The following is a 48,488-nucleotide window of genomic DNA, read 5'->3' as shown; positions in this document are numbered from 1 at the left end:
ACCAGGGCTGCCAGTTCACCAGCAACGACTGGCAGTCGTTCCTGAAGGCGCACCGGATGGTGCCGAGCATGAGCCGTCGCGGGAACTGCCACGACAACGCCGTGGCCGAGAGTTTCTTCAGCGTCCTGAAGAAGGAGCGGATCAAGCGGCAGATCTACCCGACGCGAGCCACTGCTGCTTCGGACGTGTTCGACTACATCGAGATGTTCTACAACCCGATTCGCCGGCATGGTTCCGCTGGCGGCATGTCACCGGTAGAGTTCGAAAAGCGCTACGCGCAGAGCGGCGACTGAGTGTCTATGGAACTCTGGTCGGTCCAGAAGATCATCGACACCTGGCTCATCAACCGCTGCGCATCGTCGCCGTGCAGCACGTCGCGAATCACCGCGCGGCCCACGATCAGGCCCACGCCCGCCGACAGCCCCTGCAGCACGCGGAATGCCAGGAGCGTGCCCATGTCGCGCGAAAGCGCGCAGCCCACCGACGCCAGCGTGAACACCGCCAGCCCCCACAGGATCACCCGCTTGCGCCCGATCGCATCCGACAGCGGCCCATGCACCAGGCTCATGAGCGCGTACGCCACCAGGTACACGCTGAGCGTCTGCTGCATCGCCACCTTGTCCGCACCCAGCGCCGCGCCCATGACCGGAAACGCCGGAAAGATCGCGTCGATGGAGAACGGACCGAACATCGCCAGCCCACCCAGCAGGATGGCCAGCGTGCGGACGGAAATGGGCAGCCCATGGGCAGCGCCAGGTTTGGATGAAGGCGTGGAAGTCATCAAAGGGGTATGTATTCGGCGGAGCGGGCTTCACGTGCGCGAAGTCGCCAAGCGGTACAGGATATCGCCCCGGATCCGTGGGCACCCTCACACGGTCGCCGGCCCGATGCCATCTGGGCGCTGCAATGAGAAAGCCCCGCACAAGGCGGGGCTTTCCGGAGTACCGCGCGGGCCTCGATCAGGCCCACGGGTCCTGCAGCACCATCGTGTGCTCACGGTCCGGACCGGTCGAGACGATGGCCAGCGGGCAACCCGACAGCTCTTCCAGCGCACGCAGGTAGGCGCGCGCGGCCGGCGGCAGCTTGTCCCACTCGGTCACGCCGTGGGTGTTCTCGCTCCAGCCCGGGAACTCCAGGTACACGGGCTCGCACTCCTCCCAGCCCGCCGCGTCCAGCGGCGCGTACTCGGTGGTCTTGCCGCCGTACTTGTAGCCGATGCACACCTTCAGCTTCTCCATGCCGTCCAGCACGTCCAGCTTGGTGATGCACAGGCCGGTGATGCCGTTGATGGCCACCGCGCGCTTGAGCGCCACGATGTCCATCCAGCCGCAGCGGCGCGGGCGGCCGGTGGTCGCGCCGTACTCGGCGCCGCGATCGCGGATGCCCTGGCCCACTTCGTCGTGGAGTTCGGTCGGGAACGGGCCGCCACCCACGCGCGTGGCGTAGGCCTTGCAGATGCCCAGCACGTAGTCGATCGCGTCCGCGCCCACGCCGGTGCCCGCATACGCACCGCCCACCGTGGTGTTGGACGAAGTCACGTACGGGTAGGTGCCGTGGTCGATGTCCAGCAGCGAACCCTGCGCGCCTTCGAACAGCACGCGCTTGCCCTGCTTGCGCAGGTCATGGAGGATGCCGGCCACGTCGGACTTCATCGGCTCCACGTATTCGCCGAAGGCCAGGGCCTCGTCCAGCGTCTTCTGGTAATCCACCGCGTCGACGCCCAGGTACTGGGTGAGCACGAAGTTGTGGTAATCCATCGTGCTACGCAGCTTCTCGGCCAGCTCCTTGGGGTAGTGCAGGTCAGCCACGCGGATGCCGCGACGCGCCACCTTGTCCTCGTACGCCGGGCCGATGCCACGGCCGGTGGTGCCGATGGCGCCCTTGCCGGCGGCCTTCTCGCGAGCCTGGTCCAGCGCGATGTGGTACGGCATGATCAGCGGCGTGGCCGGGCTGATCTTCAGGCGCGAACGCACGTCCACGCCGGTGGCTTCCAGCTCGTCGATTTCCTTGCGCAGCGCGGCCGGGCTCAGCACCACGCCGTTGCCGATCAGGCACAGCGCGCCTTCGCGCAGGATGCCCGACGGGATCAGGTGCAGCACGGTCTTCTTGCCGCCGATGACCAGGGTGTGGCCGGCGTTGTGGCCACCCTGGAAGCGCACCACGGCACCGATTTCCTCGGTGAGCAGATCGACGATCTTGCCCTTGCCTTCATCGCCCCATTGGGCACCCAACACCACGACAGACTGACCCATGACTCGCTCCAATCAGGTTCCGCCGGGCCGATAGCGTAGGGGGAAGGCCGGGCAGAAAAGGTGAAGGGCCTGTCGGCCCCCCAGACACGGAAAAAGCCGGCGGGGATTGCCCCGGCCGGCTTTTGTGCATTATCCGGGTTTTGGGGGCTTGGGGCCAGTCTTTTTGCCGTTCACCGGATCCGATGGGCGGTATACGGGCACGCGGGCATTGCTACTCCCCTCCATCGGGGCATCCTGCCCCGAGTCGGGGCCGGCGGCCATCCATGGCCGCCTTTCCGCAATACCCACGTGCCCGCATCCCTCTCGTCGCTGCAAGGGAAGCCGTGGCTTTCGCTTTTTGTTTTACCCACCCAAGCCCCAAAAAACTCAGAACTGGTGCCGCACCCACATCAGCGACAGCAGCCCCAGGATCACCACGAACCCGCCAATCGCCCGCAGCCGCTGGTTGGGCATCGCATACAGCTGCTCCGCCGCCCGCTTCCAGCCCTGAGGGGCGGCAAACAGTACCAGCCCCTCCAGCACGGCCACCAGGCACAAGGCCGAGATCAGTTCCTCGGACACGCTCAGCGGTCTTTGTTCAGGTACTGCAGGAACTGATCGTCACGATCCAGCACGATCACGCCCTGCCCGTCCGCGAACGACTTGCGGTAGGCCTCCAGGCTGCGCTGGAACGCGTAGAAGCCCGGGTCCTTGTTGGCGGCGGCGGCGTAGGCCTTGGCCGCCTGTGCATCGCCCTCACCGCGCAGGCGCTGCGCATCGCGCTCGGCCTCGGCGGCGATGACCGCCTGCTCGCGGTCGGCCTCGGCGCGCACCGTATTGGCCTGCTCCGCGCCTTCGGCACGCAGGCGGCTGGCCACCTGCTGTCGCTGCGCACGCATGCGCCGGTAGACGTCCTGGATCACCTGGCTGTCGGTGGGCAGGTCGATCTGCTTGATGCGCATGTCCACGATGCGGATGCCCATCGTGGCCGCGCCGTCGTTGATCGCCTTCAACTGGCTGCCGATCACTTCCTGTCGGTTGCCGGACACCACCTGCTGCAGCGTGCGGGCATTGATCTCGTTGCGCAGCGAATCCTTGATGATCGGCGCCAGGCGCTGCACCGCCACGGACTCGTCGCCACCGGTGGCCCGGTAGAACGCGCGCACATCCTGGATCATGCCCACGGCGAAGAAGTCCACGCTGACGTCCTTGCGCTCGGACGTCAGGTAGCGCTCGGGCTCGGCGTCCAGCACCTGCAGGCGACGGTCGAACACACGCGCGGTTTCGACCAGCGGGAACTTGAAATGCAGGCCGGGACCGATGTCACTGCGCACCACGCGGCCGAACTGCAGCACCATGCCGGTCTGCCCTTCGTTGACCACGTACAGCGAACCCATCAGCGCCAGCAGCACGGCCACGGCGGTGGCGACCCAGAACGAGACTTTCATCGGGTGACCTCCTCACGGCCGGTGGGGCGTGGCGTGCGGCCACTGCGGGTGGATTGCTCGGCTGCCTGTTCGATCGCGGTGACGGCCGGCGCGAGGGTCTCCGGTGACAGCAGGTTACCGGGGGTGGAGCCGCCCTTCGCCGGCTCCATCGGCACGTAGAGCAACTGGCGCGAATCGCCGCCCACGATCTTGCGGTTGTCGGCCAGCACTTCCTGCACCGTTTCCAGCCACAGGCGCTTGCGGGTCACCTCGGGCGCGGCCTGGTACTGGTCCACCAGCAGCGAGAAGCGATCTGCGTCACCCTGTGCCCGGGCGATCGATGCGGTCTTGTAGCCTTCGGCCACGGTACGCACGCGCGCGGCCTGGCCGCGGGCTTCCGGCACCACCTGCGCGGCGTAGGCGCGGGCCTCGCTGATCAGGCGGTCCTTGTCCTGCTGCGCGCTGTTGACGTCGTCGAAGGCCGGCTTGACCTCCTCCGGCGGACGCGCGTTGGGCAGGTTCAACTCCGTCACCGCCAGGCCGGTGCGGTAGGCCGCCAGCGACTTCTGCAGCTGGTCGCGCGCGGACACCGCCAGCGCATTGCGCGCACCCAGTACGGTATCCAGCGTGGAACGGCCCACCTGCTCGCGCACCGTGCTCAGCGCGGCCTGCGCCAGCATGGCGTCGCCGTCGCGGGTACCGAACAGGTACATCTGCGGATCGCTGACGCGGTACTGCACGTTGATCTCGACCAGCACGATGTTCTCGTCGGCGGTCAGGACCGGCACGTTCTCGCTGAAGGTCTTGATCTGGGTGGCGTTGATCTTGGTCACCCGTTCGATCGGCCACGGCAACTTGAAGTGCGGGCCCGGCTGCATCACGCGCGCGAACTGGCCAAAACGCAGCACCACGCCACGCTGCTGTTCGGTGATCAGCACGAAGCAGTTGAAGACCAGCCACAGGCCAACGACTATCGCGACCCAGCGCAGGATGTTGCCGCCACTGCCGTCGCCGAACAGGCCGCGCAGCGGGTCCAACAGGGCGTCCAGGTTGCGTCCGCCGGGACCGCGACGCGGCGGACGACCGCTCGAGCCGCCCGAATTGCTACTGCCAGGGGTGTTCCAGGCCATGCCTGCTCCATGTAGTGAAACGGACCGGCAGGCGTGGCAAAGCCGACCTGCAGGCGCGTGTCGATTCTAGGTGGGGGCTCCGGCGGCCTCAAGCAAGGGCCGCAGGGCCTCGCCGTGGGGCTGGGCGAACAGGCGCTGGGCATCGGCCAGGGCGATGTCCACCTGCAGGCGCCAGCCGTGCTCGTCGCCCTGCTCACTGCGCACCACCCCGAGCTCGTGCAGGCGGGCGCGCAACCTTGCCGCCTGTGGCGGAATGCGCACCTCGCCGCGCACGTGGCGCAGCTCCAGGGCCTCGGCCATGGCGGTGTGCAGCAGGTCCAGGCCGACGCCATCGCGCGCCGAGAGCCAGACCCGCATCGGCCCCTCGCCCGGCTGGTCCAGCCGCGGCGCGGCACCTTCGAGCCGATCGATCTTGTTGAACACCAGCACCTGCGGGATGTCGCCAGCACCGATTTCGGCCAGCACCGCGTTGACCTGGGCAATGCGCTCGTCGCGCAGCGGGTCAGCCGCGTCGATGACATGCAGCAGCAGGTCGGCCTCCCGTGATTCCGATAACGTGGACCGGAATGCCGCCACCAGCGCATGCGGCAGGTCGCGCACGAAACCCACGGTGTCGGCCAGGGTCACGCTGCCGCCGGACAGGTCGATACGGCGCACCGTGGGGTCCAGCGTGGCGAACAGCTGGTCGGCCGCGTAGGCCTCCGCGCCGGTGAGCGCGTTGAACAGGGTGGATTTCCCGGCGTTGGTGTAACCCACCAGCGCCACGCGTGGCATCTCGCTGCGCAGACGCGCACGGCGCATCTGCGAGCGCTGCACCTCCACCTTGGCCAGCCGTCGTTGCAGCGATTCCAGCCGCGCCTGCAGCATGCGGCGGTCCAGCTCAAGCTGCGTTTCGCCCGGGCCGCGCAGGCCGATGGCGCCGCCACGCTGGCGTTCCAGGTGGGTCCAGCCGCGCACCAGCCGGGTGGACATGTGGCGCAATTGCGCCAGTTCCACCTGCAGCTTGCCCTCGTGGCTGTGCGCGCGCTGGGCGAAGATGTCCAGGATCAGCCCGGTACGGTCCACCACCCGGCGCTGCAACGCGCGCTCCAGGTTGCGCTCCTGGGTGGGCGTCAGTGCGAAGTTGACCAGGATGAGGTCTGCGCCGCTGGCTTCCACCGCCGCCTTGATCTCCTCCAGTTTGCCGCTGCCGATGAGCGTGGCGGCATTGGGCCGGTCGATGCGCGCGGTCATGACCGCCGCGATCGTCGCGCCGGCCGACCGGGCCAGGTCGGTGAATTCCTCCAGCAGCCCCTCGTCGGGTGGTCCGCCGGCGTGCGGCTGGATCAGCAACGCGTGCTCGCCCTTGCGGGATCTCTCAAAAAACACGCGCGCTCACTTCCCGGGGACGGCCTGACAGGCCGTCATTCTGCCTCGTCGGCGCCCTCGTCGCCTTCACCCGGCTGCATCTGGCCACCGCTCGGCCCCACGCGCACGTTGCGCGCCGGCACCACGGTGGAAATGGCGTGCTTGTAGACCATCTGGCTGACCGTATTGCGCAGCAGCACGACAAACTGGTCGAAGGACTCGATGGTGCCCTGCAGCTTGATGCCGTTGACCAGGTAAACCGAGACCGGTACGCGCTCGCGGCGCAGGGCGTTCAGGAAAGGATCCTGCAAGGACTGTCCCTTGGACATCAGAGTGTTCCCCAACATTAGCGTTCTAGTTATGGGCGGGACCTCCACGGCCATCCGCGTCGCCGGTAGCTGTCCCCACAGCGGCGATGGGCCGATGGTAACGCAATCCCGCACGATGGGGACTTCCCCGCCACGGCGAATTGCGCGACGGCCGTCGCACTCGCGCTCAGCGGCGCATCGAAGGCGGCAGGAACATCGCCAGCGCCCGCTCCAGCCCTTCGCGCTGGGTGGCCGGGTCGAACCAGCGCGCATCCAGCTCCCCGCGCAGCCACGTGAGCTGCCGCTTGGCCAACTGGCGGGTGGCGAAAATGCCGCGATCGCGGAACTCCGCCGCGCTGCTGCCGCCGTCCAGGTATTCCCACGCCTGCCGATAGCCGACGGCGCGCAAGGCAGGCAGCTCCAGCGGGGCCGGGTGGACCTGCAATCGCGGTAGGCTGCGCAGCGCCCGCACCTCGTCCAGGAAGCCGGCCGCCAGCATGGCGTCGAACCGTTGCTCGATGCGTGCATGCAGTACCGCCCGGTCGGCCGGGGCCAGCACCAGCTTGAGCACGCGGAACGGCAAGCGCGGGACCATCAGCCCTTCGCGACGCCACTCGGTGATGGTGCGGCCGGACAGGCGATGGACCTCCAGTGCGCGCTGGATGCGCTGGGCATCGGTCGCGTGGATGCGGCGGGCCGCCTCCGGATCGAGCACCGTCAGTTCGGCGTGCAACGCGGCCCAACCGCGCTCGGCCGCCTCTGCCTCCAGTTGCGCGCGTGTGGCGGGGTCGGCCTCGGGCATCGGCGACAGCCCGCGCAGCAACGCGTGGAAGTACAGACCCGTGCCGCCGGCCAGCACCGGCACCCGTCCACGGGCGGCGATGCCCTCCATCGCCACCCGGGCCTGCTGGGCGAAATCAGCTGCCGAAAAGGGCTGCCACGGGTCACGAACGTCGACCAGGTGGTGCGGTACCCGCTGTAGTTCGCTGGCGGTCGGCTTGGCCGAACCAATGTCCAGCCCGCGGTAGACCAGCGCGGAGTCGACGCTGACGATCTCGCCGCCCAGCCGCTCGGCCCAGTCCAGCGCCAGCGCGGTCTTGCCCGATGCCGTGGGCCCCATCAGGGCAATGGCGACGGGTCGGTGGTCCAGCGGTTCGACGGTCATGGCAGGCCGATCATGCGGCACGTGACAGCCATTGTGCGATGGGCATCTCAGTGCCGATTTTCGCGCAGCGATGCGCGGACCTGCTGGTGCGTCACCTGCACCGCGTCCGGCGGCGCCTTGTCGAGCAGGCTGACCACCACGATCGCCACCGTCGCCACGATGAACCCGGGTACGATCTCGTACATCGCGCTGCCGGTCTGCTTCCACAGGATCACCGTGAGCGCGCCGGCCACCATGCCCACGAGCGCGCCATTGCGCGTCATGCGGTGCCAGACCAGCGACAGGATCACCACCGGCCCGAACGCGGCACCAAAGCCGGCCCAGGCGTAGCTGACCAGGCCCAGGACCCGGCTGTCGGGGTCTCGCGCGATGGCGATGGCCAGCAGCGACACCGCCAGCACCGAGGCGCGCCCCACCCAGACCAGCTCGCGCTGGCTGGCCGTGGGCCGCAGGAAGCCGCGGTAGAAATCCTCGGTAATGGCACTGGAGCACACCAGCAGCTGGCACGACAGCGTGCTCATCACCGCGGCCAGGATCGCCGACAGCAGCACGCCGGCGATCCACGGGTTGAACAGTTGCTCGGCCAGCGTGATGAACACGCGCTCGGGATTCTGGTTTACCGGCGCGGCGGCTTCCGGGTGGGCGGCGAAATACGCGATGCCGAAGAAGCCCACCGCGATCGCCCCGCCCAGGCAGAGCACCATCCAGGTCATGCCGATCCGGCGCGCCCTGGGAATGGAGCTGACGTGGTCCGCTGCCATGAACCGCGCCAGGATATGGGGCTGGCCGAAGTAGCCCAGGCCCCATGCCGCGGCGGACACCACGGCCATGATTCCGCCAGCCCCGATCCACTCAAGCCGGCTGGGGTCGACCTGCTCGATCAGTGCCAGGCTCGGCTGGATGCCGCCGTTGCTGATCACCACGATGACCGGCGTGAGCAGCAGTGCGAAGATCATCAGCGAAGCCTGCACGGTGTCGGTCCAGCTCACCGCCAGGAAGCCGCCGATCAGCGTGTAGGCGATCGTTGCCGCGGCGCCATACCACAGCGCTTGCGCATACGGCACGCCGAACACGCTTTCGAACAGCCGCGCGCCCGCCACGATGCCCGAGGCGCAATAGACCGCGAAGAACACCAGGATGACCAGCGCCGAGAAAATGCGCAGCAGCCGTCCGCTGTCGGCAAAGCGGTGGGTGAAGTAGTCCGGGAGGGTCAAGGCGTTGTTCGTGCGCTCGGTGTACACCCGCAGCGGGCCGGCCACGAAGCGCCAGTTGAGGTAGGCGCCCACGGTCAGGCCGATGGCGATCCAGGCCTCGGACAGTCCCGTGAGGTACAACGCCCCCGGCAGGCCCATCAGCAACCAGCCGCTCATGTCCGAGGCACCGGCCGACAGCGCGGTGACGAAGCTGCCCAGCGAACGGCCGCCCAGGATGTAGTCGTCGAAGTTGCGCGTGGACCGCCAGGCGATGAAACCGATCATGACCATCGCGATCAGGTACAGCCCGAAGGTCACGAGCAGCGGCGTGCTGGCGGTCATCTGGTTCTTTCCCCCTGGATCAGTGCGGGAGCTTACCTCAGCGCGGAACTGTCGGACCGGCCGCACCGCGTCTGGTCGATGCGGCAATGCAGCAGCCGGGTCGATCCTGGCGCGGTCCGCGCGCGGTTGTTCACAGGGCCTGTGGACAACCTCCGGGATAAGCTTGGGGAGCAAACGCCACGGCCCAGCAGCGATGGGGTGCGCAAGAGGTTTGGTCAAAATTTCACCATGCCGGAAAGCAGTGGATCCGCGCCGGCATGCAGTTGTGCACATCGCCTGTGGACAACCATTGGGATGACGATGTGGGCAACGTCGCGCAGCCCTTGCGGGGTGGGCGTGTCAATACATTTGGCTATTTCTTGACCACGCGCCAACGCAACGAAAAAGCTTGACATGCACGAGGTTCGTGCGCGCGAAGTTCAATCCTCGTCCGGCCAGCGGATCGAAGGCGTCGCGCTGCGAACCCGCGGCATGGGTTGGGCCGCAACGGCATTCCACACCTTCAACGCATCCACCGTTTCGGCCACGTCGTGCACGCGCAGCAGCATCGCCCCGCGCTGCGCCGCGATCAGGTGCGCCGCCACCGACCCGGCCACGCGCTCGCGTGGCACGTCGCGTCCGGTGATCTCGCCGATGCTGCGCTTGCGCGACAGGCCGGCCAGTACCGGCACGCCCAGGTCGGCGAAGCGCTCGAGCTGGGCCAGCAGCGCGAGGTTGTGCTGTGTGTCCTTGCCGAAGCCGAACCCCGGATCGACGACCAGGCGCTTCTTGGGAATCCCGGCCATCTCCGCCGCGAACAGCCGCTCCGCCAGGAACCGGTGCACCTCGCCGACCACGTCGTCGTACCGGGGCGCGGCCTGCATCGAACGCGGCTCGCCCAGCATGTGCATCAACACCACCGGCACGCCCAGCGCCGCTGCCGCATCCAGCGCACCCTCCTGCCGTAACCCGTAGATGTCGTTGATCATGCCTGCGCCAGCCTCCACCGCCGCACGCATCACCTCGGGCTTGTAGGTGTCCACGCTGATCGGCAGTGACGTGGCCTCGCGCAGCCGCCGCACCAGTGGCACCACGCGGCGCAGTTCCTCCTCCACCGGCACTTCATCAGCGCCGGGCCGGGTGGACTCGCCGCCCACGTCGAGGATGTCCGCCCCCTGCCCCGCCAGAAGCACGCCATGCGCGACAGCCGCCTCCAGCGTGTCGTGCTCGCCACCATCGGAAAAGGAGTCCGGGGTGATGTTGACGATACCCATCACCCGCGGCCGGTCCAGGACCAGCATGCGGCCGTTGCAATCCAGCGTGGGAGCGATGTCGAACATGGCGGGCATCCTTGGAAGTACGAGTGCGCAGACTACCAAGCACACCATGGGACACGGTACCCGTGCGGGATCATATTGCACGCGCGCGGATGCGACTGGCAGGAAGCGACATGGGCTCCTGCATTTTCCGGCCCTCGCGACAGCCGCTGTCGGACAGGCGCTGCCTGGCGCCACGAGCGGACACCACTCGGCGCCGGCCCCCAAAAGCAAAAGGCCGGGTCAAACCCGGCCTCTCCCATGCAGGTTGACGTCAGCGCCTCAGGTCTGCGCCGCTGGCCCACCAATGGCACCGCCCGGGGTCTCGGCATCGTCCTTGGACGCGCGACCGGACTTGGTCCACTCCGCAGGCGGACCCGGCTCACGCCCGGCCATGATGTCGTCGATCTGCTTGGCGTCGATGGTCTCGTACTGCAGCAGCGCGTCGGCCATGGTGTGCAGCTTGTCGAGGTTGTCGCGCAGGATCTGGGTGGTGCGCGCGTAGGCCTGGTCCAGGATGCCGCGCACCACTTCGTCGATCCGCGCCGCCGTCTCGTTGGACACGTTCTTGTGCTGCGTCACCGAGCGGCCGAGGAACACTTCGTCCTCCTCCTCGCTGTAGGCGATCGGGCCCATGGCATCGCTCAGGCCCCACTTGGTGACCATGTTGCGGGCCATCTTGGTGGCGCGCTCGATGTCGTTGGACGCCCCCGTGGTGACCTTGTCGGCACCGAAGATCAACTCCTCCGCCACGCGCCCACCGTACAGCGAGCACAGCTGCGACTGGATGGCGACCTTGTTCAGCGAGTACTTGTCGCCTTCCGGCAGGTACATGGTCACGCCCAAGGCCCTGCCCCTGGGAATGATCGTGACCTTGTAGACCGGGTCGTGCTCGGGCACCAGGCGGCCGACGATGGCGTGGCCGGCCTCGTGGTAGGCGGTGAGCTTCTTCTCGTCCTCGCTCATCGCCATCGAGCGGCGCTCGGCACCCATCAGGATCTTGTCGCGGGCGCGGTCGAAGTGGTCCATGCGGACTTCCTTCGCGTTCTCGCGCGCGGCGAACAGCGCGGCCTCGTTGCACAGGTTGGCCAGGTCGGCGCCGGAGAAGCCCGGGGTGCCGCGTGCAATCGTCATCGGCTCCACGTCGGCATCCAGCGGCAGCTTGCGCATGTGCACGCGCAGGATCTGCTCGCGGCCCTTCACGTCCGGCAGGCCGACCACCACCTGGCGGTCGAAGCGACCAGGCCTCAACAAAGCAGGATCCAGCACGTCCGGACGGTTGGTCGCGGCGATCACGATCACGCCCTCGCCACCCTCGAAGCCGTCCATCTCGACCAGCAGCTGGTTGAGGGTCTGCTCGCGCTCGTCATGGCCGCCGCCCAGGCCGGCGCCACGGTGGCGGCCGACGGCGTCGATTTCATCGATGAAGATGATGCACGGCGCGTGCTTCTTGGCGGTCTCGAACATGTCGCGCACGCGGCTGGCGCCCACGCCGACGAACATCTCGACGAAGTCCGAACCTGAAATGCTGAAGAACGGCACCTTGGCCTCGCCGGCAATGGCGCGCGCCAGCAGGGTCTTGCCGGTGCCCGGCGGGCCGACCATCAGCACGCCACGCGGGATCTTGCCGCCCAGCTTCTGGAACCTGGAGGGGTCGCGCAGGAATTCGACCAGCTCGCCGACTTCCTCCTTGGCCTCGTCGCAGCCGGCGACGTCGGCGAAGGTCACCTTCACCTCGTTCTCGCCCTGCATCTTGGCCCGCGACTTGCCGAAGCTCATCGCGCCCTTGCCGCCGCCCTGCTGCATCTGGCGCATGAAATACACCCAGATGCCGATGAACAGCAGCCACGGCAGGATGTTGATCAGGATGTACACCAGCGACGGCCCGTTGGCCGGCGGGGTCTGCTCGATGGCGACCTTGTGCTGGATCAGGTCGTTGACCAGGTCCTTGTCGCCGGGGTTGTACGTGGTGAAGGACTTGCCGTCCTTGAACTGGCCATTGATGGTGGTCCGGTCCTCGGCGATGGTCACCTTGGCGATGCGGTCGTTCTGCACCTGCTGCACGAACTGGTCGTACGCCAGCGGCTCGCTGACGGCGGTGCGCGGACCGAATGCCTGGAACACCACCATCAACACGACGGCGACGACCACCCAGAGCAGCAGATTCTTGGCCAAATCGTTCATGTGCCTACCTTACGCGCAACCGCCTGCCGAAACATTGTCAAAACCCGCCATTTGCTGAACGGCGCTACCGTACCCACGCGCAGGGATGCCCTACTTCGGCACCGCCCGCTTGCCCTGTGCCAGCGCGTACACCTCGGGCGAGCGCTTGCGCGACGCCTCCGGCTTGCGGATCACGACCTTGTCGTAGCGCTTGCGCAGCTCACGCACGTAGTCGTCGAACCCCACGCCCTGGAACAGCTTGATCAGGAACGCGCCGCCGGTGCGCAGGTGCCTGTCGGCGAAGTCCATGGCCAGCTCCGACAGGTACAGCGCCCGCGGCATGTCCACCGCGTCCATCCCGCTCTTATTGGGGGCCATGTCGGAAAGCACAAGGTCCACCGGCTTGTCCCCGACCATGGTCTCAAGCTGGGCCAGGACTTCATCGTCCCGGAAGTCACCCTGCAGGAACTCGACCCCGGCCATCGGCGCCATGGGCAGGATGTCGATGGCGATGACCCGGCCACTGCCGGCCAGGCGCGCCTGGACCAGCTGCGACCAGCTGCCCGGCGCCGAGCCCAGGTCGACCACGGTCATGCCCGGCTTCAGCAGCCTGTCGCGATCGACCAGTTCCTCGAGCTTGTAGATGGCACGCGAACGGGCACCTTCCTTCTTGGCCTTCTTCACGAAGGGATCGGAAACGTGCTCCTGCAACCAGCGCTGACTGCTTTTGCTGCGGGTGGCCATGGCGATGCGGGTGGGGGAAGGCCGTCATGATACCCTGAGCGCCCTGCCACACCCCTGTTGCGTGCTCCGATGTCGACCGTGCTGACTTCCGCCCAGACCCGCTTCCTGCGCGGCCAGGCCCATGACCTGAAGGCGATGTTGCAGGTGGGTGGCAAGGGCATCACGGACGCGCTGGTGGCCGAGGTGGACGTGGCACTGGAGCACCACGAGCTGATCAAGGTGAAGGTGGGCGCGGCGGACCGCGAGGCGCGCGACGCCATGATCGACGACCTCACCGGCCGCACCGGGTCCGCGCTGGTGCAGCGCATCGGCCATACCGCCGTGCTGTACCGCCCGAGCAAGGACAAGCGCCAGATCGTGCTGCCCCGCTCTTGAGTCCCGGGACCGGAGCGCGCCCATGCAGCTCAACCTTGAACGCCCCGACTACGAATTCTTCCTGCGTGCCGCCAATGGCACCTCCGCGCTGGTCAATGACCGCGCGCTGACGGCCAGCTTCGTGCTGGCCCCGGACACGCTGATCGAGGCGTGGTCGGTGAGCGATGCCAAGGCACTCACCGCCGAGGATCTGGAACCGCTGCTGGCGTTGGCGCCGGAGGTGGTGATCCTCGGCACCGGCCCCGCACAGGTGTTCCCGTCCGCCGCGGTGATGGCGGCCTGCCTGAGGCGGCACGTGGGCCTGGAAGTGATGTCGAATGCGGCCGCGGCCCGCACGTTCAACGTGCTGGCCGGGGAACACCGTAAAGTCGTGGCTGGCTTCATCCTGCCGGGCTGATGCGCCGCCGCGCGGCCGATATTGGGACCGCCCGATTACCGGGATCACCTGGTTGGTGGGCCGCCGTGCGCTTGGGGTGACCCGGATGGCCGCGTAGACAACCTGAAGGGAGCTTTTGTGCATCTACCTGCGACTGTTCGGTTGCCATCCTTGAAATGGCCGGCTGCGGCACTCCTGGTGCTTGTCGGTTTTGACGCCGGTGCCGCCATCCCGACCGCCGAAGCCGAACAGCTGGTCCGCGAGTTCACCAAGGCGAGCGGCGCTCCCGGGCTTTCAGTCTCCGTGGGTCGTTGCGACCGAATTGTCTGGTCTGAGGGCTTCGGCTTTGCCGATGTTGAACAGCGGGTTCCAGTAGCGCCCGCTGTAACCAGGTTCAGAATTGGAAGCGTCGCAAAGCCGATGACCGCGCTTGCGCTCACCACGTTGATTGCGAGAGGCCGCATCGATCTTGATGCCGACGTGCGGCGATATGTGCCGACCTTCCCGAGAAAAGAGCACGACTTCAGCGTCAGGCAGCTGGCGGGACACTTGGCCGGCATACGGCACTACGCTGGTGATGAGGCATACAGCCGGACGCACTACGCCAGCGTGGGTGATGCCCTGGCGATCTTCAAGGATGATCCTCTGGTTGCGCCCCCAGGCAAGGAATGGAGGTACTCCTCCTACGGCTACAACCTCCTGGCCGCCGTTATCGAGCAAGCCTCAAACAAGGCCTTCCTCGACCATATGGCCGAATCAGTATTCGTCCCCTTGGGGATGGCGGACACGGAAGCCGATCATATTGGCCAGATAGTGCCCCATCGGGGCCGCTACTACGTGCGCCGCGAGGGCAAACTCCTCAATGAACCCGAGGTAGACAACAGCAACAAGTGGGCAAGTGGCGGCATTCTTTCCACGACAGATGATCTTGTGCGGTTCGGGCTTGCCCACTTCGATGATCGCCTGGTTTCACCTGACATGCGAAACATCCTGTGGACGGAGCAGAGGACCTCCGCAGGTGCCAATACGGGTTACGGCATTGGATGGCGAACCGTCGTCGATGCAGAGGGAAACCGGTGGATCGGCCACGGTGGAGGTTCCATCGGGGGCACAACCCAGTTCTGGCTGTTCCCCGATCAACAACTCGTCATTGCAGTGGCCAGCAATATGACGGAGCTTGACTACGGCGATCTTCTCCCCCGGCTTCGGAACCTCTTTACCGATAGCCCGGCGATTCGGACTGGATGCTCTCGTCCGAAAGTGGGGTAACAGCCACCTGCGAGGGGACTCACCGCTTGGGCAGGTACTGCAGCGGATCGACCGGCTTGCCGTTGTAACGCACCTCAAAGTGCAGCATGTCGCGTGGCGCGCCACTGCGCCCCATCTCCGCGATCTGTTGCCCCACCTTCACCAGTTGGCCTTCGTTGACCATGCGCTTGCGGTTGTGGCCATAGGCCGACAGCCACTCGTCGTTGTGCTTGATGATGATCAGTTCGCCGTAGCCCACCAGGCCGGAGCCCGAATAGACCACCACGCCGTCGCCTGCGGCGCGCACCGGTGCCCCGCTGCCGCCGGCGATGCCGATGCCCTGCCTGGTCGGCTCGCCCGCCACGTAACGGCTGATCAGCTCGCCATCGGCAGGCCAGCGCCATTTGACGTTGCTCACCACGGGCACGGCCGCCGGGGCGGCGGGCTTGGCGGCCGCCACGCTTGTCGGCTTGGACGTGGGGGCCGGTGTTGCAGGTTTGCCGCCGCGACTTTCCGAGCGGCTCGGCGTGGACGGTCGGGTGGAGGCCACCGCACCACCGGGATAGAGCTTCAGGCGCTGGCCCGGATAAATGGTGTACGGCGTGGGAATCCCGTTCCACGCGGCCAGGTCACGGGCCTGGATACCGTTTGCCTTGGCGATGCCGTACAGCGTGTCGCCACGCGCCACCACGGCAACCACGCCCGGCTTGGATACCGAAGGTGCCGCGGACTCGCGGACCACCGTGGTTTTCGCACACGCGGCCAGCAGCACGGCGGCGGTGAACAGGCTGGCGGCACGCACCGCCAGGGAATTGTGTCTGGAAATGTTGATCATGCGCCTCGTCTATTGCTCCATGTCTTCATGCCCGGCCGACGAGGCGACCCGACCGCCGGACGACGCGGACCTTCATCTCAGCCCGCCAACCGCTGCCACAATCCGTGCAGCGCCACGCCACCGCCACCAATCAGCACGCTGAAGTAGAGGATGGTGCCGATGCTGGAAAGGTGCCCCAGCAACATGGCCACGCCGTCGCGCTGCACCAGCCCCACGGCGTAGAACAGCAACGCGATCGCCGGGAGCGTGTTGCTGAACGGCACGAACCCGAAGGGCGCCATCAACAATAGCGCGGCCAGGATGAAGGCCAGGTTGTTGAACATCGCCTGCGCCCGACCGTCGACCAGTACACGCAGGCGATGCGGCCGGCTGATCTTTTCCAGGCGGCGCACCCAGCCCAGTCCACCCATGAGGCCCGGGCGAAGCTTGTCAGCGGGCAACGCGCGGTCGCGCACGCGCGCGGGCAGCCACAACGGCCGGCCGCTGAGCCGGCTGATGCCCACCAGCAGGATGGCGGCGCCAAACACGGTGCTCACGCCCGGAATCGACACCGGAATCAGGAACACCAGTGTCAGCAGCATCGTCAGCAGCAGCAGGCCTTCGTCGCCGAACACCTGCAGCAGTTCGCCAAGCGTGAGCCTGTCTTCGGGAAGGTTGCGGATGATGTGGTCCAGCTGCTCGCCCAGCGAGGCGGAGGCGGGCGGAACCTGGGTGCCGGCGAACGCGTCGTGTTGGCTCATGCTCAATCGACCATGCCCGACAGCAACGGCACGAACACTACCGCCCCCAGCGTCTGCTGGGTGATCCGGCCGTCGGCTTCGCGCTGCAGGCACAACAGGGATTGGGAATTGGCCGCGCCAACCGGCGCGACCAGGATGCCGCCTACCGCCAGTTGCCCGGTCAACGCCTCGACCAGCGACGGCGCCGCGGCGGTGACGATGATCGCGTCGAACGGGCCATTCTCCGCCCAGCCGATGCGCCCGTCGTCGTGCTTGCTGCGGATGTTGAGGCCCAGCTGGCGGAAACGCTTGCGCGCCGTGCGCAGCAACTCGCCGATGCGCTCGACGGTATGCACTTCCAGGCCCAGCGCCGCCAGAACCGCGGCCTGGTAGCCGGATCCGGTGCCGATTTCCAGCACCTTTTTCGGCTCACACGCCAGCAGCGCTTCGGTCATCTTCGCCACCACCCACGGCTGCGAGATGGTCTGCCCCTGCCCGATCGGCAGTGCGGTGTCCTCGTAGGCGCGACTGGCGAGTACTTCATCGATGAACAGGTGCCGCGGCACGGTGCGGATGGCGTTGAGCACGCGCTCGTCGCGGATGCCGTTCTCGCGCAGGCGCTCGACCAGGCGGTCACGCACGCGCTGCGAGGTCAGGCCGGAGCCGAGGGCCTCGGGCTGCAGGCGCATGCGCACGCTCACGGCGCGGCCTCCCCGGCGTGGCTGCGCAGGGCGTCGGTCAGCCCCCCCACCCAACTCGCCACCTGCTCGAGCGCCTGGTACCGGGTCAGGTCGATCTGGATAGGGGTGATCGAGATGTGGCCGGTGCGCACGGAATGGAAATCGGTGCCGGGACCGGCATCCTGCTCGGGGCCGGCGGCACCCACCCACCACCATTGGCGACCGCGCGGGTCCTGCTGCGGCACGCAGGCCTCGGAGCGATGGCGGTTGCCGAGCCTGGTGACTTCGAAACCACGCACGTCTTCCCACGGAATGTCGGGGACATTGACGTTGAGGATGGTGTCGGCAGGCAGCGGATCACTGGTCAGGCGCGCGATGATCTCGGCGGCGGCGCGGGCGGCGGTGTCGTAGTGGCGGCCTTCGTGGTCGCGGGTCACCAGCGACATCGCCACCGACGGCAGGCCAAGGAAGCGACCTTCCATCGCGGCGGCGACGGTACCGGAATAGATCACGTCATCGCCCAGGTTGGGCGCGTTGTTGATGCCCGACACCACGATATCCGGCTCGACGTCCAGCATGCCGGCAATGGCCACGTGCACGCTGTCGGTAGGCGTGCCGTGCACGCGCCAGGTCTGCTCGTCCAGCCGCACCACGCGGATCGGGCCATCCAGGGTGAGGGAGTTGCTGGCCCCCGAGCGGTCGCGATCGGGCGCCACCACCAGCACCTCATGGCCGGCGGCGCGCAGGCCCTGCGCCAATGCGCGGATGCCCGGCGCATCAACGCCATCGTCGTTGCTGACCAGTACTCGCATGGATTCGCGGAAAACCTCGTATCGCCTGGGGGAATGGGCCCTGGGCCGTGCGCGCGTCGACGCAGCGGCGGGCGGCCGAAGGACCATCATAGCCGATGACGAATGGCCGCCCTGCCTGCTCGGCCGCACTTCGCCTTGCGTTGTCGGCATGGCGCGCTAGGCTCTGGGAATGGCACGCAAGCATGAACCCTCCGACGACGACCACGCGCTGTTCATCAGCGCGATCGGCGACGTGCGCCGGCTGGACGACGCGCCCGTGCCGCCCGCCGCGCCCAAGCCGCGGCCGCGTGCACGCATGGCCGAACTGGACGAACAGGCCGCCCGCGATACCTTCCGCCACGCACTGGATGCCAGCCTGCTGGAGGCCGGGGACGCCCTCGCCTACCGGCGGGACGAATTGCCTGCCCGCACCTGGCAACGGCTGAAGCGGGGCGAGCTTTCCGCCCAGGAGGAACTGGACCTGCACGGCACCGACGCGCGCACGGCCGAAGCCCTGCTGCGCGCGTTCCTCAACGACGCCCGCCGGCATGGGCTCGGCTGCGTGCGGGTGATCCACGGCAAGGGACGGCAAAGCGAGGGCGCGCCGGTACTCAAGAACCTGGTCGACCGGATGCTGCGGCACCGCGCGGACGTACTGGCGTTCCACTCGGCGCCGCCTGCGCAGGGCGGCACCGGAGCGGTGGTGGTGCTGCTGGCGCCGCCGAAGCGGCGTTGACGCTCAACGCATGGCCTGGCGCGGGTCGCCGGTCCGGGCCGCGGGGCGCTTGGTGGGTGGGTTGACCCATACCACTTCGATACCACGGCGCTGGGCGATCTGCTCCACCGCGGCGATGTAGGCCGTGTCCCGGTCCTGCAACGATGGCACCGGCTGGGGTGCCACGTAACCGGACTCCTTCTGCATGCTGCTGCAGCCCGCCGTGGACGCGACGGCCAGGACTGCGATCATCGATACGATGCCTGCCTTCATGACGACACCTCCCGGTGTACGCGATCAATGCGGAGCGGTGGATACCGTCCCTCATTGCGCTTATACGCCGTCGATCCGCCACCGCCAGTGCCGTCGGACCGCCGCCGACAAGCGGTCGCTGCTCAGCCGTTGGCGGGCACGCGGGATGCATCGGTGACCTCGCCGAGCTCGGCCAGTACCGACGTGGCATAGGTGCCCGCAGGCAGTTCGAAGCGCAGCGCCAAAACGTCCGCGGACAACCATTCCCACGCCAGCGCGGCGGGGCGCAGGCGCAGCGCGCGACGCTCCTGGTCCAGCCCGGCCTTCTCGAGGCCTCGGCGCAACGACATCGCGACATCATCTGTTAGTGCTGCCTGCTCGCGGGCTGCCACCTCGCCCTGGCTGCGCAGCTCGCCACGCCCCCACAGGGGCCCCGTGGGATGGATGTCGAAGGCCTCCAGGCGGCGGCGCAGGTCGTCGGTCATTGGTTCGGGACCGAACACGCTGCGGCGGCCATCGAGCATCCACACCTCGCCGTCCAGCGGCTGCTGCCAGGTACCGGATTCGACGCGTGCGGCCAGCACGCGGTTGAACAGCTCGGAACGCGCCGCCGACAGCAGCAGGCCGCGCTTCTCGCGTGCCACCCGGCGCCCGCGGAACATCGCCAGTGCCTGCGCGACGTTGTCGCCCTCGCGGCCGAAGCGCTGCTCGCCAAAATAGTTGGGCACGCCCTGCTCCGCGATGCGCTGCAGACGCGCCTCGATGGCTGCGTGGTCGCCTTCCACGCCACGGAGCACCAGCGCGAAGCGGTTGCCCGCCAGCGCGCCACGCGGCAGCTTGCGCGAGTGCCATTGGTGCTCGAGCACGTGCAGGTCATCGGACTGCAGCAGCGCCAGGTCGGGCGCCACCTTCTTCGGCAGGTGCACGCTGATGCGCTGGCGGGTGACCGCATGCCGGTCCTTCAGGCCCGCGTAACCGATGGCGATCTCGCCCACGCCCGCCCAGGCGGCAATGCGCTTGGCCGCGAAGGCGGTGTTCATGCCGCGCTTTTCGATGGCCAGCAACAGGTGTTCGCCCGCGCCGGACGGCTCGAAGCCGGCGATCTCCTCGACGAAGAAGTCTTCCGGGGTGGCCCGGAACCGTGCGCGCAATACCGGGGCGCCATGGGCGGTGGGCAGGCTGCCGGTCGGGGGAGCCTGCGCAGGCTCGTGGGCGGTGCTTGTGCCGGCCGCATGCACTGCAGGTTCGTCGGCTGGCGCGGGGGCGTCGGGCGTAGTGCCAGTCATGGACATCATGCCGGCATCACGCCTTGACCAGCAGGCACACGGCCATGGCGGCTATGCCTTCGCCGCGGCCGGTGAACCCCATGCGTTCGCTGGTGGTCGCCTTGACGCTCACGGCATCGAGACCAATGCCCAGCTCGGCCGCCAGCAACGCACGCATCGCATCGGCGTGGGGCCCGACCTTGGGCCGCTCGCAGACGACGGTGATGTCGGCATTGCCGACACGCCAGCCGCCTTGCCCGGCGATGAGCCCGTTGCAGTGGCGGAGGAACAGCAGGCTGTTGGCGTCCTTCCACTGCGGGTCGCCGGGCGGAAAATGTCGACCGATGTCGCCCAGCGCCAGCGCACCGAGCATGGCATCGCACAGCGCATGGATCACCACGTCGCCATCGGAATGGGCGACGATGCCGCGCTCGTGCGGCACCCGCACGCCGCCCAGCATGACGTGGTCGCCGTCGCCGAAGGTGTGCACGTCGTAGCCCTGGCCAATGCGGAAATTCATGCCCTGCCCCTGCGTGGTGTGGGTTGCGGTTGCCGCATCCGTTGCATCGCCTGTCATCCGCTTGCGCCGACACTGGCCCTGCGTGAAAGAAGGTAGTCCGCCAGCACGAGATCGGCGGGCGTGGTGACCTTGAGGTTGTCTTCGCGGCCCTCGACCAGAAGCGGCCGTGCGCCGGCACGTTCCATCGCCATGGCTTCGTCGGTGGCCAGCACGCCTGACGCACGCACGGCGCGCAATGCGGCGGACAGCGCGTCACGACGGAACGCCTGCGGGGTGAAGGCGCGCCATAGTCCTTCGCGCGGTTCGGTGGCGACGATGGTGCATTCCGTGTCCGCGCGCTTGAGCGTGTCCCGCACCGGAGCGCCGAGGATGGCGCCGTCGGCATGCGCGGTGGCCGCCGCGATCAGCCGGTCGAGGTCATCCGCCGCCAGGTTGGGCCGGGCGGCGTCGTGGACCAGCACCAGCGCGTTGGTGGGGGCATCGGCAGGCAGCGCGTCGAGCGCGGCCAACACCGAATCCGCGCGTTCACCGCCCCCTACGCAACACAGCACCGGCTTGCCCTGCAGCGAAGTCCATCCCGGCCAACGCGCGTCGTCAGCCGCGAGCGCCACCATTGCACCCACCACTTGGGGATGGGCCAGCAGCGTGGTCAATGCGTGCTCGATCAACGGCCTGCCCGCCGCCTGCAGGTATTGCTTGGGCACCTCGCCACCAAAGCGCGTGCCGCGCCCTGCCGCGGGAACCACTGCCCAGACGGTCGCTCCACTCACGGCGCAGGCCGACCTTCGCCGTCGGACCCAGACTCTCCGGCAACGTCGGCAGGGGCTCCGGAGTCATCGGCACCACCATCGGATGCCGCGCCTGCACCCTGCGGCTCCACCACGCGGTAGAACGTCTCGCCGGGCTTGATCATGCCCAGTTCGCTGCGCGCGCGGTCCTCGACCGCGGCCTCGCCGGACTTCAGGTCCTCGACTTCCGCCGCCAGCGCATCATTGCGCTGTTTCAGCCCGCCGTTCTCGCGGGCCTGCGCTTCGACCTTCTGCTGGAGGTCGGCCACCGAACGGCTGCCGCCCTCCCCGAACCACAGGCGCATCTGCAGGAACACAAGCAGCGCGACCAGCGCCACCAGCAGGACCCGGATCCAGCGCATGCGGCGACTGGGCCCTTAACGCTTCAGCGAGACGAACGCGTCGCGACCGGCGTACTTCGCGGCGGCGCCGAGGGCTTCCTCGATGCGCAGCAGCTGGTTGTACTTGGCCACGCGGTCGCTGCGGCACAGCGAACCGGTCTTGATCTGCGTCGCGGTGGTCGCCACGGCGATGTCGGCGATGGTGGTGTCCTCGGTCTCGCCCGAGCGGTGCGAGACGATGGCCGCGTACTGGTTGGCATCGGCCATGGCGATGGCTTCCAGCGTCTCGGTCAGCGTGCCGATCTGGTTGACCTTGATCAGGATGGCGTTGGCCACGGCCTGGTCGATGCCTTCCTTGAAGATGCGCGGGTTGGTCACGAACAGGTCGTCGCCCACCAGCTGCACCTTGTTGCCGATGCGCTCGGTCAGCAGCTTCCAGCCCGCCCAGTCGTGCTCGGACATGCCGTCTTCGATGGTGATGATCGGGTACTGCGCGCACCAGTTGGCCATGAAGTCGACGAACTGCTCGCTGGTCAGGCGCTTGCCTTCGCCGGTGAGGTTGTACTTGCCGTTCTCGAAGAACTCGCTGGAGGCCACGTCCAGGCCCAGCAGGATGTCCTCGCCGGCCTTGTAACCGGCCTTGCCGATAGCCTCGAGGATGGTCTCGAGCGCTTCCTCGTTGCTGCGCAGGTCGGGGGCGAAACCGCCCTCGTCGCCCACCGCCGTGCCCAGGCCGCGGCCTTTGAGCACCGACTTCAGCGCATGGAACACCTCGGTGCCGGCGCGCAGCGACTCGGCGAAGTTGCCCACGCCCACCGGCAGGATCATGAACTCCTGCATGTCGACGTTGTTGTCGGCATGCGCGCCGCCGTTGATGATGTTCATCATCGGCACCGGCAGCGCGACGTCGCGGCCACCGGCGAGGTACTGCCACAGCGGCTGCTTGCGCGAGGCGGCCATGGCATGGGCGTTGGCCATCGACACGCCCAGCAGCGCGTTGGCGCCAAGGCGGCCCTTGTTCTCGGTGCCGTCGAGGTCGATCAGGCGCTTGTCCAGGCCGGCCTGGTCGGCGGCATCGAAGCCGGCCAGCGCGGCGGCGATCGTGGTGTTGACGTTGGCCACGGCATTGCGCACGCCCTTGCCCAGGTAACGGGTCTTGTCGCCGTCACGCAGTTCCACGGCCTCCTTGGTGCCGGTCGAGGCGCCCGAGGGCACCATCGCGCGGCCGAAGCTGCCATCGGCGAGGGTGACTTCGGCTTCCAGCGTGGGGTTGCCGCGGCTGTCGAGGATCTCGCGGGCGTGGACTTTGGCGATCGTGGTCATCGGTGTACTGACGTTCCTGGCTTTTAGGGAAGTTGGTATTCGAAAACGATTCCGCGGACAGCGGCGCGGACGCGGTTACAACGCAACCGCGCCCGGGACATTCACACGCTGGCCTCGAGGAAGCCGTTCTTCTTGGTGATGCGGTCGAGGTCGAGCAGCGTTTCCAGCAGCGCGCGCATCTTCGGCAGCGGCCACGCGTTGGGGCCGTCGCTGAGCGCTTCCTCGGGCTTGGGATGGGTTTCCATGAAGATGCCGGAAATGCCCACCGCCATCGCCGCGCGCGACAGCACCGGCACGAACTCGCGCTGGCCGCCGCTGCTGCCGCCGGCGCCGCCGGGCAGCTGCACGCTGTGGGTGGCGTCGAACACCACCGGGCAGCCGGTGTCGCGCATCACCGCCAGCGAGCGCATGTCGCTGACCAGGTTGTTGTAGCCGAAGCTGGCGCCGCGCTCGCAGACCATGATGTCCTTGTTACCGGTGGCCAAGGCCTTCTCGGCCACGTGCTTCATTTCCCACGGCGACAGGAACTGGCCCTTCTTGATGTTCACCGGCTTGCCGGCGCGCGCGACCTTCTGGATGAAGTCGGTCTGGCGGCACAGGAACGCCGGGGTCTGCAGCACGTCCACGACGGCCGCGACCTCGTCCATCGGGGTGTACTCGTGCACGTCGGTCAGCACCGGCACGCCGAGCTGGCGCTTGACCTCGGCCAGCACCTTCAGGCCTTCCTCAAGGCCCGGGCCGCGGAAGCTGGTGCCCGAGGTGCGGTTGGCCTTGTCGAAGCTGGACTTGAAGATGAAGGGGATGCCCAGCTCGGAGGTGATTTCCTTGAGCGTGCCGGCGGTGTCGAGCTGCAGCTGCATCGACTCGATCACGCACGGGCCGGCGATCAGGAAGAACGGCTTGTCGAGGCCGACCTCGAAACCGCACAGGTTCATCAGGCACGCTCCTTGAGGGTCATCGTCATCACGGTGTGGATGGCGAGAGTGATCACGCCGTTGCTTCCTTCAGCAGCTTGCCGCCCGCCTTGTGCTCGCGCGCGGCGCGGATGAAGCCGACGAACAGCGGATGGCCATCGCGCGGGGTGGACAGGAATTCCGGGTGCGCCTGGCAGGCCAGGAACCACGGGTGTTTTGCCTGCGGCAGTTCCACCATCTCCACCAGCGTCTCGTCCATCGACTTGGCGCTGAACACCAGGCCGGCGTTTTCCAGCTGGTTGAGGTAGCGGTTGTTGAACTCATAGCGATGGCGGTGGCGCTCGCCAACGATGTCCTTGCCGTACATCGCGTGGGCCAGCGTACCGGGCTTGATGCGCTGGTCCTGCAGGCCCAGGCGCATGGTGCCGCCCAGGTCGCTGTCCTCGCTGCGGCGCTCGACCTCGCCGGCGGCGGTGCGCCACTCGGTGATCAGGCCGATGACCGGGTGCGGCGTGGCCTTGTCGTTCTCGGTGCTGTTGGCGCCTTCCAGGCCAGCCACGTGGCGCGCGTAATCCACCACCGCCGCCTGCATGCCGTAGCAGATGCCGAAATACGGCACGCCCTGCTCGCGGGCGTACTGCGCGGTCAGCACCTTGCCCTCGAAACCGCGGTCGCCGAAGCCGCCCGGCACCAGGATGCCGTCGATGCCTTCCAGCACCTTGCCGCCCTGCTCCTCGACGTCGGTCGATTCCAGCCACTTGAGGTTGACCTTGGTGCGCTGGCGCAGCCCACCGTGCTTGAGCGCCTCGCCCACCGACTTGTACGCATCCTGATGGTCGACGTACTTGCCCACCACGCCGATGGTGACCTCGTCGACCGGGTGTTCGCTGGCGTCGACCACCGCGTCCCACTCGGCCAGGTCGCAGGGACCGGCCGGAAGGCGCAGGCGGTCGATGACGATGTCGTCCAGGCCCTGGTCGTGGAAACGCCCGGGCATGCGATAGATGTTGGGCAGGTCGACCGCCGAGATGACGGCGCGCTCCGGCACATTGGTGAACAGCGCGATCTTGCGGCGCTCGCTGTCCGGCAGCGGCTGCTCCGAACGGCACAGCAGGATGTCCGGCTGGATGCCGATGGAGCGCAGCTCCTTGACCGAGTGCTGGGTCGGCTTGGTCTTCAGCTCGCCGGCCGCGGCGATCCACGGCACCAGGGTCAGGTGCATGAAGATGGCCTTGTCCGGCCCGCGCTCGGTGCGGATCTGGCGGATGGCCTCCAGGAACGGCAGCGACTCGATGTCGCCCACGGTACCGCCGATCTCGACCAGCGCCACGTCAAAGCCTTCGGTGGCTTCGACGATGCAGCGCTTGATCTCGTCGGTGATGTGCGGGATGACCTGAACGGTGCCGCCCAGGTACTCGCCACGGCGCTCCTTGCGGATCACGTTCTCGTAGATCCGGCCGGTGGTGATCGAGTTCTTGCGGCTCAGGCGGGTGCGCAGGTAGCGCTCGTAGTGGCCCAGGTCCAGGTCGGTCTCGGCGCCGTCGTCGGTGACGTACACCTCGCCGTGCTGGAACGGGCTCATGGTGCCCGGGTCGACGTTGATGTAGGGGTCGAGCTTCATCATCGTCACGCGCAGGCCGCGCGCTTCGAGGATGGCTGCCAGCGAGGCGGCCGCAATGCCCTTGCCAAGCGAGGACACCACGCCACCGGTGACAAAAATCAGGGGAGTCATGGAGATAGGGGCGCTGGAAAGCCGTAGTTTACCGGACGGCGGGCCGCGCCGCGACCGGTTGACTTCCGCGCCTTGAACAAGAACGCCGCCCTCCAGACGAACCTCGGCCCGGACGAGCCGGGCCGAGATGGGTGTGCTGCGTGCGGGAGAACCCTGTGATCAGGGTTCGTTGCGATCACGATTGCGCTTGCCGGCCTTGCCTTCGCGGGTCGCCTTGCCTTCGGCGCGCTGGCGGCCTTCCGACGACGCGGACGCCTCGTCCTTGTCGGCCTTGGCAGTGTCGACGGCGCGACCCGCCTCACCGGTCAGCGCGCTGTTGGCTGCTGCGGAGGCATTGCCCGACACTGCGGTCACGGCGTTGTGGTTGGCGTGCAGTGCACCGTTGGCCGATGCATCGGCCGACGCAGAAGCGTTGACCTGGGCAGCCTGGGCGGCCGCAGCCTGGGTCAGGCCCCGACCGGAAGTGGCACCGCCAGCGGCGGCCTGGCCCGCACCCTGGGCGGCAGCCGCGCCGGCCGCCTGGGCCGTTCCAGCAACGGCACCGGCCACCTGGGCACCGGTGGCCACCGAGGTTTCGGCCGTGGCCCGGCCTTCGGCCTCGGCCCGGGCGGCGGCACGGCGCGCAGCGCGGGAGGTGCGTTCAACGGCACGGGTTTCCGCGCCGACGTCGGTGCGGATGTTGGCAGCGCCACCGACATTGACCGGGCCGGCCTGGATGCCGGCGCCGCCGCCGATGTTCACGCCGCCACCCAGCACCTGGGCGGACGCGACGGGGGCCACGGCAGTGGCGAGAAGAATCGACAGGAGATACGTGCGCTGCTTCATGGTGGAACTCCTTCGCTATGGTTCGGGGCGTGTCGCGGCGATCGCCGTCGACGACATGCCGACGCTATGCAGCCTTGCCCCGCCGGCCGATGAATCACGAATCGCGAATGAGGGATTTCCCGGATTGCCGGCTGGCTTCGCGAGGCGGAGACGTAGCGCACTTCCTTTTTTTACAGGCACTTACGCACCCCGCGCTGTCTGAATGGCCGACAACGGAAACAATAACGCCCCGGACTTGCCGGGGCGTTGGGGGCGTTCTGGCGCGGAAGCGGGGTTCAGCGACCCTCTTCCTCCGGCTCATCCTGACCGGCGACGGCCTTGCGGGCTTCGGCGGCCTTGGCCGACTTGGCCCTGCCGGCTTCAGCCTTCTGCCTGGCCTCGGCCTGCTTGCGTTCTGCTTCGGCCTTGGCCTTCGCGGCATCGGCCTTGGCGGGTTCAGGCTGCGTGGGCACGGCCTGCTGCGACATGGCCGCCACCGAGCCCATCAGGGCGGTCACGACCAGGCCAAGGATCAGGAGCTTGCGAAATGTCATGAGGCCTCCGTTGCGGCGGGTGGCCCGGCGGGCCGACGTCGGTCGCATCGTTGTGTGACATGGACAGGTTATCCATAAGCGGGTGGCCGCTGCCTGAATGAGTCCCCATCTCAGTGCTTGCGATACGCGTGGTCCACACTGGCCCCGTCACACTGGCCCCGCCGCGCTTGACCCGCCCGGCCCGCCTCGCCATCCTCGCCGCTCCGCTCGCCCCTACGCCATCGGCAGTACCCGCATGAACAACCGCTATAACGCCGCCGACATCGAAGTCCTGTCCGGGTTGGACCCGGTCAAGCGCCGCCCGGGCATGTACACCGACACCGCCCGCCCCAACCACCTGGCGCAGGAGGTCATCGACAACGCGGTGGACGAGGCGCTGGCCGGCCACGCGAAGACCATTGAAGTGACCCTGTACGGCGATGGCAGTTGCGCGGTCTCCGACGACGGCCGCGGCATGCCGGTGGACATCCACCCGGAGGAAGGCATCCCGGGCGTGGAACTGATCCTCACCCGCCTGCACGCCGGCGGCAAGTTCAGCAACAAGAACTACGCGTTCTCCGGCGGCCTGCACGGCGTGGGCGTGAGCGTGGTCAACGCGCTGTCCACGCTGGTGGAAGTGCTGATCAAGCGCGATGGCAATGAATACCGCATGACCTTCCGCGATGGCGACCGCGCCACGCCGCTGGAAGTGGTCGGCAGCGTTGGCAAGAAGAACACCGGCACCCGCGTTCGCTTCTGGCCGGACGCCAGGTACTTCGACACGCCGAAGTTCAACCTGCGCGCGATCAAGCACCTGCTGCGCGCCAAGGCGGTGCTGTGCCCCGGCCTGACGGTCAAGCTGTTCGACGAGGCCAGCGGCGAGAAGCTGGAGTGGTACTACGAGGACGGCCTGCGCGACTACCTGCGCGGTGAACTTGAAGGCCGCGAGCTGCTGCCGCCGGAGCTGTTCGTCGGCAAGCTGACCAAGGAAACCGAAACCGCCGACTGGGCGGTGGCGTGGGTGCCCGACGGCGAGCTGGTGCAGGAGAGCTACGTCAACCTGATCCCCACCGCGCAGCACGGCACGCACGTCAACGGCCTGCGCACCGGCTTCACCGAGGCGCTGCGCGAGTTCTGCGACTTCCGCAACCTGCTGCCGCGCGGCGTGAAGCTGGCGCCGGAGGACGTGTGGGACCGCGTGGCCTTCGTGCTCAGCATCAAACTGACCGATCCGCAGTTCAGCGGGCAGACCAAGGAGCGGCTGTCGTCGCGGCAGGCCGCGGGCTTTGTCGAAGGCGCGGCGCACGATGCATTCACGCTTTGGCTCAACCAGCACGTGGAACTGGGCGAGAAGATCGCGCAGCTGGCCATCGAACGCGCGTCGGCGCGCTTGAAGACCGAGAAGCAGGTGACCCGCAAGAAGGTCACCCAGGGCCCCGCCCTGCCCGGCAAGCTGGCCGACTGCACCGCGCAGGACCTGTCGCGCACCGAGCTGTTCCTGGTGGAAGGCGATTCGGCCGGCGGCAGCGCGAAGCAGGCGCGCGACAAGGACTTCCAGGCGATCCTGCCGCTGCGCGGCAAGATCCTCAACACGTGGGAAGTGGCCTCGGGCAGCGTGCTGGCCTCGCAGGAAGTGCATGACCTTGCAGTGGCGATCGGCTGCGATCCGGGCAAGGACGACCTGAGCGGGCTGCGCTACGGCAAGGTGGTGATCCTGGCCGACGCGGACTCCGACGGCCTGCACATCGCCACGCTGCTGACGGCGCTGTTCCTGAAGCATTTTCCGTCGCTGGTCGCGGCCGGGCACGTGTTCGTGGCGATGCCGCCGCTGTTCCGCGTGGACGTGGGCAAGCAGGTGTTCTACGCGCTGGACGAGGAAGAGAAGCGCATCCTGCTGGAGAAGATCGAGCGCGAGAAAATCCGCGGGGCGGTGAACGTCACGCGCTTCAAGGGTCTTGGTGAGATGAATCCGTCGCAATTGCGCGAATCGACGATCCATCCGGACACGCGCCGCCTGGTGCAGCTGACGGTGGACGACAACAGCCAGACGCACTCGCTGATGGACATGCTGCTGGCGAAGAAGCGGGCGGGCGATCGGAAGACGTGGTTGGAGACCAAGGGCGACCTCGCGTCGCTGGAAGTCTGATTGCCGGCAATTCTTTGCAGGCAGATCTGGTGAAGCCGCCACCTTGGTTGCGGCAGTTGGGTTGATGTGGTGCAGCTAGCGAGAGCCTTGGTGGCGCGGCGATCCAGCCGAAGCGGTTGGATCAACGCAGCGCAGCCAGCGCCGCCTCCAGCATCGGACGCAGCACGCGCTGCAGACGACCGGCCTTGGCCTCGTCATACTCGAACGAATCCTCGTCCATGTAGTTGCGCTGGCTGATTTCCAGTTGCACCGCGTCGACGCCCTCACCGGGGCGGCCGTAGTGGCGAGTGATATGGCCGCCCTTGAAACGGCCGTTGGCCACCCAGTCGTAATCGCCCTGCCCACCCAGCACGGCCTCCAGCCGTTGCTGCACCGCAGGCGAGCAACTGGCACCCGCAGCGGTGCCCAGGTTGAGGTCCGGCAAGCGGCCTTCGAACAGGAACTGCAAACCGCTGCCACGGATGGAGTGGCCTTCCCAAAGCACCACACGGCCGTGATCGGTCTTCAGCCGCGCCAGTTCTTCCGCAAGGGCCAGATGGTAGGGACGCCAGTAGGTTTCCAAGCGCGCCGACACTTCGTCGGGTAACGGTGCCTGCTCTTCCAGGTACACCGGCTCACCCGTAAAACGCACGGCCGGGCACAGGCCCGTCGTGTTCTGCCCCGGGTACAGCGAGGTGTCATCCTCCGGCCGATTGAGGTCAACCACGTAACGCGAGTACTTGGGCACCAGCATCGACGCGCCCAGGTCGCGGGCGAAGGCATACAACCGCGAGACGTGCCAGTCGGTGTCGGGGGCGCGTCGCGCTTCGGGCGTCATGCGTTCGGCCAGCGCTGCAGGAATCGCACTGCCATCGTGCGGCAGGCTTACCAGCAGTGGCTCGGTGCCGCGATGCAGGGTGAACGTGTCGCTGATCGTGTCAGGGGGCATGGCAGGCATTGGTCACGGAGGTCGCCGCACAGTTTAAGCCGCATGCGCGGGCCGCTCCCGCGTTGCCGGGCAGGCGATCAGCGCAGTCGCTCGACCCGGTAGGGCGCCGGGTCGAGCGCAGGGGGCTGGCCGGTGACCAGGTCCGCGACCAGTTGTCCGGTCGCCGCGCTCATGCCCACGCCCATCATGCCGTGGCCCGTGGCAAGCCACAGGCCGGGGCGGCCGGGGACGCGACCGATGATGGGCACATCGTCCACGCACATCGGCCGCCAGCCGAACCAGCGCTCGCGTACCTCGGGTCCGACGGGCTGGTGCAGGTACTCGGCTGCGCCGCGTTCCAGCGCACCGAGGCGGCGCGCGTTGAGCGTGTCGTCGAAGCCGGAGAATTCCATGGTGCTGCCGAGGCGGAAGCCACTGCGCCACGCGGTGACGCACACCGAGCGCTCACGCAGCACGAGCGGGCGGCGCGGCACCATTGCTGGCGGTGCGTAGGTGATCGAATACCCCTTGCCCGGCTGCATCGCACGGCGCAGCGCCGGCACGCCGATCACCCGGGCCAGCCGCGGCGACCAGGCACCGGTGGCGATGACGACATCCCGCGCGTGCAACGCACCCTGCGATGTTTCGATGCGCATGCCGTCCGCAGCGGTGTCGATGGCCTGCAGTGGCCGTTGTTCGTCGATGACGCCGCCGAGTGCGCGCACGGCACGCGCCAGTTCGGCGACGTACACGTCCGGGCGCAGCGCGGCATCGCCGGAGAAGCGGATGGCACCGGCCATGCCCGGCTTCACCGCGGGTTCCTGCGCCTCATAGGCGGGGCCGTCGATCAGTTCCACGTCGATCCCGAGCTCGCGCAGCAGGGCCAGTTCGCGTTGGCCCTGGGCGAACGCGGCGGCATCGCGGAACACATAGTCCTCGCCTGATTCCATGAACTCGCAGGCCAACCCGTGGCGCTCGATCAGCCGCGGCAGTCGCGCCCGCGCATCGTTCAGCATCGTCGCCTTCGCGCGGGCGCTACGCTCCCAGTCGCGCTGGTTGCAGCGCAGCGCGAAATGCAGGAACCACTGCCACAGCCGCGGGTCCAGGCGCGGCGGGACGTACAGCGGGGCATCCGGCGTCAGCATCCACTTCAATGCCTTCAACACCGTGCCCGGCGCCGCCAGCGGGGGGGCGTGGCTGGGGGTGATGGTGCCGCAGTTGCCGTGCGAGGCACCGCCCCCCACCCTGCCAGCGTCGATCACGCGTACCCCGCGGCCGGCCTCCAGCAGGGCCAGCGCACTGGCCAGGCCCGAGACGCCCGCGCCCACCACCACCACGTCATCACGTTGTTCCATGGGCAAAGTGTACGGATTGAGTGGGCGGCCGCAGCAACCACGTCGGATCCGACATTCGGCGAACCGGTGCTCCGGGCGGACGCACGCGGCGCATCCTTGATGGCCCGGAAGCGGCAACGGCCCGCGGGTGCGGGCCGTTGCAGGGCAAGGCACGCCGGCAGCCTGCCGGCGACACCATGGATCAGTGTTCGTGACCGCCCGTGCCGTGCACGTGACCGTGCTCGATTTCCTCGGCAGCGGCTTCGCGCACTTCCACGATCTCGATGGCGAAGTGCAGGTCCTTGCCGGCCATCGGGTGGTTCAGGTCAACGTCGACCACGCTCATGCCCACCTTCTGGATGGTCACCGCGCGCGGACCGAAGTTGGTCGGCAGCACGGCCTGCATGCCCGGAACGAGCTTCGCGCCCTGGAAGTGCTTCTTGGGCACGCGCTGGGTCATGCCCTCGCGGCGCTCGCCGTAGGCATCGGTGGCGGCCACATCCACCTCGAACTTGTCGCCGGCGGCCTTGCCTTCCATCGCCTTCTCCAGGCCCGGGATGATGTTGTTGTGGCCGATCAGGATGGCCAGCGGCTCACGGCCCTCGGACGACTCCAGCGGCTCCTGGCCCTGCTCGGAAACGGTGTAGTGGAACAGGACGACGCGGTCTTTCTCGATGTTCATGGCGGTCTTCGCAGGGGCTGGATGCCGGCAGGCGGCAGAAGGGAAGGCAGGCGGGGCCGCGGTTGCGGCCGCCAGGCGGTGACCCGGGGTTGCCGGGCCCGTCGTGACCGGCCAAGCTGTTGGCCGTGACGAAGGATGCGCATTATCCCGGCAAGCTCGCCCCCGCGCCAGCACGCGGGCCCGGCTGCGCCATTCCCGACGCTGCGCGCCCGTCGGTCCGCCGGGGATTCCGCCTGCTGCCCACCGCCCTGCTGCTTGCGCTGGCGATGGCCGGCTGCGGCGGCCACAAGGAGGCGGTCCGTCCCGCCGCGCCACCCGCCGCTCGCCACTGGCCCGTGGTGGCCCCATCCGACCCCGTGGCCGCCAATGCGGTGCTGATGCGCGCCATCAGCCTGGTCGGCACGCCCTATCGCTGGGGCGGCAACACCCCGGACGGCGGTTTCGACTGCAGCGGACTGGTGAACTTCGTCTACCGCGACGTGCTGGCCCTCAACCTGCCGCGCACCTCGCGGGCACTGGCCGAGTACCAGGGCGACCGGATCAAGCCCGAGCGGCTGGCGGCGGGCGATCTGGTCTTCTTCGGCAACCGCTCGGGGGTCAACCACGTAGGCATCTACGTGGGCGAAGGCCGCTTCGTGCACGCCCCGACAACCGGTGGGACGGTCCGGCTGGACCATCTGGACGGGCACTACTGGCGGGATCACTACAGCGGCGCCCGACGGGTGCTGGAGTGACATCCGACAGGTTTTGCGACATCCAGCCTGGGTATTAACGACAATTTAACGATTTATGAACCAAATGAACCGATCCGGAAGGCATGATCGCGGCGTGACGACCCAGTGATGACCGCGTGACGAATCCCAAATCTCGCCACGGCAGCCTCTCCGCCGCCAACTCCAACCACGCCACGCGTGGGCTTGCCCGACTCTTCTTGCCGCTGGTGCTGGCCATTGCGGCCGCGCCTGCGTTCGCCCAGCCGCCCCAGGTCGCGGGCTCCATGGCAGCCGATTCGGCCGACGCCCCGGCCCCGCGTACCAGCGTCAGCGACTCCCCCAGCTTTTCGGACCGCGCCCTGATGCTGGCCGGCGATCTGAACCGCCTGCTGGTCCCTGGCGCGGGCCTGGCCCACCGCGCCGAGGCCGACGCGGCCCCGTCAACCGGCGTGAAGTCGGTGCTGTCGCGCGCGCTGGCCCTGCTGGGCACTCCATACCGCTGGGGCGGAACCACGCCGGACGGCTTCGATTGCAGCGGCCTGGTGGGCTACGTGTTCCGCAACGCCCTGGGGATCGAATTGCCGCGCGTGTCCCGTGACATGGCCCAGACCGGGCGCGCCATCAGCGACCGCGCACAACTGGCCGCGGGCGACCTGGTGTTCTTCGGCCGCAAGGGCCGGGTGGACCACGTGGGCATCTACGTGGGCGAAGGCCGCTTCGTGCATGCCCCCAGCAAGGGCAAGGACGTGACCGTGTCCAGCCTGGAGACCGGCTACTGGAGCGGCAAGTTCATGGAAGCCCGGCGCGTCGAAGGCATCTGAGCGGACTGGCCGGAGACCCCGGAAGAGACAAGGACAGGCCGCCTCGAAGGGCGGCCTTTGCGATTGACCGACCGTCGATCAGCCGGCAATCGCCTCGATCGTCGCTTCGATGCCCTTGCTGAGCTCCATCACCTTGAGTGCGTACTCGGCCAGGCGCTGGTCGTCTTCGCTGGTGGGCGTCCAGGGGGGCACGGGCACCGGTCGTGCCGGGACCTGCTGCCCCATCGCAACGAACACGATGATGCAGTGGGTGCACAATCGCTCTTCCCCGCCCATGGGGTCGCGCGCCTTCACGTCCACCGCGAAGTGCATGCTGCTGGACCCGGTGTAGACCAGCTTGGTGCGCACGGTGACCAGGTCGCTGATGTGGATCGGGGCGACAAAACGGATGCCGCCCACCGCCACCGTGACGCTGTAATGACCGCTCCAGCCCACGGCCGCGGCATAGCCGGCCTGGTCGATCCATTTCATCACCATGCCACCGTGCACCTTGCCGCCGTAGTTCACGTCGGTGGGTTCGGCGAGGAAGCGCATCGTCAGTTCGCGTTGCTGGCCACTCATTGGCGGGTTCCATGCAGGCAGTGGAGGGTGCTGCGCATTATGGCGGAGTGGACGGAATCCGCCCGTGTGCGCGCCGCGGCGCCCGCGGGAGACCGCCTGCCAGGTTGCGGGGCGGCCCGACCGCGGCCATGCTGGCCACTCACACAGGGGGCATGGTGATGGGCCGGACAATCCTTGGCATGGTGGTGGGCACGGTGGTGATGTTCCTCACGATCATGGGCATCGAGGCGATCGGCCACTTGGCCTACCCGCCCCCGCCCGGCCTCGACCCGACGAACCCGGAACACGAGGCGGCGTTCGCCCGGTTCGTGCTGGAGCTGCCGGCCATGGGCAAGGTGGTGCTGGCGCTGGCCTGGGTGGCGGGCGCGTTCACCGGGGGCCTGGCCGCAGCGAAGATCGCCCGACACCAGAATGCGGCGGCGGTATTCGTCGCGCTGGTGGTCATGTCGGGCGTGGTGGCGATGATCGTACGGGGGCCGCACACCACATGGCTGGCGGCGGCGGGATTATTGCTGCCCATTCCCGCGGCCCTGCTGGCGGCGCGGCTGGTGCATCGGCCGAAGTTGCTGCCGAAGCTGTGACCGGCCACGGCGGGCACCGTTGGTTCCCGCAGGCTCACGCCAGGCCCACCCCGGCCCCTTCCAAGCACGTTCCCGGGTCGGGCCTTTCCAGCCCACCATGAAAAAGCCGGCCCATGGGCCGGCTTCTCCATTGCACCTTTCGACGCGGCGGCTTACTTGCCGCGACGTTCGAACTCGCCGTACGGCTTGAGCTGCTCGGCCACCGCCTTGCCATCACCGACCACGATGATCGACTGGTCCCTGGGTGCGTAGTACTTCTTCGCCATGGCCTGCACCTGTGCGGCGTCCACCGCGCGGATCTTCGGCACGTACTGGCCCAGGAACTCTGCCGGCAATCCCGAGAGCCAGTTGTTGGCCAGCGTGGCCGCGACCGCGCCCTGCATCTGGTTGGTGATCAGGTAGCCACCGGCCACGTAGCGCTTGGTGTCTTCCAGTTCGGTGGCCGGTACGGGCTCGGTGCCCAGCCGGTCGAACTCGTGGAAGAATTCCTTGATGGCCGCGCCGGTGACCTCGTTGCGCACGTCGGCACCGGCGGAGATGCGGCCACCCGCCCGTGCTGCGGCCAGGCCGGCACGCACGCCGTAGGTGTAGCCCTTGTCCTCGCGCAGGTTCTGCATCACGCGGCTGCTGAAACCACCGCCGAGCACGATGCCCGCCAGTTGCGCCGGGATGTAGTCCGCATCGGTCGCCGCAATGGCCGGGCGACCGAGCGCCAGCGAGGACTGCACGCTGCCGTCGCGCTGGATCAGCACGTGGGACGGCTGGGCCTCGCGGCGCGCCGCCGCCACCTCGGCCGGCGCCGTGCCGATGCCCTTCCAGTCACCGAATGCGCGTTCGGCCAGTGCGAAGCCTTCGGCCGGCGTGACCTTGCCGGTGATCACCAGCAACGCACGCTCCGGACGGAAGCGGCGTGCATGCTCGCCACGCAGCTTGTCGGCGGTGACGGCGGTGATGCCGGCCTCGGTCGGCTGGACGCGGGCGTACGGGTGGTCGCCATAGGTGGCGGCCAGCAGCGCGCGCGTCGCCTTGAAGCCCGGCTGCGCCTCGGCCGCCTTCAGCCCCTGCAGTGCGTTGGCCTGGGCCAGCTTCACTTCCTTCTCCGGGAACGAAGGCTGGCGGGCGACCTCGGCGAGCAGGTCGAGCATGCCCTTGCGATGCGAGGACAGCGCGTTGCCGAACAGGGTCACACCATCGTTGCCTGCGCCGGCCCCCACGCTGCCGCCGAAGCCTTGCGCGGCCTCGGCAATGGCCTTGGAGTCACGCTGGGCGGTGCCCTCGGTCAGCAGGCCGGCAAGCATGGTGGCGAACGCCGGGCTGTCGGCAGCGTCGGCGGCAAAGCCGGCGCCGCGCAGGGCCAGCACGTAGTCCACGCGCGGCAGGCCATCACGCGGCACCACCCACACGGCCATGCCGTTGGCCAGCGTCTTCTGCGCGATGTCCGCTACCGGCAGCACGCCATCGGGCGCGTACGGGGGCAGGTCCTTGGGCAGCTGGGCCTTGGGGCCGGCGATGGCGGTGGACGCCAGCACGGTGGTGAACGCGGCGGCAACCAACAGCTTGGAGATCGCGGTGGCGATCGGGGTCTTGGCAATCGTCATGATCGTCGCGCTCCTCAGTTCTTCTGCCCGGCGGCCGGCGCGGCCTGCAGCATGGCGGCGGGCTTGCGGTCGATGGTGGTGCGGTTGGCCGCGGTCAGGTAGGTCTTCGCCACGCGCTGGAGGTCAGCCGAGGTGACCTTCTCGATCCAGCCGGGGATCTGGTTGACCACGTTGGCGTCGCCCCACAGGGTCTGCAGCTTGGCGAGGGTGTCGGCACGGCTGATGAAACTCTCGTTGCCGTTGTACCAGTCGGCCAGCATGCGGGTCTTGACGCGTCTGAGTTCGGCGTCGCTGACGCCGTCCTTGATGACGCGGGCAATCTCCTCGTCGATGGCGGTGAGCAGCACGTCGGCGCTGGAGTTGGGCTTGTACAGCGCGAAGGTGGTGAACAGGGTCGGGCCGTCGTAGGTCCACGGATCGGTCAGGCCGTACAGCGCCTCGACGTTGAGTGCCAACTCGCGCCCCTTGACCAGGCCCTGGTAGAAGCGCGAGGCATCACCACCGGCCAGCACTTCGCCCAGCACCGCGAACGGGGCCTGGTCCTTGCTGCCGCGGTCGGGGATCTTCCACGCCGTGGCAATCGCGGGCACCTGTGCCAGCGCGTCGGGTTGCGTGAGGCGCTTTTCCTGCGTGTTCAGGCCTTCACGGAAGTCCGGCGCCTTGGGCGTGGCGCGTGCGGGAATGCCGCCGAAGTACCTCTCCGCCAGCGCGAAGCCCTGCGCCGGGGTGACGTCGCCGGCCAGCGCGATCACCGCGTTGTTGGGACCGTAGTAGTCGCGGTGGAACGCTGCGACGTCCTGCAGACTGGCGTTTTCCAGATCCTGGAAGCTGCCGTAACCGTCGTGGTTGTTCTCCCACTTCTGGAACGCCTGCTGGCCAATATCCAGCCACATGAACCCGCCATAGGGCTGGTTCTTCACGTTGACGCGGATTTCTTCCTTGACCACGTCCTGCTGGTTCTTGAGCGTGACCGGGTTGAAGTCGAGCGTTTTCATGCGGTCCGCTTCCAGCCACAGGATCGGCTCCAGCGCGGACGCCGGGGCGACCTCGATGTAGTTGGTGAAGTCCGGGCGGGTGGAGCCGTTGTTGCGGCCACCGCCACCGGTGATGACGCGATCGAACACGCCCTCGCCCGCGTTGGGCGTGCCTTCGAACATCAGGTGCTCGAACAGGTGCGCGAAACCGGTGCGATTACGCGGCTCCAGCCGCATGCCGACATGGTAGACCACGCTCACGCCAACGGTGGGCGAGCTGTGGTCCTCGGACACGATCACGGTCAGGCCGTTGTCGAGCTTCTTGACTGCAACCGGCACGCTCCAGCGATCGGCATCCGGGGCGGCGTTCGCGCTGAACGTGGCTGCCGATGCCATCACCAGACCCGCCAGCAGCACCGACACTGTGCGCTTGCGCATGGACACTCCTTCTTCCAATGGGAATCGGTACTCTAGCGCACATGGTGGATGCGCGAATGGGTGTTTTTTCGCAGACATCCTTGCAACGCTGGTGGGGTGGCAACGGATGACCGACACTGTTGCCCACGCCCATGCACACGCCCACGCCTGCCATGCCCCCACACCGCATTGCCCTGTCCGGCTGCCTGTTGCTCGCCTGCGCATCCGCAGGGTTCGCCGCCGAAACCCCGCTGCCGCAACTGAAGGCCTACGAAGTGCGCGAATCCTGGCGACAACCGGTCGCACCCTTCAGGATTGCCGACCGCACGTGGTATGTCGGCACCGCAGGCCTCAGCGCCTTGGTGGTGGTGGGCAAGGACGGTGCGGTCCTGGTCGATGGAGGCATGCCGCAAGCTGCGGACATGCTGCTGAGCCACCTGCGCGAGATCGGCATCGCCAATGGACAGCTGAAATGGATCGTGCACAGCCACGCGCACGCCGATCATGCCGGCCCGCTGGCGGCGGTACAGCGCGCGACCGGTGCGCGGGTCGCGACCAATGCCGAATCGGCCGTGCTGCTGGCGCGCGGTGGTAGCGACGACCTGCACTTCGGCGACGCCCTGGTATATCCGCCGGTGAAGACGGATCGCCTGCTGCTGGAGGGCGAGGTGGTCGACCTGGGCGACGTGCAACTGCGCGCGCACTTCACCCCCGGTCACACGCCCGGCGGGCTGACCTGGACCTGGACCGACACCCGCGACGGGAAGTCCGTACGCATCGCCTATGTCGACAGCCTGTCCGCACCCGGCTATGACCTGCACGGACACGCCCGCTATCCGCGCATCGCGGAGGACTACCGCGCCACCTTCACCAAGGTGCGCGCCCTGCCGTGCGATCTGCTGCTCACGCCACATCCCGACGCCAGCGGCTGGGCGCCCGAGACGGCCAAAGCCCCCACTACGCCGATGAACTGCCGCGCCTACGCCGACAATGCCGAGCGGCAGTTCGACAAGCAATCCGCCGAACAACGCAAGGCCACGCCCTGATGCCGTACACCCCGATCGTCGCCACCCTGGGCTACGTGCTCTCGCCCGATGGCCGCGAGGTGCTGCTGGTGCACCGCAACGCGCGCCCCGGGGACCAGCACCTGGGCAAGTACAACGGCCTGGGCGGCAAGCTGGAACCGGACGAGGACATCGTGACCGGCATGCGCCGCGAGATCCACGAGGAAGCCGGCATCGACTGCACCGCGATGACGCTGCGCGGCACCATCAGCTGGCCGGGCTTCGGCAAGCACGGCGAGGACTGGCTGGGGTTCGTGTTCCTGATCACCGGGTTCACCGGTACGCCACCGGCCAGCAATGCCGAAGGCACGCTGGAGTGGATACCGCTGGAGCGCATCCACGACCTGCCCATGTGGGAAGGCGACCGCAACTTCCTGCCGCTGGTGTTCGACGACGATCCGCGCGCCTTCCACGGCGTGATGCCGTACCGCGACGGACGGATGGTGTCGTGGGACTACTCGAGCATCTGAGGCCTCAGGCGGACTCGCGCCCGCGTTCCTCGCCTTCCTGCAGGCCGACGTTGCTCGACGCGGCGTTGTAGACCTCCTGGTCAAGCAGGCCGGTCTCCTTGGCCACCAGCACCGGCACCAGCATCTGCCCGGTCACGTTGGTCATGGTGCGCATCATGTCCAGCACGCGATCGATGGCGTACAGGTAGCCGATGGTTTCCAGTGGCAGGCCGGCGGCGCTCAGCACCACCGTCGCCATGATCACCGCGGTGCCCGGCACGCCCGCGGTGCCGAAGCTGCCCAGCACCGAGGCCAGCGCGATGACCAGGTACTGCGACAACGACAGTTCGATGCCGGCGTATTGCGAGATGAACACCGCCGCCAACGCCGGGTAGATCGCGCCACAGCCGTCCATCTTGATGGTCGCGCCCAGCGGCACCGCGAATGCGGCATAGTCCTTGTCCACGCCGAGATTGTGGGTGGTGCTGCGCAGCGACACCGGAAGCGCGGCGAAACTGCTGGAGGCCACGAACGCGACCTGCATGCCCGGCGCCGCGCCGCGGAAGAACTTCAACGGGTTCAACCCATGCGCCAGCAGCAACCCGCCGTAGACCACCACGATGTGGAAGGCGCAGGCCAGGTACAGGGCCACCACGAAACTCAGCAGCGGGCGCAACTGGTCGAAGCCGTAGCCGCCCACCAGCGCGGCGATCAGGCCGAAGGTGCCGAACGGGGTGAACTCCAGCACGTAGCGGGTCACCTGGATCATCACGTCGCTGGCTTCGCCCACCAGCTTGCGGATGCCGGCCACCTTCTCGCCCAGCTTGACCATGGCGAAACCGACCAGGCCGGCGAAGAAGATCACCTGCAGCACCGTGCCGCTGCGTGGCACCAGCACCTTGGTGCCGTCCGCCAGCCTGGCCGTCGCCGCGCCGGACAAGGCCTGGAACGGGTTGGAGGGCACCAGGTTGAGCAGCATGTCCAGCGCGCCGGGCACGTTCTTGGGCTTGTAGTCCGAAGCCACCTGCAGTACGCCAACGCCACTGCCCGGCTGGATGATCCAGCCGAACAGCAGGCCCACGCCCACCGCCAGCACCGCGGTGATGGCGAACCACGCGAAGGTGCGACCGGCCAATGCCGCAATCGACTTCTGCCCGCTCAGCGACGCCACCGCGTTGATCACCGCGAAGAACACCAGCGGCACCGCGATCATCATGATCAGGGTGACGTAGAGGTCGCCGATGGGGCCGAACCACGTTTCGGCCGATGGCCCCGCTGCCCAGCCGGCGAGGGCGCCAAGCACGAAGCCGGCCACGACCCGTTGCCAGAACGGGATGCGGAACCACGCGGAGATCAGGGACATGGGCGCGCCATCAAAGGTCAGCCTTGAACGATAACCGAGCCATCGCCACCGCGCGACGCCGCTGGTGCAACACACGGTAGGCCGAATCGCAACAAAGCGCGGGCATAATCGCTCCATCCACTCGCTCTTCCATCGAAACGCCCCATGACTTTGCCGTCCGGGCCGCAACGCGCCCTGTTCCTCGCCCCCCTGCTGCTCGCCAGCGCCTGCACCACCCTGCCCCAATCCGCTGCCACCCCCCACGCTGACATGCCCGACCCGGCATCGGCAGTGGCCGTCGACGTGCCGGTCATTGCCCGCCCCACCGGCGAGACCCCGGACTGGTGGTACCGCGACGGCGCCGCCCAGGCCGCTGCCCGCGGGGCCATGGGCGGCCGGGCGAAGAACGTGATCCTGTTCGTTGGCGACGGCATGAGCCTGACCACCGTGGCCGCCGCGCGCATCCTCGACGGCCAGCGCCAGGGCCACCCCGGCGAGGAGAACCGCCTGGGCTGGGAGCATTTCCCGTACACCGCGCTCAGCAAGACCTACAACACCAACTCGCAGACGCCCGACTCTGCCGGCACCATGTCCGCCATGGCCACCGGCGTGAAGACCCGGTTGGGTGTGCTCAGCATCGGCCAGCAGGCCCGTCGCGGCGATTGCGGCGGGGCACTGGCGGCGCCGGTGCAGACCCTGTGGGAGGCCGCCGCCAGCCAGGGCCTGGCCACCGGCGTGGTGACCACCACCCGCGTAACCCATGCCACCCCCGGCGCCACCTTCGCCCATTCGGCCGACCGCAACTGGGAGAGCGACACCGACGTGCCGGAAGCCGCCAAGGCCGCCGGCTGCATCGACATCGCCCGGCAGATGGTGGAAACGCGCTTCGGCCACGGGCCGGACGTGCTGATGGGGGGCGGCCGCGGCCAGTTCATGCCCGTGGGCCAGCGCGACCCGGAGTACGACGACAAGATCGGCCTGCGCCTGGACGAGCGCGACCTCGTCGCCGAGTGGAAGCAGCGCCACCCGGGCGGCTATTACGTGTGGAACACGCGGCAATTGCAGAAGGCGCCGGACAACGCGCCGCTGCTGGCGCTGTTCGAGCCCGATCACATGCAGTACGAGCACGAGCGCAAGGTCGACGGCGACGGCGAGCCGTCACTGGCGGAGATGACCCGCGCGGCGATCACCCGCCTGCGTCGCAACCCCAAGGGTTACGTGCTGCTGGTGGAAGCCGGCCGCATCGACCACGCGCACCACAAGGGCAATGCCTACCGCGCGCTGCTCGACACCATCGCGCTAAGTGACGCGGTCAAGGCGGCCGACACCATGACGTCCGCCGACGACACGCTGATCCTGGTCACCGCCGACCATGCGCATACGCTGAGTTTCGCCGGCTACCCCGACCGCGGCAACCCGATCCTGGGCAAGGTGCGCGGCGGCAGCGGCGAGGAAGGCGAACCCGGCCAACTGGCGCGGGACGCACTGGGCCTGCCCTACACCACGCTCAGCTACGCCAACGGCCCGGGTTACGTGGGCGCGACCGCGCAGTCACCGGAAGGGCCGAAGTCGTTCGTCTCGTCCACCAGCGGCTACCAGGCCGCGACCCAGGGACGACCGGACCTGACCGACGTGGACACCGGGCACGCCGACTACCTGCAGGAGGCGATCGTGCCCCTGTCCAATGAAACCCACGGCGGCGAGGACGTGGGCATCTGGGCGCGCGGCCCCGGCAGCGGCGCCGTGCGCGGCAGCGTCGAGCAGAACGCGATCTACCACGTCATGCTGCAGGCGATGCCGGCGCTGCGCGGCGCACAGTGCACGCTGGGCAACTGCAACGCCGATGGCGTGCCGGTGAAACTGCCGGCGTTCCCGCAATCCACGGCGCCCTGACCGGGCGCAGTCCGGGCCGCGACGCGATGCCTCGCGTGCGCGGCCCCGGTGGTCAGAACGGTTTGGCCAGCACCAGGTAGACCACGGCCACCAGCAGCACCAGCGGCACCTCGTTGAACCAGCGCAGCGCCTTCGACGACGGCAACGCCTTGCCCGCATCGGCGCCCTTCAGCCAGCGTCCGGCCACGATGTAGTACCCGAACAGCAGCGCGACCAGCAGCAGCTTCGCGTGCAGCCAGCCGCTGCCTGCCGCCACCATCGTCGGCAGGCCAGGGAACACCCGGTAGCCCAGCCAGAGCACCAGCCCCAGCACGAAGGCCACGCCGAACATGTGGTGGCCGAAGCGGTACAGCCTGCGGCCCATCAGCACCAGCCGCGCCCGCACCGCCGCGTCGTCGCCCGCTTCCGCCAGATTGACCAGGATGCGCGGCAGGTAGAACACGGTGGCCATCCACGCGATCACGAACACGAGGTGGGCGGTCTTGAGCCAGAGATAGGCATGCATGCGAAACGTTCCGGGTATGGATTCGACGCGATAGGATCGCATGCCCCGGCACGCGCCCGCGCTGCAGCCGCCCCAGGTCCAACCGACATGCCCATGACCAAGCAATACGACGCCGCCTACTTCGAGCGCTGGTACCGCGATCCCGCATTGAAGGACCAGGCCATTGGCGGCAGCGCGCGGCTGGCGCGCAAGGTGGCATTGGCCGTGGCCACGGCCGAATACCACCTGGAGCGGCCGATCCGCACCGTGCTGGACATCGGTTGCGGCGAAGGCGCATGGCGGGCGCCGCTGCGCAAGCTGCGCCCGCGCGTGCAGTACCTCGGCTTCGACAGCAGCGAATATGCGGTCGGGCGTTTCGGCAAGCGGCGCAACCTGCACCTGGCCCGCTTCGGCGACTTCGAACACCTGCGGCCCTGTGCGCCGGTGGACCTGCTGGTGTGCAGCGACGTGCTGCATTACCTGGAGACGCGCGAACTCGACCGCGGGCTGCCGGCGCTGGCCGAACTCTGCGGCGGCGTGGCGTTCCTGGAGACCTTTGCCCACGAGGACGGCATCGAGGGCGACACCCATGGATTCAAGCAGCGCCCGGCGCGCTTCTACCGGGAGCGGTTGGGTGCGCTGGGGCTGGCGCCCCTGGGCTCCCATCTGTGGCTCTCGCCGGCGCTGTACGACGACGCGGCTGCCCTGGAAGTATCCGCAGCCGGCTGACCGCGACCCATCCCATGCGCGGGGTCGAGCCGTGGAAACCCGGAAAGCCGCGGGGCCAAGCTTCCCGGTCGTGTGCGCTGCGTTAACGTTTCCGCCATGCCAATCCGTTACGCTGCACTGCAGCATGTTCCGTTGAACAGGGGCGGACCGGATGTTTCTCTACCAGCTTCACGAACTTGGCCGCGCCTGGATGGCGCCGATGACCTACTGGGCCGATGCCGGCTCCAAGATGTTCTCGGCGTCGGGCAGCTGGCTGTCGACCTTGCCCGGCGCGTCGCGCGTCGCCGCCGGCTACGAACTGCTGTACCGCGTCGGGAAGGATTACGAGAAGCCCGAATTTGGCATCCACAATGTCGAGATCGACGGCGTGCCGTACCCGGTGGTGGAACGGGAGGTCATCGTCAAACCGTTCTGCCGGCTGTTGCGCTTCAAGCGCTACACCGATGACGCGGGCAACCTGACCGAACTGAAGGATGACCCCTCGGTGCTGGTGGTGGCGCCGCTATCGGGGCATCACTCGACGCTGCTGCGCGACACGGTGAAGACCCTGCTGCGCGACCACAAGGTGTACATCACCGACTGGGTGGACGCGCGCATGGTGCCGCAGTCCGAGGGCCCCTTCCATCTGGACGACTACGTCGCCTACATCCAGGAATTCATCCGCCACATCGGCGCCGACAAGCTGCACGTGATCAGCGTGTGCCAGCCGACCGTGCCGGTGCTGGCGGCGGTGTCGCTGATGGCCTCGCGCGGGGAAGCCACGCCGCGCTCGCTGGTGATGATGGGCGGACCGATCGATACCCGCGAGAGCCCGACACAGGTCAATGACCTTGCGGCGCAGAAACCGTACTGGTGGTTCGAGTCGCACCTGGTGCATCCGGTGCCGTCCAACTATCCCGGTGCGGGGCGCCGGGTGTATCCGGGTTTCCTGCAACACAGCGGGTTCGTGGCGATGAACCCGGAGCGGCATTTCGAATCGCACTGGGACTTCTACCAGAACCTGGTGAAGGGCGACCTGGACGACGCCGATGCGCACCGCCGGTTCTACGACGAGTACAACGCCGTGCTCGACATGCCGGGCGAGTACTACCTGGACACGATCCGCATCGTGTTCCAGGAGCACCTGCTGCCGCGCGGCCTGTGGGACGTGCGCGGCGAACGCGTGAAGCCCGGCGACATCAAGGGCACCGCGCTGCTGACCATCGAAGGCGAGCTGGACGACATCTCCGGCCAGGGCCAGACGCGCGCGGCGCACAAGCTGTGCACGGGCATTCCGGAAAAGGACCAGCACCACCTGACCGTGCAGGGTGCGGGCCACTACGGCATCTTCAGTGGCCGTCGCTGGCGCACCCAGGTGTATCCCAAGGTGCGGGACTTCATCGCCCAGTACGCAAAGTAGGCGCGCGCGGGCTGCACCGTACACGATCAACGCAGAAGGCCCTGCTTCATACCGGGCCTTCCTGCATCGGGAGCCTCGTGGATCCGGCGCGTCCGACCCGCTGCCGGGTCAGCTGTACTGCGCCGACTTCACCAGCAGGTGCTTCGCCAGGATGCCGTGCAGGCGACCAATGCCACGTGCGATGTGCAAGGTGAGGAACAGCAGCAGCACGCCGGCTACCAGCATCAGCGGCAACATCCACGCCTCGGCCGACGTACCCCAGGCCTGCCCGTCCCAACCCACCAGCTGCCAGCCGGTGTAGTCCACGTGGGCGTCCACCAGCCCGGTCCACACGCCGATGGGTGCGGCAATGAAGGCCAGCGACATCGTCAGCAACGTCACCGCGATGGTGAAGTACGCCACGCCCAGCGGCATCATCGCGACGAAGTACAGCAACGTGCCCCAGATGCGCGGATCGGTGAACAGTTCGGTGATGCGCTGCCGCCACGGCTTGCCGCGGTTGGCGTACAGCGGGCGACGCGGCATGCGTTGCCCCAGCATCACTTCGACGAGGCGGCCTTCGACCAGTGACAGCACCCGCACCGAACCGAGGAACAGCAGCAGCAGCGGGATGCCGATGATCAGCACCAGCAGGCTCAGCGACACCGCCCCGCCGGCCACCACCCAGGTGAAGTAGAAGATGCCGGTGGCGAGCGACAGCAGCATGTAGAACAGCGCTGCATAGGCGCGCGGGTCGACGGCCACGCCAAAGAAGCGACCCAGCAGCGAACGCTGCGGTGGGGCCACCGGGGTGCGCAGCGCGGCCTGCACCTTGACCTCGGTGTCGCGGTAGATGTCGGCCACTTCGTCGGGCGCGCCGTAGCTGCCGGACACCGCGGCGATCACCTCGGCCTCGCTCTTGCCGGGGTTCTCGGCCAGTTCCGAGCGCAGGTATTCCTCCGCGTCGTACAGCGCGTCCTGCACCAGTGACGGGTCGGCGCCCGCCAGGGCCACGCGCAGCCGGTCCAGGTACCCGGGGATGCTGGTGGGCAGGCCACCGGGGAAAGTGCTGTCGGTGTTCATTGCGGTATCCCTTTGAGCACGGAATCGACGGAATCGCGGGTCGCGCGCCACGCGGCGGCCCAGTCACGCAGCGCCTGGTGGCCCGCGTCGGTGAGGCGGTAATAGCGTCGCGGCGGCCCCGCCACGGACGGTTCGACATGGCTGCCCAGCAACCCGGCCCCTTCCAGGTTGCGCAGCACCGGGTACAGCGCGCTCTGCTTGCCACTCAGTACACCGCCGCCGTCGCGCTCCAGGCGCTTGGCGATCTGGTAGCCGTACATCGGCTCGCCGGTCTCGGCCAGGACCGCCAGCAGGGCCAGCGACACCGTGCCGGTGCTCAGCTCCTTCTGGAACTTCCTGAGTTGGGCGTCGAGGTCGGTCATGGTGGGGGTCCACTAGCTTGAAGTGGATACTAGTACCAACTTCGATATAGCGCCCCTGTCATTAGTCATCCGGGGCGAAGGCCATGCCCGGCGCGGCGGCCTCGTCGGCGAGTGGAGGCACGTCTACACTCGGGCCATACCGCCCACGGCCCGCCAAGGAACGACTCATGCGTCTGACGCCTTCCGCACCGCCCACCCCATCTCTCCCCGAATCCACGCAGAGGACCGGACAGCTGCGGATTCGCCAATCGGGGCCTGCCTCTGGCGTGGCGTCACGCGCCTTCGCGCGGCTCGCCCTGTCCGTACTGCTGGCCTGTGCCGTCGCCCCGTTGGCCTTCGCCGCCACGCCGCCCGCCAAGACGCGCAGCACGCAGGAGATCCTGGATGCGAGCAAGCCGTCCGACTGGCGCACGCTGGACCCCGCGCGCACGCTCTACCTGGACCTGGCCACGGGTCGCGTGATCATCGAACTGGCCCCGGATTTCGCCCCCGCGCACGTCGCCAACATCACCACGCTGGCGCACGAGGGCTACTGGAACGGGTTGGCGATCATCCGCTCGCAGGACAACTTCGTCGTGCAGTGGGGCGACCCCAACGCCGAAGACGAAGCCAAAAAGAAGACGATGGGCAGCGCGAAGGCCAAGCTGCCGGCGGAGTTCGAGCGTCCGGCCAAGGGGCTGGCGTTCCGCGCCCTGCCCGACGTGGACGGCTGGTCGCCGCAGGCCGGCTTTGCCGAAGGCTTCCCGGTCGGTCGTGACCCCAAGGCCGGGCGCGCGTGGCTGGCGCACTGCTATGGCGCGGTGGGTGCGGGCCGCAACAACGACGAGGACTCCAGCACCGGGGCCGAACTGTACGTGGTCACCGGCCAGTCACCGCGCCAGCTGGACCGCAACATCACCGTGGTCGGTCACGTGGTGCAGGGCATGGAACTGCTGTCGGTGCTGCCGCGCGGCACCGGCCCGCTGGGCTTCTACGAGAAGCCGGAGCAGTACGCGGGCATCCAGGCCATCCGCCTGGCGCAGGACGTGCCCGTGGCCGAGCGCACGCCGCTGGAGGTGCTGCGTACCGACACCGCGTTGTTCGATGAGCTGGTGGAAGCGCGCCGCAATCGCCGCGATGCGTTCTACAAGCGCCCCGCCGGCCACATCAACGTGTGCAACGTGCTGCTCCCCACGCGTACGCCCAAGGCGCCCTGACCCGCCCTTGCCCGTGCGACACGACCGGATGAACGCCGCGACCAAAGCCGCATCGCGCCGGCGTCGGGGGCTGCCTACCATCGACGCCGACGCGACCGCACACTGACCCGATGCGCCTGGCCTTCTTCGCCGACCTGCACGCCAACCGCGAGGCTTTCGAGGCCTGCCTGAAGCGGCTGCGCAAGGTCGGTTTCGACCGCGCCGTGGTGCTGGGCGAC

Annotated in this window: 51 protein-coding genes and 1 pseudogene (1 of these 52 running past the window's edge); 16 read left to right on the top strand and 36 right to left on the bottom strand. The window is 68.0% G+C overall.

The window, feature by feature from the left end:
- Positions 1-293: IS3 family transposase (locus tag IP93_RS12465; RefSeq protein ID WP_144816182.1), on the top strand; the 293-nt coding region annotated here is incomplete at its 5' end.
- A gap of 26 nt (positions 294-319) precedes the next feature.
- Here the strand turns inward: IP93_RS12465 and IP93_RS12460 are convergent.
- The 12 genes and pseudogenes from IP93_RS12460 to rlmE all read right to left on the bottom strand — a co-directional run.
- Positions 320-781: pseudogene (locus IP93_RS12460) on the bottom strand (MFS transporter); the annotation flags it as partial.
- Positions 782-959: 178 nt separating this feature from the next.
- Positions 960-2,252, bottom strand: coding sequence for an adenylosuccinate synthase (locus IP93_RS12455; protein WP_144816180.1), 1,293 nt, complete (start codon positions 2,250-2,252; stop codon positions 960-962).
- A 366-nt stretch (positions 2,253-2,618) separates the two neighbouring features.
- On the bottom strand, positions 2,619-2,813 hold the full coding sequence (locus IP93_RS12450; protein ID WP_425480050.1) for a DUF2065 domain-containing protein: 195 nt from the start codon (positions 2,811-2,813) through the stop codon (positions 2,619-2,621).
- 2 nt (positions 2,814-2,815) lie between these two features.
- Complete coding sequence (hflC, locus tag IP93_RS12445) at positions 2,816-3,679, bottom strand: protease modulator HflC (RefSeq protein ID WP_144816176.1); 864 nt, start codon at positions 3,677-3,679, stop codon at positions 2,816-2,818.
- Positions 3,676-4,788, bottom strand: a complete 1,113-nt coding sequence (gene hflK, locus IP93_RS12440; protein WP_144816174.1) for an FtsH protease activity modulator HflK — start codon at positions 4,786-4,788, stop codon at positions 3,676-3,678. The genes hflC and hflK overlap by 4 nt, the downstream gene beginning before the upstream one ends.
- Positions 4,789-4,854: 66 nt before the next feature.
- The gene (hflX, locus tag IP93_RS12435; RefSeq protein WP_144816172.1) at positions 4,855-6,156 is read right to left on the bottom strand and encodes a ribosome rescue GTPase HflX; all 1,302 of its coding nucleotides are present in this window, start codon (positions 6,154-6,156) and stop codon (positions 4,855-4,857) included.
- 35 nt (positions 6,157-6,191) lie between these two features.
- Positions 6,192-6,464, bottom strand: a complete 273-nt coding sequence (gene hfq, locus IP93_RS12430; protein ID WP_144816170.1) for an RNA chaperone Hfq — start codon at positions 6,462-6,464, stop codon at positions 6,192-6,194.
- 166 nt (positions 6,465-6,630) lie between these two features.
- Positions 6,631-7,608, bottom strand: a complete 978-nt coding sequence (gene miaA, locus IP93_RS12425; protein ID WP_144816168.1) for a tRNA (adenosine(37)-N6)-dimethylallyltransferase MiaA — start codon at positions 7,606-7,608, stop codon at positions 6,631-6,633.
- A gap of 47 nt (positions 7,609-7,655) precedes the next feature.
- Entirely contained in the window at positions 7,656-9,143 is a 1,488-nt protein-coding gene (gene putP / locus IP93_RS12420) for a sodium/proline symporter PutP (RefSeq protein ID WP_144816166.1), read from the bottom strand.
- 419 nt (positions 9,144-9,562) lie between these two features.
- Positions 9,563-10,462 carry a dihydropteroate synthase gene (folP, locus tag IP93_RS12415; RefSeq protein WP_144816165.1) on the bottom strand — a complete coding sequence of 300 codons (900 nt, stop codon included), beginning with the start codon at positions 10,460-10,462 and terminating at the stop codon, positions 9,563-9,565.
- Positions 10,463-10,720: 258 nt separating this feature from the next.
- On the bottom strand, positions 10,721-12,622 hold the full coding sequence (ftsH, locus tag IP93_RS12410) for an ATP-dependent zinc metalloprotease FtsH (protein ID WP_144816163.1): 1,902 nt from the start codon (positions 12,620-12,622) through the stop codon (positions 10,721-10,723).
- A gap of 90 nt (positions 12,623-12,712) precedes the next feature.
- On the bottom strand, positions 12,713-13,345 hold the full coding sequence (gene rlmE / locus IP93_RS12405; RefSeq protein ID WP_144816161.1) for a 23S rRNA (uridine(2552)-2'-O)-methyltransferase RlmE: 633 nt from the start codon (positions 13,343-13,345) through the stop codon (positions 12,713-12,715).
- A 69-nt stretch (positions 13,346-13,414) separates the two neighbouring features.
- Here rlmE and yhbY point away from each other — a divergent pair, with 69 nt between their 5' ends.
- The 3 genes from yhbY to IP93_RS12390 all read left to right on the top strand — a co-directional run bounded on the left by yhbY (position 13,415) and on the right by IP93_RS12390 (position 15,365).
- Positions 13,415-13,720: a ribosome assembly RNA-binding protein YhbY gene (gene yhbY / locus IP93_RS12400; RefSeq protein WP_144816159.1), complete on the top strand. Its 306-nt coding sequence runs from the start codon at positions 13,415-13,417 to the stop codon at positions 13,718-13,720.
- Positions 13,721-13,742: 22 nt separating this feature from the next.
- Positions 13,743-14,117 carry an Mth938-like domain-containing protein gene (locus IP93_RS12395; RefSeq protein WP_144816157.1) on the top strand — a complete coding sequence of 125 codons (375 nt, stop codon included), beginning with the start codon at positions 13,743-13,745 and terminating at the stop codon, positions 14,115-14,117.
- A 150-nt stretch (positions 14,118-14,267) separates the two neighbouring features.
- Positions 14,268-15,365: a serine hydrolase domain-containing protein gene (locus IP93_RS12390; RefSeq protein ID WP_158636339.1), complete on the top strand. Its 1,098-nt coding sequence runs from the start codon at positions 14,268-14,270 to the stop codon at positions 15,363-15,365.
- Between the two features lie 19 nt (positions 15,366-15,384).
- Here IP93_RS12390 and IP93_RS12385 read toward each other — a convergent pair whose 3' ends face one another.
- The 4 genes from IP93_RS12385 to surE all read right to left on the bottom strand — a co-directional run bounded on the left by IP93_RS12385 (position 15,385) and on the right by surE (position 18,390).
- On the bottom strand, positions 15,385-16,179 hold the full coding sequence (locus tag IP93_RS12385) for a peptidoglycan DD-metalloendopeptidase family protein (protein ID WP_144816154.1): 795 nt from the start codon (positions 16,177-16,179) through the stop codon (positions 15,385-15,387).
- 77 nt (positions 16,180-16,256) lie between these two features.
- On the bottom strand, positions 16,257-16,919 hold the full coding sequence (locus tag IP93_RS12380; RefSeq protein WP_144816152.1) for an exopolysaccharide biosynthesis protein: 663 nt from the start codon (positions 16,917-16,919) through the stop codon (positions 16,257-16,259).
- 2 nt (positions 16,920-16,921) lie between these two features.
- A complete protein-coding gene (locus IP93_RS12375; RefSeq protein ID WP_144816150.1) occupies positions 16,922-17,599 on the bottom strand; it encodes a protein-L-isoaspartate(D-aspartate) O-methyltransferase in 678 nt (225 codons plus the stop codon).
- A complete protein-coding gene (gene surE / locus IP93_RS12370; RefSeq protein WP_144816148.1) occupies positions 17,596-18,390 on the bottom strand; it encodes a 5'/3'-nucleotidase SurE in 795 nt (264 codons plus the stop codon). The genes IP93_RS12375 and surE overlap by 4 nt, the downstream gene beginning before the upstream one ends.
- 169 nt (positions 18,391-18,559) lie before the next feature.
- Here surE and IP93_RS12365 point away from each other — a divergent pair, with 169 nt between their 5' ends.
- Positions 18,560-19,105, top strand: coding sequence for a Smr/MutS family protein (locus IP93_RS12365; protein ID WP_144816146.1), 546 nt, complete (start codon positions 18,560-18,562; stop codon positions 19,103-19,105).
- Positions 19,106-19,108: 3 nt separating this feature from the next.
- Here the strand turns inward: IP93_RS12365 and IP93_RS12360 are convergent, their stop codons facing one another.
- From IP93_RS12360 to IP93_RS12315, 10 genes are all read right to left on the bottom strand, one after another.
- Positions 19,109-19,357, bottom strand: coding sequence for a hypothetical protein (locus tag IP93_RS12360; RefSeq protein WP_144816144.1), 249 nt, complete (start codon positions 19,355-19,357; stop codon positions 19,109-19,111).
- 122 nt (positions 19,358-19,479) lie between these two features.
- A complete protein-coding gene (gene truD / locus IP93_RS12355) occupies positions 19,480-20,622 on the bottom strand; it encodes a tRNA pseudouridine(13) synthase TruD (RefSeq protein ID WP_144816142.1) in 1,143 nt (380 codons plus the stop codon).
- Positions 20,623-20,638: 16 nt separating this feature from the next.
- Positions 20,639-21,121, bottom strand: a complete 483-nt coding sequence (ispF, locus tag IP93_RS12350; protein ID WP_144816140.1) for a 2-C-methyl-D-erythritol 2,4-cyclodiphosphate synthase — start codon at positions 21,119-21,121, stop codon at positions 20,639-20,641.
- Positions 21,122-21,174: 53 nt separating this feature from the next.
- A complete protein-coding gene (gene ispD, locus IP93_RS12345) occupies positions 21,175-21,891 on the bottom strand; it encodes a 2-C-methyl-D-erythritol 4-phosphate cytidylyltransferase (protein ID WP_144816138.1) in 717 nt (238 codons plus the stop codon).
- A complete protein-coding gene (ftsB, locus tag IP93_RS12340; protein ID WP_144816136.1) occupies positions 21,888-22,271 on the bottom strand; it encodes a cell division protein FtsB in 384 nt (127 codons plus the stop codon). The genes ispD and ftsB overlap by 4 nt, the downstream gene beginning before the upstream one ends.
- Positions 22,272-22,286: 15 nt before the next feature.
- The gene (eno, locus tag IP93_RS12335) at positions 22,287-23,573 is read right to left on the bottom strand and encodes a phosphopyruvate hydratase (protein ID WP_144816134.1); all 1,287 of its coding nucleotides are present in this window, start codon (positions 23,571-23,573) and stop codon (positions 22,287-22,289) included.
- Between the two features lie 101 nt (positions 23,574-23,674).
- Positions 23,675-24,508: a 3-deoxy-8-phosphooctulonate synthase gene (gene kdsA / locus IP93_RS12330; protein WP_144816132.1), complete on the bottom strand. Its 834-nt coding sequence runs from the start codon at positions 24,506-24,508 to the stop codon at positions 23,675-23,677.
- 52 nt (positions 24,509-24,560) lie between these two features.
- On the bottom strand, positions 24,561-26,219 hold the full coding sequence (gene pyrG / locus IP93_RS12325; RefSeq protein ID WP_144816131.1) for a CTP synthase: 1,659 nt from the start codon (positions 26,217-26,219) through the stop codon (positions 24,561-24,563).
- A gap of 159 nt (positions 26,220-26,378) precedes the next feature.
- Positions 26,379-27,044, bottom strand: a complete 666-nt coding sequence (locus IP93_RS12320; RefSeq protein ID WP_144816130.1) for a hypothetical protein — start codon at positions 27,042-27,044, stop codon at positions 26,379-26,381.
- 275 nt (positions 27,045-27,319) lie between these two features.
- A complete protein-coding gene (locus IP93_RS12315) occupies positions 27,320-27,577 on the bottom strand; it encodes a hypothetical protein (protein ID WP_144816129.1) in 258 nt (85 codons plus the stop codon).
- A 235-nt stretch (positions 27,578-27,812) separates the two neighbouring features.
- Between IP93_RS12315 and parE the strand changes: the two genes are divergently transcribed.
- Complete coding sequence (gene parE / locus IP93_RS12310) at positions 27,813-29,702, top strand: DNA topoisomerase IV subunit B (RefSeq protein ID WP_144816128.1); 1,890 nt, start codon at positions 27,813-27,815, stop codon at positions 29,700-29,702.
- A 121-nt stretch (positions 29,703-29,823) separates the two neighbouring features.
- On the opposite strand, the gene hutG is transcribed toward parE, so the two are convergent.
- From hutG to IP93_RS12295, 3 genes are all read right to left on the bottom strand, one after another.
- Positions 29,824-30,630, bottom strand: a complete 807-nt coding sequence (gene hutG / locus IP93_RS12305) for an N-formylglutamate deformylase (RefSeq protein ID WP_242006856.1) — start codon at positions 30,628-30,630, stop codon at positions 29,824-29,826.
- A 77-nt stretch (positions 30,631-30,707) separates the two neighbouring features.
- Positions 30,708-31,964, bottom strand: coding sequence for an NAD(P)/FAD-dependent oxidoreductase (locus tag IP93_RS12300; protein WP_144816127.1), 1,257 nt, complete (start codon positions 31,962-31,964; stop codon positions 30,708-30,710).
- 181 nt (positions 31,965-32,145) lie between these two features.
- Positions 32,146-32,625 carry an FKBP-type peptidyl-prolyl cis-trans isomerase gene (locus IP93_RS12295; protein WP_144816126.1) on the bottom strand — a complete coding sequence of 160 codons (480 nt, stop codon included), beginning with the start codon at positions 32,623-32,625 and terminating at the stop codon, positions 32,146-32,148.
- A 236-nt stretch (positions 32,626-32,861) separates the two neighbouring features.
- Between IP93_RS12295 and IP93_RS12290 the strand changes: the two genes are divergently transcribed.
- Both IP93_RS12290 and IP93_RS12285 read left to right on the top strand, forming a co-directional pair.
- The gene (locus tag IP93_RS12290) at positions 32,862-33,359 is read left to right on the top strand and encodes a C40 family peptidase (RefSeq protein ID WP_425480052.1); all 498 of its coding nucleotides are present in this window, start codon (positions 32,862-32,864) and stop codon (positions 33,357-33,359) included.
- Positions 33,360-33,475: 116 nt separating this feature from the next.
- Positions 33,476-34,159, top strand: a complete 684-nt coding sequence (locus IP93_RS12285) for a C40 family peptidase (protein ID WP_425480049.1) — start codon at positions 33,476-33,478, stop codon at positions 34,157-34,159.
- 78 nt (positions 34,160-34,237) lie between these two features.
- Here IP93_RS12285 and IP93_RS12280 read toward each other — a convergent pair whose 3' ends face one another.
- Positions 34,238-34,720 (bottom strand): acyl-CoA thioesterase, encoded by a 483-nt coding sequence (locus IP93_RS12280; protein WP_144816125.1) that lies wholly within the window; start codon positions 34,718-34,720, stop codon positions 34,238-34,240.
- A 152-nt stretch (positions 34,721-34,872) separates the two neighbouring features.
- On the opposite strand from IP93_RS12280, the gene IP93_RS12275 reads away from it, so the two are divergent.
- Positions 34,873-35,301: a hypothetical protein gene (locus IP93_RS12275; RefSeq protein ID WP_144816123.1), complete on the top strand. Its 429-nt coding sequence runs from the start codon at positions 34,873-34,875 to the stop codon at positions 35,299-35,301.
- 152 nt (positions 35,302-35,453) lie between these two features.
- On the opposite strand, the gene IP93_RS12270 is transcribed toward IP93_RS12275, so the two are convergent.
- Both IP93_RS12270 and IP93_RS12265 read right to left on the bottom strand, forming a co-directional pair.
- Complete coding sequence (locus tag IP93_RS12270; protein ID WP_144816121.1) at positions 35,454-36,899, bottom strand: M16 family metallopeptidase; 1,446 nt, start codon at positions 36,897-36,899, stop codon at positions 35,454-35,456.
- 14 nt (positions 36,900-36,913) lie between these two features.
- The gene (locus IP93_RS12265; RefSeq protein ID WP_199747214.1) at positions 36,914-38,311 is read right to left on the bottom strand and encodes a M16 family metallopeptidase; all 1,398 of its coding nucleotides are present in this window, start codon (positions 38,309-38,311) and stop codon (positions 36,914-36,916) included.
- A gap of 152 nt (positions 38,312-38,463) precedes the next feature.
- On the opposite strand from IP93_RS12265, the gene bla reads away from it, so the two are divergent.
- Together bla and IP93_RS12255 are read left to right on the top strand one after the other, a co-directional pair.
- Complete coding sequence (gene bla / locus IP93_RS12260) at positions 38,464-39,336, top strand: subclass B3 metallo-beta-lactamase (protein WP_144816119.1); 873 nt, start codon at positions 38,464-38,466, stop codon at positions 39,334-39,336.
- Positions 39,336-39,824 (top strand): NUDIX hydrolase, encoded by a 489-nt coding sequence (locus tag IP93_RS12255; RefSeq protein WP_144816117.1) that lies wholly within the window; start codon positions 39,336-39,338, stop codon positions 39,822-39,824. The genes bla and IP93_RS12255 overlap by 1 nt, the downstream gene beginning before the upstream one ends.
- 4 nt (positions 39,825-39,828) lie before the next feature.
- Here the strand turns inward: IP93_RS12255 and IP93_RS12250 are convergent, their stop codons facing one another.
- Positions 39,829-41,166: a dicarboxylate/amino acid:cation symporter gene (locus tag IP93_RS12250; RefSeq protein ID WP_144816116.1), complete on the bottom strand. Its 1,338-nt coding sequence runs from the start codon at positions 41,164-41,166 to the stop codon at positions 39,829-39,831.
- A gap of 144 nt (positions 41,167-41,310) precedes the next feature.
- Here IP93_RS12250 and IP93_RS12245 point away from each other — a divergent pair, with 144 nt between their 5' ends.
- Positions 41,311-43,038: an alkaline phosphatase gene (locus IP93_RS12245; protein ID WP_144816114.1), complete on the top strand. Its 1,728-nt coding sequence runs from the start codon at positions 41,311-41,313 to the stop codon at positions 43,036-43,038.
- Positions 43,039-43,090: 52 nt separating this feature from the next.
- Here the strand turns inward: IP93_RS12245 and IP93_RS12240 are convergent, their stop codons facing one another.
- Positions 43,091-43,543 (bottom strand): CopD family protein, encoded by a 453-nt coding sequence (locus IP93_RS12240; RefSeq protein ID WP_144816112.1) that lies wholly within the window; start codon positions 43,541-43,543, stop codon positions 43,091-43,093.
- A 93-nt stretch (positions 43,544-43,636) separates the two neighbouring features.
- Between IP93_RS12240 and IP93_RS12235 the strand changes: the two genes are divergently transcribed.
- Both IP93_RS12235 and IP93_RS12230 read left to right on the top strand, forming a co-directional pair.
- A complete protein-coding gene (locus tag IP93_RS12235) occupies positions 43,637-44,251 on the top strand; it encodes a class I SAM-dependent DNA methyltransferase (protein ID WP_144816111.1) in 615 nt (204 codons plus the stop codon).
- Positions 44,252-44,402: 151 nt separating this feature from the next.
- On the top strand, positions 44,403-45,650 hold the full coding sequence (locus IP93_RS12230; protein ID WP_144816109.1) for a polyhydroxyalkanoate depolymerase: 1,248 nt from the start codon (positions 44,403-44,405) through the stop codon (positions 45,648-45,650).
- Positions 45,651-45,758: 108 nt separating this feature from the next.
- On the opposite strand, the gene IP93_RS12225 is transcribed toward IP93_RS12230, so the two are convergent.
- Positions 45,759-46,712: a sensor domain-containing protein gene (locus IP93_RS12225; RefSeq protein ID WP_144816107.1), complete on the bottom strand. Its 954-nt coding sequence runs from the start codon at positions 46,710-46,712 to the stop codon at positions 45,759-45,761.
- Positions 46,709-47,074, bottom strand: coding sequence for a PadR family transcriptional regulator (locus tag IP93_RS12220; protein WP_144816106.1), 366 nt, complete (start codon positions 47,072-47,074; stop codon positions 46,709-46,711). The genes IP93_RS12225 and IP93_RS12220 overlap by 4 nt, the downstream gene beginning before the upstream one ends.
- 266 nt (positions 47,075-47,340) lie before the next feature.
- Between IP93_RS12220 and IP93_RS12215 the strand changes: the two genes are divergently transcribed.
- A complete protein-coding gene (locus tag IP93_RS12215) occupies positions 47,341-48,270 on the top strand; it encodes a peptidylprolyl isomerase (RefSeq protein ID WP_425480048.1) in 930 nt (309 codons plus the stop codon).
- A 110-nt stretch (positions 48,271-48,380) separates the two neighbouring features.
- Positions 48,381-48,488, top strand: the beginning of a protein-coding gene (locus tag IP93_RS12210; protein WP_144816103.1) for a metallophosphoesterase family protein. Its footprint extends 639 nt past the window's final position; the window shows 108 of its 747 coding nt (coding positions 1-108); it begins with the start codon at positions 48,381-48,383; the stop codon falls past the right edge of the window.

It is taken from the genome of Aerolutibacter ruishenii, assembly GCF_007830115.1.
In the GTDB taxonomy this organism is placed as follows: domain Bacteria; phylum Pseudomonadota; class Gammaproteobacteria; order Xanthomonadales; family Xanthomonadaceae; genus Aerolutibacter; species Aerolutibacter ruishenii.
Note: the sequence above shows the minus strand (reverse complement) of the source record. Positions and strands in the feature narration are given on the sequence as shown.

What these genes read in the sequence shown, in the direction of transcription:
- IP93_RS12455 (WP_144816180.1), bottom strand. Translation starts at nt 2,252, where the DNA reads ATGGGTCAGTCTGTCGTGGTGTTGGGTGCCCAATGGGGCGATGAAGGC.
- hflC (WP_144816176.1), bottom strand. Translation starts at nt 3,679, where the DNA reads ATGAAAGTCTCGTTCTGGGTCGCCACCGCCGTGGCCGTGCTGCTGGCG.
- hflK (WP_144816174.1), bottom strand. Translation starts at nt 4,788, where the DNA reads ATGGCCTGGAACACCCCTGGCAGTAGCAATTCGGGCGGCTCGAGCGGT.
- hfq (WP_144816170.1), bottom strand. Translation starts at nt 6,464, where the DNA reads ATGTCCAAGGGACAGTCCTTGCAGGATCCTTTCCTGAACGCCCTGCGC.
- miaA (WP_144816168.1), bottom strand. Translation starts at nt 7,608, where the DNA reads ATGACCGTCGAACCGCTGGACCACCGACCCGTCGCCATTGCCCTGATG.
- putP (WP_144816166.1), bottom strand. Translation starts at nt 9,143, where the DNA reads ATGACCGCCAGCACGCCGCTGCTCGTGACCTTCGGGCTGTACCTGATC.
- folP (WP_144816165.1), bottom strand. Translation starts at nt 10,462, where the DNA reads ATGTTCGACATCGCTCCCACGCTGGATTGCAACGGCCGCATGCTGGTC.
- ftsH (WP_144816163.1), bottom strand. Translation starts at nt 12,622, where the DNA reads ATGAACGATTTGGCCAAGAATCTGCTGCTCTGGGTGGTCGTCGCCGTC.
- rlmE (WP_144816161.1), bottom strand. Translation starts at nt 13,345, where the DNA reads ATGGCCACCCGCAGCAAAAGCAGTCAGCGCTGGTTGCAGGAGCACGTT.
- yhbY (WP_144816159.1), top strand. Translation starts at nt 13,415, where the DNA reads ATGTCGACCGTGCTGACTTCCGCCCAGACCCGCTTCCTGCGCGGCCAG.
- IP93_RS12395 (WP_144816157.1), top strand. Translation starts at nt 13,743, where the DNA reads ATGCAGCTCAACCTTGAACGCCCCGACTACGAATTCTTCCTGCGTGCC.
- IP93_RS12385 (WP_144816154.1), bottom strand. Translation starts at nt 16,179, where the DNA reads ATGATCAACATTTCCAGACACAATTCCCTGGCGGTGCGTGCCGCCAGC.
- IP93_RS12380 (WP_144816152.1), bottom strand. Translation starts at nt 16,919, where the DNA reads ATGAGCCAACACGACGCGTTCGCCGGCACCCAGGTTCCGCCCGCCTCC.
- surE (WP_144816148.1), bottom strand. Translation starts at nt 18,390, where the DNA reads ATGCGAGTACTGGTCAGCAACGACGATGGCGTTGATGCGCCGGGCATC.
- IP93_RS12365 (WP_144816146.1), top strand. Translation starts at nt 18,560, where the DNA reads ATGGCACGCAAGCATGAACCCTCCGACGACGACCACGCGCTGTTCATC.
- IP93_RS12360 (WP_144816144.1), bottom strand. Translation starts at nt 19,357, where the DNA reads ATGAAGGCAGGCATCGTATCGATGATCGCAGTCCTGGCCGTCGCGTCC.
- truD (WP_144816142.1), bottom strand. Translation starts at nt 20,622, where the DNA reads ATGACTGGCACTACGCCCGACGCCCCCGCGCCAGCCGACGAACCTGCA.
- ispF (WP_144816140.1), bottom strand. Translation starts at nt 21,121, where the DNA reads ATGAATTTCCGCATTGGCCAGGGCTACGACGTGCACACCTTCGGCGAC.
- ftsB (WP_144816136.1), bottom strand. Translation starts at nt 22,271, where the DNA reads ATGCGCTGGATCCGGGTCCTGCTGGTGGCGCTGGTCGCGCTGCTTGTG.
- eno (WP_144816134.1), bottom strand. Translation starts at nt 23,573, where the DNA reads ATGACCACGATCGCCAAAGTCCACGCCCGCGAGATCCTCGACAGCCGC.
- kdsA (WP_144816132.1), bottom strand. Translation starts at nt 24,508, where the DNA reads ATGAACCTGTGCGGTTTCGAGGTCGGCCTCGACAAGCCGTTCTTCCTG.
- pyrG (WP_144816131.1), bottom strand. Translation starts at nt 26,219, where the DNA reads ATGACTCCCCTGATTTTTGTCACCGGTGGCGTGGTGTCCTCGCTTGGC.
- IP93_RS12320 (WP_144816130.1), bottom strand. Translation starts at nt 27,044, where the DNA reads ATGAAGCAGCGCACGTATCTCCTGTCGATTCTTCTCGCCACTGCCGTG.
- IP93_RS12315 (WP_144816129.1), bottom strand. Translation starts at nt 27,577, where the DNA reads ATGACATTTCGCAAGCTCCTGATCCTTGGCCTGGTCGTGACCGCCCTG.
- parE (WP_144816128.1), top strand. Translation starts at nt 27,813, where the DNA reads ATGAACAACCGCTATAACGCCGCCGACATCGAAGTCCTGTCCGGGTTG.
- hutG (WP_242006856.1), bottom strand. Translation starts at nt 30,630, where the DNA reads ATGCCCCCTGACACGATCAGCGACACGTTCACCCTGCATCGCGGCACC.
- IP93_RS12300 (WP_144816127.1), bottom strand. Translation starts at nt 31,964, where the DNA reads ATGGAACAACGTGATGACGTGGTGGTGGTGGGCGCGGGCGTCTCGGGC.
- IP93_RS12295 (WP_144816126.1), bottom strand. Translation starts at nt 32,625, where the DNA reads ATGAACATCGAGAAAGACCGCGTCGTCCTGTTCCACTACACCGTTTCC.
- IP93_RS12280 (WP_144816125.1), bottom strand. Translation starts at nt 34,720, where the DNA reads ATGAGTGGCCAGCAACGCGAACTGACGATGCGCTTCCTCGCCGAACCC.
- IP93_RS12275 (WP_144816123.1), top strand. Translation starts at nt 34,873, where the DNA reads ATGGTGATGGGCCGGACAATCCTTGGCATGGTGGTGGGCACGGTGGTG.
- IP93_RS12270 (WP_144816121.1), bottom strand. Translation starts at nt 36,899, where the DNA reads ATGACGATTGCCAAGACCCCGATCGCCACCGCGATCTCCAAGCTGTTG.
- IP93_RS12265 (WP_199747214.1), bottom strand. Translation starts at nt 38,311, where the DNA reads ATGCGCAAGCGCACAGTGTCGGTGCTGCTGGCGGGTCTGGTGATGGCA.
- bla (WP_144816119.1), top strand. Translation starts at nt 38,464, where the DNA reads ATGCCCCCACACCGCATTGCCCTGTCCGGCTGCCTGTTGCTCGCCTGC.
- IP93_RS12255 (WP_144816117.1), top strand. Translation starts at nt 39,336, where the DNA reads ATGCCGTACACCCCGATCGTCGCCACCCTGGGCTACGTGCTCTCGCCC.
- IP93_RS12250 (WP_144816116.1), bottom strand. Translation starts at nt 41,166, where the DNA reads ATGTCCCTGATCTCCGCGTGGTTCCGCATCCCGTTCTGGCAACGGGTC.
- IP93_RS12245 (WP_144816114.1), top strand. Translation starts at nt 41,311, where the DNA reads ATGACTTTGCCGTCCGGGCCGCAACGCGCCCTGTTCCTCGCCCCCCTG.
- IP93_RS12240 (WP_144816112.1), bottom strand. Translation starts at nt 43,543, where the DNA reads ATGCATGCCTATCTCTGGCTCAAGACCGCCCACCTCGTGTTCGTGATC.
- IP93_RS12235 (WP_144816111.1), top strand. Translation starts at nt 43,637, where the DNA reads ATGACCAAGCAATACGACGCCGCCTACTTCGAGCGCTGGTACCGCGAT.
- IP93_RS12230 (WP_144816109.1), top strand. Translation starts at nt 44,403, where the DNA reads ATGTTTCTCTACCAGCTTCACGAACTTGGCCGCGCCTGGATGGCGCCG.
- IP93_RS12225 (WP_144816107.1), bottom strand. Translation starts at nt 46,712, where the DNA reads ATGAACACCGACAGCACTTTCCCCGGTGGCCTGCCCACCAGCATCCCC.
- IP93_RS12220 (WP_144816106.1), bottom strand. Translation starts at nt 47,074, where the DNA reads ATGACCGACCTCGACGCCCAACTCAGGAAGTTCCAGAAGGAGCTGAGC.